Raw genomic sequence first — 57671 nt, forward strand, 5'->3', positions numbered from 1 at the left:
ATCCGGCGGCGGTGCCCGAGCAGGGGGTTCCGACGCAGACCGCGCCGGTGGTGGGTGGCGAGCAGGGTTCTCAGTACGCGCCGCCGCCGAGTTCCCAGTTCCCGCCGCCGAATTCTCAGTACGCGCCGGGTGGCGCGCCGGGTCCGCAGCCGCAGTACGGACCGGGCGGGATGCCGGGGCCGGGCGGATTCCCGGGCCAAGGCGGGTTCCCGGGTCAGGGGCCGGCGCCGATGTCAGGGCCGGGCGGAATGCCGGGACCAGGTGGAATGCCGGGGCCGGGCCCGATGCCGCCGTTCGGCTACGGTTCCCCGCCCTCGCCGCCCTCGGTGACCAGTGCGGTGGCGATAGTCGCGCTTTGCCTGTTCTGGGTGCCGCTGGTCGGCTTGGTGCTGGCGATCGTCGGGATGGTGAAGACCGCGCGCGGGAAGGCCCGCGGGCGGGGGTTGGCCATCACGGCGCTGGTGTTGTCCATCCTGGTGACCGTGGTGGCGATTATCGGCGGGGCGGCGATCGCGTCGAAGCCGTCGGCGTTGGACGCCGGGTGCCGGAACGGGAAGTCGGCGGTGCTGGATCAGTCGAAGAAGATCGACGCCGACTCCAAGCGCGGCGACACGAACGCGGTACAGGGTGATGTCACCACACTCGTCAACGATCTGGCCAAGGCCGCCGGCGAGTCCAAGCGCAGTGATGTGCGCTCGACGGTGACGGCCGTGCACGACGACTACGCCGCGCTCGCGGCCGGGAACGGCGACCAGGCCAAGCTCGACTCCGACCTGCACGAGATGGACCATCTCTGCACGATCGGGAAGTAGTCGGTCAGTCGGTCAGTCGGCCAGTCGGTTCGTTAGTCCGTCAGTCCTTCAGCAGCGGCACCAGGGCGCGGAAGGCGCGGCCGCGGTGGCTGATCGCGTCCTTCTCCTGCGGGCTGAGTTCGGCGGTGGTGCGGGTCTCGCCTTCGGGGACGAAGATCGGGTCGTAGCCGAACCCGCCGTCGCCGCGGGGGGCGCGGATCAGGTGGCCGGTGACGACGCCTTCGACCACGTGCTCGGCACCGTCCGGCTGGACCAGGGCGGCGGCACAGGTGAAGTTGGCGCCCAGGGCCTCGTCGGGGACGTCGGCGACCTGGTCCAGGACCAGGTGCAGATTGGACACGTCGCGGCCGGGGCCGGCCGGCAGGTCCCCGAAGCGGCCGGACCAGCGCGCGGACAGGATGCCCGGCATACCGTTCAGCGCGTCCACGCACAGTCCCGAATCGTCGGCGACGGCCGGCAGGCCGGTGGCCGCGGCCACCGCGCGCGCCTTGATCAGCGCGTTCTCGGCGAAGGTCAGACCGGTCTCGGGGATCTCGGGCAGGGCCGAGTACAGCTCCGGGCCGGCCAGTTCGACGTCGGTCAGGCCGGCGGCGAGCAGGATCCGCTCGAGTTCGGTGATCTTCTTGGCGTTGCGGGTGGCGAGGACGATCTGGCGCATGGGCGCCAGTCTAGATCTGTGCCGGAGGCCGAGGGCGCGCCGGGCAGCACACTCACGGCTGCTGCGAGCAGACGGCACCCATCGTCTGGAAGTCGCTCTTGAGCGGTCCCTGGCTCGGCTTCTGCCCCTGCTTCGCCTGGTTCTGCATGGCCGTCATGTCGTTGACCATCCGGTTCATCGCCACCGCCGCCTGCGGCTTCCTGGTCTGCGACGAGCCGGCGCGGACCTGCTGGATGGCGCCGGGAAGGGCGGCGACGCCCTGCAACAGACCCGCCTGCTGCGCGAACAGGTAGCTGCTGAACCCGGCCAGCGCCGTCTTGCAGCCGGGGTCGGTCCAGGTGTCGTTGAGGTTCTTGATCGACGAGGCCAGGGCCGCGGAGGACTCGGTGCTCGGCGAGGAGCCGCCGGCCGGGGTGGACGGCGCCGCGGTGTCGGTGCCGCCGCCGGTCGGGGCACCGGTGTCGGCGCTGCTGGGTGCCCCGCCGGAGGTGCTCGGCGCCGGGGCCGAGGAGCCCGCGGTGCCGGGCGCGGTGGTCCCGCCGGACGCGCTCGCGCCGATCGTGCCCTGCGAAGAGCAGGCCGTCAGTGCCAGTGCGGTCAGTGCCAGCAGTCCTGGTATCACGCTCGCGCGCAGCCGCCCGGTCATGACCCACCCCCTGTGGAAGACATTCGGAGCCCCGTCGTATGCGGGGCTCCGAACAATATAAGAGGTGCGGACCGGCGGTATGAGAAGCGCGGACCGGCGGTCAGCTCATTAGGGACTTGACCTGGTGTGTGGCCAGCTCGCGGCAGCCGGCGGTGGCCAGGTCCAGCAGCGCGTCCAGCTCGGCGCGGTCGAAGGGGGCGCCCTCGGCGGTGCCCTGCACCTCGACGAACTTGCCGTCGGCCGTGCAGACCACGTTCATGTCGGTCTCGGCCCGGACGTCTTCCTCGTAGCACAGGTCGAGCATCGGCACGCCGTCGATGATGCCGACGCTGACCGCCGAGACCGAACCGGCCAGCGGCTCCTTGGTGGCCTTGATCATCTTCTTCTCGCGCATCCACGCGACCGCGTCCTGGAGCGCCACGTACGCGCCGGTGATGGCCGCGGTCCGGGTGCCGCCGTCGGCCTGCAGCACGTCGCAGTCCACGATGATGGTGTTCTCGCCCAGCGCCTTGGTGTCCACCACGGCCCGCAGCGCGCGGCCGATCAGCCGGGAGATCTCCTGGGTGCGGCCGCCGACCTTGCCCTTGACCGACTCGCGGTCGCCGCGGGTGTTGGTGGCCCGGGGCAGCATCGCGTACTCGGCGGTGACCCACCCCTTGCCGCTGCCGCGCAGCCAGCGCGGGACGCCTTCGGTGACGCTGGCGGTGCACAGCACCTTGGTCTGGCCGAACTCGACGAGGACGCTGCCCTCGGGGTGGATGGACCACTTGCGGGTCAGGGTGACCGGGCGGAGCTGGTCGGCTTTGCGGCCGTCGACGCGTGCTGCTGACATGTGTCGACCCTAGCCCACCACCGGGGTGGGCGAGGGCGGCGGTGCGGGGCGCGCGAGGCCCACGCCGGGCCCCGCCGCGGGCTCGCCGCCCCGCGACGAGCAGCCGATGGCGCCGCGGCGGGGCCGCTCGGCCTCAGTCCAGCGGCACGTGCGCCAGCAGCCGCAGCGTCGGCAGGTCGGTGGCCTTGCGCAGCCGGGAGGCCAGGTCCCGGTGGAAGAACTCCTCGACCAGGTGCGGCACGGTCAGCACGATGACCTCGTCGGCCACGTACTTGGCCGCGATCTCCTTCAGCCCGTCCACCGGCGGCCCGGCCAGCAGTTCGCCGACGGCCTGCTTGCCGGCCTGCTGGAAGGCCTCGACGGTGCCGGTCAGCACCGCGCGGGCGGCCACCACGGCCTCGTTCAGCGGCTCGTCGTGCGAGTCCTCCTCGGCCCCCTTGAAGTTCCCCAGCGCGAGGTCGTCCAGGGTGGCCAGGACTTTGCCGTTCTCCTTGCCGACCGGCACCACGATCACGTAGTTCTCCGCGGCCATGCCCTCCTCGGCGTTGTCGGCGTGCAGGCCGACGACGTACTCCAGGTCGTGCTGGTTGATCGTCTTCTCGACGACGAGCATGGTGGTCGGCACAGTCAGGTCCTCTCCGGTGCGGTGCGGGGGCGGCGGCGGGCGCCGCTCCCCCATGCCCATCATGGTCTCAGATCTGGAACACCGCGCCGGGCGTGGCCAGGTTCACCGGACCGTCGTAGGCGGCCTTGGCGGCGGTAAGGTTCAGCTCGGCGTCGGTCCACGGCGGGATGTGGGTCAGCACCAGGCGGCCGACCGCGGCGGCACTCGCGCTCTCCCCGGCCTGGCGGCCGTTGAGGTGCAGGCCCAGCAGGCCGTCGTCGCGGCCCTCCTGGAACGAGGCCTCGGCCAGCAGCAGGTCGGCGCCCTTGGCCAGGTGGTCCAGGGCGGCGCAGGGGCCGGTGTCGCCGGAGTAGACCAGGGTGCGCCCGGCCGCCTCCAGCCGGATCGCGTAGGCCTCGACCGGGTGGTCGACGCGGGTCACTCGGACGGTGAACGGCCCGGTCTGGAAGGTGTTCGCGCTCGCGCCCTCGCCGGCGCCCTCCAGCACGTCGCGGAAGGCGAACACCGACTCGCACTCGGCGTCGTCGGTGTCGTAGGCCTTGGCGATCCGCTCACGGGTGCCGGCCGGGCCCCACACCGGCAGCAGCGGCAGCGGCTCGCCGCCGGGCCGGTACTTGCGCGCGACGTAGTACCCGCACATGTCGACACAGTGGTCGGCGTGCAGGTGCGACAGGATCACGGCCTGCAGGTCGTAGATGTCGCCGTACCGTTGCAGCTCGCCCAGCGCGCCGTTGCCGAAGTCGAGCAGGACCCGGTGTCCGTCGTGCTCGACCAGGTAGCTCGAACACGGGTTGCCGGGGCCGCCGAAGGACCCGGAGGAACCGATCACGGTGAGCTTCATGGGGACTCCGCAACTGTGGCGTATTGGGGTTCGGTGGCGCCGCGGGGTTCTGCGACGTCTCGCGGATCGGTGGCGTCCGGCGCCGCACCGGGCACCAGGCCCTGGTGGACGTGGCCGATCTCGGGCCCGAGGAAGCGCTGCCCGATCTGCAGGAACTGCTCCGGGTCGCCGGTGGTGGTGAAGCTGTGCACGGGCTCGGGGAGGTCGCCGGCGCGCATGAGCGCGTTCTCGGCCAGGACCCGGTATACGTCCTTGGCGGTCTCCTCGGCGCTGTTGATGAGGACCACGTCCTCCCCCATCACATAGGAGATGACTCCGGTGAGCAGGGGGTAGTGGGTGCAGCCCAGGATCAGCGTGTCGACGCCGGCCCGCGCGACCGGGTCGAGGTACTCGTGCGCGACCCGCAGCAGCTCCTCCCCCGCGGTCTCCCCGGCCTCGACGAACTCCACGAAGCGCGGGCAGTCCTGGGTGGTGAGCTGGATCTGCGGCGCGGCCGCGAAGGCGTCGACGTAGGCCATCGAGCGCCGGGTGGACCGGGTGCTGATCACGCCGACGTGCTGGTTGCGGGTGGCGGCCACGGCCAGCCGGACCGCGGGCCGAATCACCTCCACCACCGGGATCTCGTACCGCTCGCGGGCGTCCCGCAGGACCGCGCCGGAGGCCGAGTTACAGGCAATGACCAGCATTTTGACGCCGGACTCGACCAGCTTGTCCATGCATTCCAGGGCATAGGCGCGCACCTCGGCGATCGGCCGGGGCCCGTAGGGTTGGCGCGCGGTGTCGCCGAAGTAGCTGACGGCCTCGTGCGGCAGCTGGTCCAACAGGGCGCGGACGACGGTCAGCCCGCCGAAACCGGAGTCGAAGATGCCGATGGGCGCGTCCCGGGGGGCCGGGGCGGCGTGCGGAGGCGGTGGTGCGGCCATGAGGTGACAGCGTACGGCTCCATCCGCAGAACGTCGGCGATTGGGCCGGTGGATGTGGCCACTGTCTCAGCGGTGCTTTTGGTCACGGCCGGGCTGACGTGCGGTTTTCAGTCGGGCCGGCCGGAGCGGTCGGACCGGGCGAGCAACGCGTCGCAGACGTCGACGAGCCGCCGGCGCAGCGGTGCACCCCGGCGCGCGAACTCGGCCTGCATCGCGGCGTACTCGGCCCGGCCGGCCGGCGTCTCGACCCGGATCGGGGCGTAGCCGAGCTCGGCGAGGTCGTAGGGACTGGCGCGCATGTCCATCTCGCGGATCTCGGCGGCCAGCGCGAAGCAGTCGGCGATCAGCTCCGAGGGCACGAACGGATCCAGCTTGTAGGCCCACTTGTAGAGGTCCATGCCGACGTGCAGGCACCCGGGCTGCTCGTTGGCGACCTGCTCCTCGCGGGTCGGGCGCAGGGTGTTCAGCGGCACGGCGTCGGGGGTGAAGAAGCGGTAGGCGTCGTAGTGCGAGCAGCGGATGCTCTGGGTCTGGACGACCTGATCGGTACCCGCCGACCCGAGCCGTAGCCGGCGCGCGGAGTGCCGCACCTGCTCGGGCTCCTGGCGGTAGACCATGGCCCACTCGTGCAGCCCGAAGCAGGCCAGGCGCGGCTCCCGACCGGCGGTGGCCAGCAACAGCGCGCGGACGAACTCGGCGGTGCGGCGCCGGGCGTCGGTGAACTCGGCGGGATCGAGGGCGACGCCGTCGGCGGTCTGGACATAGCCGCGCCAGGCCAACCGCTCACGGGCCGCGTCCCCGGCCAGCACCACACCGGGGCCGGGATGCCAGCGCAGGAGGCGCGCGGGGCGGTGCGAGTAGTAGGTGAACAAGAAGTCCATGACCGGATGCGCCTCATTGCCGGCGCGGCGGCGGAGATGGGGCTCGGTCCAGGCGGCGACGCGGGTTCGGTGTGCGGCTTCGCGGGCTCGCCAGACGGGCTCGGGAAGGATCTCGCTCACGCTTCGACGGTACCTGGTGGGCACTACACGGCCGAATCGGGTTTGGGCGCCGGTCCCTCAGCGAGCGAGGCTGCCGGGGCCGGGCTGTCTATCGCAGCTCGGCCCCAGCAGTGTGCGGTTAAGAGCGACCGAGGATTCGTGGCCGGGCGGGCTGAGCGACATTGGGAAACCAGCGTCGGAGCTCCGAGCCTGGCCGCACCGGTGCCTTGCCGCGCGCTGCGCTTGCAAGCCGCATGCCCACGACGCTCGTGCCAATTTGCGCGCAGGCGCGGGCCGGGTCGAGGGCGGTCGTCCGGCACGCCCAGGCTCGTTCCCGCCGAGTTTTCCGTGCGCTGCGGCGGCTGCGCCGCCTCGCCAGACCGGCCACCAATCCTCGGTCGCTCTAAGAAGCCGAGGTCGAGGCGGTCGAAGTGCCGGTCGTGCTCGAGGAAGTCGACGAAGTCGAGCTACCGGAAGAACTGGGGCTCTTCGAACCGGTCGGGGTCGGTGTCGACGGCACACCGGTCGAGGAACCGGTCGGGCTCGGCGCGCTCGGCGTGCTCGACGTGCTGGGCGTCGCCGGGGAGCTCGGCGTCCCGGGCGAGCTCGGCGTGGCCGGAGCGCTCGGCGTCACGGAGCCCGAACTCCCGTCCGACGAGCTCGGCGCGCCACTCGGCTCGGCGCTGCTCTGCGCCGCCTCCGCCTGCTTCACCATCGCCATGTAGTCGGCGCTCTGGTCGCCCGGGACCGGGGGCACCGCGACCGGGGTGCCCCAGTCGCTGTAGTCGATCTCGCCGGTGAGGGAGCCGGCCGGGGTGACCTCGGTGAAGGTCATCGCGACCGGGAGGCCGTCGGCGCGCAGCCAGACGTCGTAGCCCAGCTTGGTGACCTGGCCCTGGGCCAGGGCGTCGGCCACCACGTCGGAGTCCTGCTGGGACAGGCCGCGCCCGACCAGGTTCGGGTCGGTGGCGTCGGCGCCGGTCAGGGCGCCGGCGTAGTGCACGGTCTGGACGCCGCCGTGCTGCTCGGCGCCCACCTTGTGCAGGTCCTTGGCGGCGGCCAGGAGGATCAGGCCCTTGCTCGGGGAGGTGTTCTCCAGCACGTCGCTGCCGACGGCGGCGGTGTTCGGGTCCTGGGCCATGGCCTGCAGGTCCATCTTCAGCCACGCCTTGCCGTCCATCTGGGCGGCCAGCTGCGGGTTCTGGCCCATCTCCATGTACATCACGTTGTCCGCGTAGCGGATCGGGATGGGCGGTGTGGACTGCGCACTCGGGTCGGCCGCGCCGCCGCCGGAACCCATCACCAGCATGCCCTGCAGCGTCGGGTGCTCGTCGAAGGTCGCCACCACGTCGGAGGTCTCCGAGCCGGTCGGCGCGGTCAGCACCGTGTGCACCTTGGCGCTGGGGTGCGCGGTGACGGCGCGGGTCGCGGCCTGGATCGCGTCCTGGGCACTGAGCGAGGACAGCTGTGCGAAGGACTGCGGCGTGCCGTCCGACGCCTTCAGGGAGCAACCGGTGAGCGAGGACGCGGCCACGGCCGCCAGCACGGCGCCGGACCATATCTGCTTGCGGGGCATGAGGTTTCCCACCCTTGATCGTGAAAGCGAAGAGCGGGGGGAAGCTTAGCTTTACCGCAGATCAGGCCCGGCGCCGGGGGGCACGGGAGGATCGTTGATCAGGCGTGTTGATCACCGCCGGGCACGACGTAGGTGTCCTCGGCCGGTGGCGGGACGACCGTGACGGGGACGCCCCACTGGCTCAGCGTGCTGTCGGAAACGGTGTCGCCGCCACTCCCCGATTGGGTGTCGATGTACTCGATCTCCAGGCCGTCCGCACCGATCCAGATATCGATACCGGCCTTGGTGATGTCCAGCGTCTGCATCCGCTGCCGGTAATAGTCCAGGTAATCCTGGGTCAGACCGGAGCCCGCGGGCGGCACCTTCGGCAGGGTGTCCGCGGTGACGGTTCCCGCGATATGCAATGCCCGGCGGCCGTCCTTGGTCTCGACGCCGACCCGGTGCAGATCCGGGATCGCCAGGTTCACCAACGCACCCTGCTGCGGGTCGGCGTGCTGGTAGAGGGTGGCGAACTGCCCGAGAGCCGCCAAGGTCGGGTCGCTGGAATTCGCCGACGGCGGATGGGTGAGATCCAGCTTCACCCACGTTTTGCCGTGCCGGTCAGCAGCGGGAATCGTGGGATCGTCCATGTAGACGGAGTTCTCGTCGCCTCGGGTCTCACTCTGGATGTGCTTGCCCGCATCTGTGGTGGCTGTCGTCAGGTCCTGCTGGAACCTGTCGGTCCGCTGGGGGCCGTCCTGCGTGAACAAGCCGTTCGGTTGCGTCACCACGCTGTGGATCCGCACGGACTGCCGGGCGATTCCGGCCTGGACGGCGTCCTTCAGCGCCTGGGCCGCGCTCACCGTGTTCAGGTCGAGGTTCATGCTCGTGGTGACGCCGATCACCCCCGAGGAGGAACAAGCGGCGGCGGCCATGACCATCGTCACCGCCGCCGCCGTGGCGCCGTACCGCGTCCAGCCGGTCGAACCCGTGCGTATCATGCCGAACCCCCCTGTGAGTCAGAACGCGGCGATACTAACCGCGGTCGGACCCGTCACGGGGAGGACCGGTCCTCGTTCACGCCCAGAGCTGGCCCTCGATCCGGTCCTCGGCCTCGTCCAGGGTGCCCTCGTAGGCGCCGGTGGACAGGTACTTCCAGCCTCCGTCGGCGACGATGAACGCGATGTCCGCGCTCTGGCCCGCCTCGAAGGCCTTGCGCGCGATGCCGAGCGCCGCGTGCAGCGCACAGCCGGTGGAGATGCCCGCGAAGACCCCCTCGGCGGCCAGCAGTTCGCGGGTGCGGCGCAGCGCGTCGTGCGCGCCGACCGAGTAGCGGGTGGTCAGGACCGACTCGTCGTAGAGCTCCGGGACGAAGCCCTCGTCGAGGTTGCGCAGACCGTAGATCAGCTCGTCGTAGCGCGGTTCGGCGGCGACGATCTGCACGTCCGGCTTGTGCTCGCGCAGGTAGCGGCCGGCGCCCATCAGGGTGCCGGTGGTGCCCAGGCCCGCCACGAAGTGCGTGATGGTCGGCAGGTCGGCCAGCAGTTCCGGGCCGGTGCCGTGGTAGTGGGCCAGGGCGTTGGCCGGGTTGCCGTACTGGTAGGGCATCACCCAGTCCGGGTGCTCGGCGGCCAGGCCCTTGGCCACCCGCACCGCCTCGTTGGAGCCGCCGGCGGCCGGCGAGGAGATGATCTCGGCGCCGTACATCCGCAGGATCTGCCGGCGCTCCTCGGAGGTGTTCTCCGGCATCACACAGATCAGCTTGTAGCCCTTGAGCTTGGCCACCATCGCCAGGCCGATCCCGGTGTTGCCGGACGTCGGCTCCAAGATGGTGTCGCCGGGCTTGAGCCGGCCCTCCTTCTCGGCGGCCTCGACCAGGCCCAGCGCGACCCGGTCCTTGACCGAGCCGGTGGGGTTGCGGTCCTCGAGCTTGGCCCACAGCCGCACCTCGGGGGACGGCGACAGGGTGGGCAGCCCGACCAGCGGGGTGTGGCCCACGGAATCCAGGAGCGAGTCGTAGCGCATCGGCGGCGCCTCCGTGTCTTCCCCGGTCCCGGGCTCAGCCGCCGGCGACGGCGGGCAGGACGGTGACGGCGTCGCCGTCGGCCAGCGGGGTGGACAGGCCGCCGAGGAAGCGGACGTCCTCGTCGTTCTTGTAGACGTTGACGAACCGGCGCAGCTCGCCGGCGTCCAGCAGCCGGTCACCGAGCCCGGGGTGCCGGGCGTCCAGGTCGGTGATCAGGGCGGCGAGTGTGGTGCCCTCGGCCTCGACGCGCTTGGCGCCGTCGGTGTAGGTGCGCAGGATGGTCGGGATCGACACGTTGACGGACATGTCCGGTCATCTCCTCGTGAGAAAAGCCAGGAAGGGCGGAACGGGCGAACAGGGCGTATGGGAGGCCCCGCGGGCAGTGCCGCTCACACGGCGCCGCGGCTGCGGGGGACGGATCGCGGGTTCAGACGCCCCGGCGACACAGCGCGCTGGCCAGCCGGCCGAAGTCGACATGGCGGCGCGCGACGAGCAGCACCGTCGGATCCATGCCGGGTGAACGCATGTCCCCATGATATTCATCCCGGCAACCGGCCGGGCCTGGTTCCCGAGCGGTGAGACCCGGGGCACCGGAGAAAAGCGCGGGCCCGTCAGCACCCCTGAAGGTACCGACGGGCCCACCGGCGCTCAAAGCCGCGGTCCGGCGCTCACGCCCCCGGCTCGCGGTCGGCGCGGTAGCGCTCGATCGCGGCGTTGGTCGAGGAGTCGTGGTGCAGCGGCGCGTCCGAGGACAGCTCGGGGACGATCTTCTTCGCCAGGACCTTGCCCAGCTCGACGCCCCACTGGTCGAAGGAGTCGATGTCCCAGATCGCGCCCTGGACGAACACCTTGTGCTCGTACAGCGCGACCAGCTGGCCCAGGATCGAGGGGGTCAGGCGCTGGGCGGTGAGCGTGGTGGTCGGGTGGTTGCCGCGGAACGTGCGGTGCGGCACCTGCGCGGCCGCGACGCCCTCGGCCTGGACCTGCTCACGGGTCTTGCCGAAGGCCAGGGCCTCGGTCTGGGCGTAGAAGTTGGCCATCAGCGCGTCGTGCTGTCCATGAGGGTCGGTGCCCTCGATCGGCCGGTCGAAGCCGATGAAGTCGGCCGGGATCAGCGCGGTGCCCTGGTGGATCAGCTGGTAGTAGGCGTGCTGGCCGTTGGTGCCGGGGGTGCCCCAGACGATCGGGCCGGTCTGCCATTCCACCGGCTCGCCGTCGCGCCGCGTCGACTTGCCGTCGGACTCCATGTCCAACTGCTGGAGGTAGGCGGTGAACTTGGACAGGTAGTGCGAGTACGGCAGCACCGCCAGGGTCTGCGCGTCCCAGAAGTTCCGGTACCAGATCCCGATCAGGCCGAGCAGCAGCGGCAGGTTCTTCTCGGCCGGCGCGGTACGGAAGTGCTCGTCGATCGTGTGGAAGCCCTGGAGCATCTCCTCGAACCGCTCCGGGCCGATCGCGATCATCAGCGACAGGCCGATCGCCGAGTCGTAGGAGTAGCGGCCGCCGACCCAGTCCCAGAATCCGAACATGTTGTCGGTGTCGATGCCGAACGCGGCGACGCCCTCGGCGTTGGTGGACACCGCGACGAAGTGCTTGGCGACCGCGGACTCATCGCCGCCCAGCCCGGCCAGCAGCCACTTCTTCGCCGAGGTGGCGTTGGTGACGGTCTCGACCGTGGTGAAGGTCTTGGAGGAGACGACGAACAGGGTCTGGGCCGGGTCCAGGTCGTGGGTGGCCTCGTACAGGTCGGCGCCGTCCACGTTGGAGACGAAGCGGAACTGCATCTCCCGCAGGCTGTAGGGCTTCAGCGCCTCGTACGCCATCGCCGGGCCCAGGTCCGAACCGCCGATGCCGATGTTGACGACGGTCTTGATGCGCTTGCCGGTGGCACCGGTCCACTCCCCGCTGCGCACCCGCGAGGAGAAGGCGGCCATCCGGTGGAGCACTTCGTGCACGGCCGGCACCACGTCCTCGCCGTCCACCTCGATGCGCTCGGTCCGCGGCGCCCGCAGCGCGACGTGCAGCACCGCCCGGTCCTCGGTGATGTTGATCTTCTCGCCGGCGAACATCCGGTCCCGCAGCTCGAAGACCCCGCGCTCGCGCGCCAGGTCCAGCAGCAGCCGCAGGGTCTCGTCGGTGACCAGCTGCTTGGAGTAGTCCGCCGACAGGTCGCCGGCCTGCGCGAAGTAGCGCTCGGCCCGGCCCGGGTCGGTCTGGAACAGCTCGCGCAGGTTCACCCGGTCGAACTCCGCGTGGTGCGTCTCAAGCGCTTTCCACTGCGGCAGATCGGTGAGCTTCTCAGTCATCGGCGTCCTCCTGGCGATCGTGCGACTTCGGCGTCAAAACCCTATCGCCGCAGTCGAGTAGAGGCCTCGGCGGTGAGGTGAACGGGTAGGGTCCGGCGGTTATGACCATCAAGAACAGCCGGGACGCGCGCCTGGCGGAGGCTGTGGCACTGCGCGAGGCCGGGGAGCACGAACAGGCGCGGCGGCTGTTGGTCGCGCTGGCGGAGGAGTTCCCGGCGGACGCGACGGTCGCGTATCAGACCGCGTGGGTGCACGACGTGCTCGGGCAGGAGATGGAAGCGGTGCCGTTCTACGAGCGGGCGCTGGCCGGCGATGGGCTGTCCGAGCAGGAGCGGCGCGGCGCACGGCTCGGCTACGCGAGCACGCTGCGCGGGCTGGGCCGCTATCCGGAGGCGGTCGAGGCGTTCGGCAGCGGCCTCGCGGAGTTCCCCGACGACAACGCCCTGCGGACCTTCTCGGCGATGGCGCTCTACAACGTCGGCGAGCACCACGAGGCGATGCGGACGCTGCTGGAGGTGCTGGCGTCGACGAGTTCGGACCCCGCGGTCCAGCGGTACCGGCCCGCGATCGAGCACTACGCTCGGGACTTGGACGCCGTCGAATAGGGCCGAATAGCAAGATCGCGCAGGTCGGCGCACACCCTGTGCCGAAACTGTGCACGTCGGGTCACGACCCCGGCCACTACCCGCCCCATGCCTATGCTGAACCGGTGACCAGCATTCTCGTCGTCGAGGACGAACCGACCCTCGCCGAGGCGATCGCCGCCCGGCTGCGCGCCGAAGGGTTCGCCACGCACCTGGCCGGCGACGGCCCCGCCGCGGTGCGCACCGCGCACGAACACGTGCCCGACCTGATCGTCCTGGACGTGATGCTGCCCGGGTTCGACGGCCTGGAGGTGTGCCGGCGGATCCAGGCCGAGCGGGCCGTGCCGGTGCTGATGGTCACCGCCCGCGACGACGAGAGCGACCTGATCGAGGGCCTGCGCACCGGCGCCGACGACTACCTGACCAAGCCGTTCTCGATGCGCGAGCTGATCGCCCGGGTGCACGCGCTGCTGCGGCGGGTGGAGCGGGCCGCGGAGATTCGGAACACCGAGCTTCGGACCACAGAGCTCCGAAGCACAGACTTCCGGTCCGGCGAGTCCCGGACCGCCGAACCCGGGTCGAACGGCGGCATCGGCGGCATCGGCGGCAACGTGATCCCGATCGGCACCGGCTTCGCCCCCGGCGCCGCCGCCGCGCGCGCCCCGCGGCCGCTGCGCTTCCAGGCCATCGGCACCAGCGCCGGCGCCCGGATACTGGAGATCGACCCGGCACAGCGCCGGGTGCGGATCGGCGCCGGCCGGAACCGGGACGAGGCGCACCTGACGCCCACCGAGTTCGACCTGCTGGCCTGCCTGGCCGGACAGCCGCGCACCGTGCTCACCCGCGAGAAGCTGCTGGCCGAGGTGTGGGACTGGCTGGACGCCTCCGGGACCCGCACCGTCGACAGCCACGTCAAGGCGGTCCGGCGCAAGATCGGCGCGGACTGGATCCGGACCGTGCACGGCGTCGGCTACGCGCTGGAGGCCGAGCCCGCGGCCGGCGACGGCCTGGAACCGGCGAACCGATGAACTCCCGTCTGTCCCTGCGCGTCAACACCGTCGGCGCCCGGTCCCGCAAGGTCGGCGGCACCGTGATCGGCCGGGCCCGCGAGGTGCGCCCGCTGGACCGCTTCCACAGCATCAAGGTCAAGCTCGGCGTGCTGGTCGTGGCCTCGGTGTCGGTGGCCGGGATCTTCACCGCGATCGGGGTCTCGGCCGGCATCCAGGCCCGGTACGTGGTCAGCGTCGCGGTGATCCTGTCGCTGGGCGTCACGCAGATCCTGGCGCACGGCATGACCAGCCCGCTGCGCTCGATGGCCGACGCCGTCGAGCGCATCGCGCGCGGCGACTACAGCCGCCGGGTCACCACCGCGACCGGCCGCGACGAGGTCGGGCAGCTGGCCTCCGCGTTCAACCTGATGGCCGCCGACCTGGAGGCGGTGGACCGGCAGCGCAAGGAGCTGATCGCGAACGTCTCGCACGAGCTGCGGACCCCGATCTCGGCGTTGCGCGCGGTGCTGGAGAACGTCGTCGACGGCGTCACCGAGCCCGATCCGCCGACCATGCGGCTGGCGCTGGAGCAGGCCGAGCGGCTGGGCCGGCTGGTCAACACCCTGCTGGACCTGTCCCGGATCGACGCCGGGGCGGTCGAGCTGGACCGCGAGGACGTGGCGCTGGAGGAGTTCCTGGGCACCGTGGCCCGCGAGGCCACGGTCTCGATGCTGGCCAAGGACGCCGGCCACCGGCGGCCGCACACCGTGGTCGACGTGGTGCCGCCGGAGCTCACCGTGCGCGCCGACCGCGAGCGCCTGCACCAGGTCGCGGCCAACCTGCTGGACAACGCCGTGCGGCACTCCCCGGCCGGCGGCCGGGTGACGCTGCGTGCGCGCCGGCTGGCGGCCGGCGGCGTCCGGGTCGAGGTGTGCGACCAGGGCCCGGGGATCCCGCCCGGTGAGCGGGTCCGGGTCTTCGACCGCTTCGACCGCGGCTCCCGGCAGGCCGCCGACGGCGGCACCGGGCTCGGGCTGGCCATCGCGCGCTGGGTGGTGGATCTGCACGGCGGCCGGATCTCGGTGGCCGAGCCGGGCGAACAGCTGGAGTGCGGGGAGCCCGGGGCGGCCGGGGTTGCCACGGCCGGGGCGATCGGTGCCGCGGTTGGCAAGCCGGCGCGCACTCCGGTTGGCAACCTCGTTGGCAACCCGGCCGGCAACGGGGTCGGCCATCCGGTGGCCGCCGGTGCGTCACCGGGGTGTGTGATCCGCGTCGATCTGCCGTAACCGGCCGGTTGAGCACAACGCACTAATGGGCGGCCGGAGTGTGAATCTGGTCACTCTTGACCACGGCCTGGCAACCCGGGCCTAGTCAGATGGAGGGATTTTCCCCGTCGGACGGTGTGATCAGCGCCTCGAACCCGGGGCGCGACTGCACTAAAGCCCCACACCGGCGTAGCCTGGATGACCGCTATACGTCTACGGCCGAGGCACGGTTGTGGACGCTGTGCACTCCTATACGCACCCACGCGGAAGAGGGCGGAAACCGCCGTGTCGCCACAGCCGTCGCAGCAGGCAACCACCGATCAGACTGCCGGTACTCCGGGCTCCACGCCGGGGCACACCCTGGCCGAGTTCGGACCGAACGAGTGGCTGGTGGACGAGATCTACCAGCAGTTCCTGCGCGATCCGGAGAGTGTGGACCGCGCGTGGTGGGACTTCTTCAACGACTACCAGCCCACGGACAGCTCTGCCGCCGCGCAGGCTCTTGCCCCCGTTGCGAAGGTTGATAACCCCGAAGTGACTGTGACCTCCGACACATCGGCTCCCGTCCAACCCGCCGCCCCGGCCGCGCCGACCGCCCCCGCGACGGTCCCGGCCCCGGCCCAGGCCGCCGCCCAGCCGGCCGCCCCGGCCCCGAGCAGCACCGCGGCCAACACCACGGCGGTCCTGAAGGGCCCGGCGGCCCGCGTGGTCAGCAACATGGAGGCCTCCCTGGAGGTCCCGACCGCGACCAGCGTGCGCGCCGTCCCGGCCAAGCTGCTGATCGACAACCGGATCGTCATCAACAACCACCTGAAGCGGGCCCGCGGCGGCAAGGTCTCCTTCACCCACATCATCGGGTACGCCCTGGCGCAGGCGCTCAAGGCGATGCCGGAGATGAACCGGTCCTTCACCACCGAGAACGGCAAGCCCGCGGTCCTCACCCCGGCGCACGTCAACGTCGGCCTGGCCATCGACCAGGTGAAGCCGGACGGCACCCGGCAGCTGCTGGTCCCCTCCATCAAGGGCGCCGAGCTGATGGACTTCCGCGAGTTCTGGCAGGCCTACGAGGACGTGGTCCGCCGGGCCCGGAACAACAAGCTGACCCCGGACGACTTCGCCGGCACCACGATCTCGCTGACCAACCCCGGCACCATCGGCACCGTGCACTCGGTGCCGCGGCTGATGAAGGGCCAGGGCACGATCCTGGGCGTCGGGGCGATGGAGTACCCGGCCGAGTACTCCGGTACCAGCCAGGAGACGCTGTCCCGGCTGGCGGTCAGCAAGGTCATGACCCTGACCTCGACCTACGACCACCGGATCATCCAGGGCGCGCAGTCCGGCGACTTCCTGCGGATCATCCACCAGCTGCTGCTGGGCGAGGACGGCTTCTACGACAAGCTCTTCGAGTCGCTGCGCATCCCCTACGAGCCGGTCCGCTGGGTCCAGGACATCAGCGCCAGCCACGAAGACGACATCAACAAGACCGCGCGCGTGCAGGAGCTCATCGAGTCCTACCGCACCCGCGGCCACCTGATGGCCGACACCGACCCGCTGGAGTACAAGCAGCGCCGGCACCCGGACCTGGACGTGGTCAGCCACGGCCTGACCCTGTGGGACCTGGAGCGCGAGTTCGCCACCGGCGGCTTCGGCGGCAAGAAGATCATGAAGCTGCGGGACGTGCTGGGCGTGCTGCGCGACTCCTACTGCCGGACCATCGGCATCGAGTACATGCACATCCAGTCCCCGGACGAGCGCAAGTGGATCCAGAACCGGGTGGAGCACGGCTACGCCAAGCCGGACCGCACCGAGCAGCTGCGGATCCTGGAGCGGCTCAACGCCGCCGAGGCCTTCGAGACCTTCCTGCAGGTCAAGTTCATGGGCCAGAAGCGGTTCTCGCTGGAGGGCGGGGAGTCCGCGATCCCGCTGCTCGGCGAGATCCTGGCCCGCGCCGCCCGCTCCGGGCTGGACGAGGTCGCCGTCGGCATGGCGCACCGCGGCCGGCTCAACGTGCTGGCGAACATCGTCGGCAAGGAGTACGCCGAGATCTTCCGCGAGTTCGAGGGCAACCTGGACCCCAAGTCCATGCACGGCTCCGGCGACGTGAAGTACCACCTGGGCGCCTCGGGCTCGTTCACCGCGCTGGACGGCTCGGCGATCGCCGTGACGCTGGCGGCGAACCCCTCGCACCTGGAGACCGTGGACCCGGTCCTGGAGGGCATCGTCCGGGCCAAGCAGGACATCATCGACAAGGCCTCGGCCGGCTTCACCGTGCTGCCGCTGCTGATCCACGGCGACGCCGCGTTCGCCGGCCAGGGCGTGGTGGCCGAGACCCTGAACCTGTCGCAACTGCGCGGCTACCGCACCGGCGGCACCGTGCACCTGGTGATCAACAACCAGGTCGGGTTCACCACCTCGCCGACCTCCTCGCGCTCCTCGATCTACGCCACCGACGTGGCCCGGATGATCGAGGCGCCGATCTTCCACGTGAACGGCGACGACCCCGAGGCCTGCGTCCGGGTGGCGCAGCTGGCCTTCGACTACCGCCAGGCGTTCAACAAGGACGTCGTCATCGACATGATCTGCTACCGCCGCCGCGGCCACAACGAGGGCGACGACCCGTCGATGACCCAGCCGCTGATGTACAACCTCATCGAGGCCAAGCGCAGCGTCCGCAAGCTCTACACCGAGGGCCTGATCGGCCGCGGCGACATCACCCTGGAAGAGGCCGAGGAGGCCCTGCGCAACTACCAGGGCCAGCTGGAGCGGGTGTTCGCCGAGACCAAGGAGGTCTCCAAGGCCCCGGTGTCGGCGACCTTCGCGGTCGACGTGCAGCCCTACCCGGCGCAGGTGGACACCGCGATCACCGACCAGGCGGTCAAGGTCATCGCCGACTCGCAGGTCAGCCTGCCGGACGGCTTCACCCCGCACCCGAAGGTGCTGCAGCCGCTCCAGAAGCGGGCGCAGATGATCACCGACGACAAGATCGACTGGGGCATGGGCGAGACCCTGGCCTTCGGCTCGCTGCTGATGGAGGGCGTGCCGGTCCGGATGGCCGGCCAGGACTCCCGGCGCGGCACCTTCGTGCAGCGCCAGCACGTGCTGGTGGACCGGGAGAACGCCACCGAGTACACCCCGCTGTCCAACCTGAGCACCGACCAGGCCAAGTACACGGTCTACGACTCGCTGCTGTCCGAGTACGCGGCCCTGGGCTTCGAGTACGGCTACTCGGTGGCCCGGCCGAACGCCCTGGTGCTGTGGGAGGCGCAGTTCGGCGACTTCGTCAACGGCGCGCAGTCGGTCATCGACGAGTACATCTCCAGCGGCGAGCAGAAGTGGGGCCAGCGCTCCGGCGTGGTGCTGCTGCTGCCGCACGGCTACGAGGGCCAGGGCCCGGACCACTCCTCGGCCCGTCCCGAGCGCTTCTTGCAGATGTGCGCGCAGAACAACATGACCGTGGCGATGCCCTCGAACCCGGCGTCCTACTTCCACCTGCTGCGCTGGCAGGCGCACAACCCGGCGCACAAGCCGCTGGTGGTGTTCACGCCCAAGTCGATGCTGCGCCTGAAGGACGCGGTCTCGCCGGTCGCGGACTTCACCTCCGGCCGCTTCGAGCCGGTGCTGCCGGACGTCACGGTCGACCCGGCCGGCGTGCGCCGGGTGCTGCTGGTCTCCGGCAAGCTCTACTGGGAGCTGGCGGCCAAGCGGGCCAAGGCGGGCATCACCGACACCGCGGTCATCCGGGTGGAGCGGCTGCACCCGCTGCCGGCCGCCGAGATCGCCGCGGCGCTGGCCTCCTACAGCCCGGACGTGGACCTGCGCTGGGTCCAGGAGGAGCCGGCCAACCAGGGCGTGTGGCCGTTCGTGGCGATGAACCTGCCGGCCACCCTGGGCCGCGGCCTGACCGTGGTCTCCCGGGCCGCGGCCTCGTCCCCGGCGGTGGGCTCGGGCAAGCGGCACGGCGTGGAGCAGGCGCAGCTGGTCGAGGACGCCTTCACCGGCTGACACACGGCGCGACACGGGTGGGATCCGCGCTGCGGCGCGGGTCCCACCCTTTTGTCTAGAAACTCAGAGCTCTTCCACAGGGAACGGATTCACGATGTACTTCACGGACCGGGGTATCGAGGAGTTGGAGAAGCGCCGCGGAGACGAGGACGTGTCGCTGGCCTGGCTGGCCGAGCAGCTGCGCACCTTCACCGACCTGAACCCGGAGTTCGAGGCCGCGATCGACCGGCTGGCCACCTGGCTGGCCCGGCTGGACGACGAAGAGGACTGAGCCGGTCGGCCAGGGGCGCGGCGCCGGCCGATCGGGCGGCGCGCACGAAACGGCTCTGTAACAGGTCGCGGCCGACAGGCGGCGGGTACTTGCCCTCCCGAGCAACGCGATATATCGTCTTCTTCAGAGACGCGATACATCGTGAGAGGACCCAGGTGATGACCAGACACGAGCTGAAAGGGCCGGACCGGCTCGCCTTCGAGGGGATCCACCGGCTGAAGGTCGTCACCACCTCGGGCAAGGTGGACGTGGTCGGAGCCGGCGAGGACGGCGCCGCGGTGGTGGACGTGACCCGCGTCAAGGGCGAGGAGCCGCTGGTCGTCACCGCCGAGGACGGCGAGCTGAGGGTGACCCACGGCGACTACCGGCCGAACCTGCTGGGCTGGCTGATGCACACCCGCAAGATCGAGGCCGACATCTCGATCCAGGTGCCGCCGGACTGCCTGGTGGACGTCACCGTGATCTCCGGGCCGCTGGTGCTGTCGAACCTGCACGAGCGCACCCGCGCCCACGGCGTCTCCGGCGAGATCACGCTCGCCCAGGTGCACGGGCCCACCGACGTCAAGACGGTCTCCGGGGCGATCACCGCCGAGAGCGTCACCGACGACCTGAGCGCGCTGACCGTCTCCGGGCCGATCACCGTGATCGCCCTCGGCTCCCAGAACACGATCAAGGCCGGCACCACCTCCGGGGCCATCACCGTGGACCTGGAGGACGGCACCGACGCCCCCCGGCTGGACCTGAACGTGGTCTCCGGCCAGGTCATAGTACGGGCCCCGGAAGACGCCAACCTGGACGTGGACATGTCCACGATGAGCGGACGCACCGTCACCACCTTCGACGGACTCGACTCCCAGGCGCTGTTCCAGAACAAGCAGATCCCCTTCACCAAGCCGCGTCAGCTCTCCGGCCGCCTGGGCACCGGACGGGGCCGGCTGCGCGCCAGGGCGGTGTCAGGTGATATGACGCTGCTGAGAAGGGCCGTCGACCACGAGGTGAAGAACTCCGTCGTGGACGACGAGGATGGAAAGGACCGTTAGATGGCACCCGTCTTCGGACACGGACGGCTACGGCTGTACCTGTTGAACCTGCTCGCCGAGAGCCCCAAGCACGGGTACGAGATCATCCAGCAGCTCAAGGAACGGTTCCAGGGCCTTTACGCGCCCAGCGCCGGCACGGTCTACCCGCGCCTGTCGCGACTGGAGAGCGAAGGCCTGATCCGCCACGAAACCGACGAACGCGGCCGCAAGGTCTACCACATCACCGACGCCGGCCGCACCGAACTCGCCGCCCGCGCCGACGACATGGCCGCGCTGGAGAGCGAGATCCGCGAGTCGGTCAGCAGCCTGGCCGAGGAGATCCGCGACGAGGTCAAGGAATCCGCCCGGCACATCCAGGAGGAACTCCGCGCGGCGGCCGCCGAGGCCCGCACGGAATCCAAGGACCGCGCCGCGACCACCGGCGCCCGCCCCAAGCAGGCACCGCACGACCACGACCACGCCCCATCGGCACACCCGCCGGCGGACCGCTCGCAGTGGGGCAAGGACGAATGGCGCGACTGGAAGCGCGCACAGAACGACTGGAAGGAACAGTGGAAGGACCAGTGGGCCGCGCAGTGGCGCGAGCACTGGCAGGACGAGGCCACACGCTGGCAGCGCTTCGCCCAGGACAGCATGGACGACTGGACCGGCCGCCGCCCCCGCGACCGCGCCGACCAGGAACAACTGGACGAGCTGCGCTCCACCTTCCTCCGCTTCCGCGACGAGGTCCGCACCATGGCGCGGGAGCACCGACCGGACATCCCGGTGACACCGGACCAACTGAATGCCGCCCGCGAGGTACTGGAGCGAGCGGCCCGGGAGCTGCGAGACATCTTCCGGAGCTGACGACGAGGGCCGGTTCGGGCTCCAGGGCGAGCCGGGCTTCGGCGTGAGGGGGTGACGGCGCGTGCCGCGGGACGGGGGTCCCGGGCACGCGCCGTCGGCATGTGGGGGTGCACCTGCTGAACCTCGTAGATCTGAGCGAGGGGTCCTCGCCCCCATGCGGCATCATGGCCTGTGGGAGGGAGCCATGGTGATCGCAGGCTTGATCGACGCATTGCACTTCGCGGAGCGCGATGACGCGTCAGCGGTGCTGTACGGACTCGGAGACGCGCAGGTCGCCGCCGGGATCGCGGCGGCCTGGCTGCCGCTCCCCGTCGCGGTGACCGATTTCGTGCTCGACACCGCAGGCTCCACAGACACAGACACAGACACAGACACAGACACAGACACAGACTCCACAGGCTCCACGAGCTCCGCGTCCGTACTGGCCCTGACTCACCGCGCCCTAGCCGACGAAACCGTGACCGACCCGGACGCCGTGCTGCGCGCCTTGATCCGCCTGGCGAACCCGGCGGTCGACGAACTGCTGCTGCGGACCGTGGCCAAGCGGCCCCGGGCCTGGATCCTGGCCGCGCTGGTCCGGGACCGCCGCGACGCGCACGGCCGGCCGGTGATCACCAACGACGTCGAGCGCTTCCTGCGCAACCAGGTGGCACGCGCCGAGCGGCGGCACGCGAACCGCCACACGCCGATGCCCGCCCGCATCGAGATCGACCTGGTCGTGGCGGCGACGGTGGCGGACCAGCCCTGGCTGGCGATGACCGCGATGCCGCTCGCGGTGCGGCTGGAGCAGACGACCGCCGTGGCCCACGGGCTACGGACGCTGCGCGACCACGGGTTGCTCGCCGACGTGTGGGAGGACGGACTCCGCGAGACCATCCTCACCCATGCGAAGAAGAGCTCGTACTACCAACCGCAGTGGGACGCCGTGCTCGCCTTCGGGGACACCGGCGAGGACCCGCGGATGACAAAGGCACCGGCCTCCCGCCTTCGCTTCGAGGGGCTGCCGGACCCGGGCGCCGCCGACGCCTGGACCGCGCCGAACACCGGATCCCAGCACTACGCCCTGGCCTGGGACCGGGTGCTGGAGTACGCGGCGCTGGTCGGCACCGGCGAGCAGGACCGGCAGGCCGGACAGGCGACGGCGCGCGGGCTGGACGAGGCGGCGGCCCGCGAGGACGTGCCGGAGGACGTGCGGGCCGAGTTCGAGGTCCGGTACCCGCGGGCGGTGTTCTGGGCGGCGCGGCCGGACGTCGCGACGCTGCGGCGGGCCCACGCGGCGAAGGCGTCGCTGAACCCGGCGACCCGCCACTTCGCGACCCGCGAACTGCTCCGCCGCGGCCTGCTGCACGGCTCGCTGAGCGCGCCGGAGGCGGTCGCGCACGCGGAGCCGGCGGCCGAGGTGCTGGCCCTGGCGCTGCCCATGCCGCCGGGACTGACGACGTACTACACGGCGAAGGGGAAGAACGGCTTCGCGCCGCACTTCGTCCGCATCCCGCCGGAGGCCGAGGAGCGGTACCAGGCCGACCTGCGGGCGGCCGTCGTCGCGGCGCTGGGTCCGGACCCGGCGCGCTGGCTCAAGGTGCTGACCCGGGTCGCGGCGTGCGAGGGCAGCCTCGGCGACCTGCTGGCGGCGATCGACACCGACCAGCCGCCGCCCCTGCCCACACGCCGCGGGTCGCGGTGGCCGCGCGGGGTGGACCCGGCGGCGGTGCTGCTGGAGCTCGCGCCGCCGGAGGTGGTCGCGGCTGTGGTGGAAGCGGCCGGGCTGCTTCCCGACGCGGCCGAGTTCTTCGCCCCCGAGACCCGCGCGCTCGCGGGCGTCCTCACCCGGGTCCTGGACCGCGGCCCCGAGCCGCGCTGGCTGCTGAACCTCGCGCTCGACCCGCACGGGACGCCGGCCATGCGGCTGGCGGCGGCCCGCAATCCAGCGGCGACGGTGGGCACGCTGTGGCGGCTGGCGGACCGGGAGCCGGCCGAGCCCGGAGTGCTGGCGGCGGTGTATCTGCACCCGCTGGCCTCGCTGGAGCTGCGGATCGCGGCGCTGGTGCGGTCCGAGGCGGCCGGCGGGCTGTATCCGGGGCTGGTGCGGCGGCTGGTGACCCGCTACGCGGAGCCGGCCCTTCTCCAGCCGACGCTGGAATCACGGGACCCCGAGCTGCTGCACAACGTACTGCGGCGCAGCAACCGCTCGCTCCAGACCGACCGGCGCATCGTCGCCTACTCCAGGCTGGCCGAGGCCGCCGGGCCGGAGCCGGTGTGGGCGCTGGAGCTGGAGCGGGCCGGGAGTCTGGACAAGATGCACGAGGCGGTCCGCGCCTCGATGACCGAGCACAGCGACGAGCCGCTGCACGCGGCGGCCACGGGTATCGCGCGGCCGGATCCGGAGCGCGTCGCGGCATCCTGGGACGCCGACTTCCAGTCGAGCCGCCCCGACACCGCCGAACGCGTGCGCGTGCACCTCGACGGGCGGCCCGAGCTCTGGATGCGGCTGGCCGAGGACGGGGTCACGCTGCATGGACTGCTCGCGGAGCTGGAGGGGGTCGAACCGCGCGCGCCGCAGACAGCACAGGCAGCACGGGCAGGCCAGGCAGCGCAGACACCGGAACCGCCGACTCCCCCAGCCCGCGAAACCAAGCCCCGGCTCAGCCAGACCCCGCGACCGCTGCCGCCGCTCCCCGGCAGCGAAGCGTCCAGCGCTACGCCGAGCCAACCGGCGGGACCGCCCAATCCGGCGCCGCCACCAACCCACATCACCGGCCCCGCGAAGCCGCCCACCGCATGAACGCCCCGGCCCGCGTCCTCAACCTCCTGCACGCGGCACGTCCCGAAGACGTCGCCCCGGTCCTGTCTCTCCTGTCCAAGGCCGAGCTGGCCGCGGGCCTGGCCTCCGACTACTGCGATCCCGACCTGCGCGCAGTCCCGCCCAACCGCAAAGCGCTCCGCCGCGCCCTGCTCGATCCGCGCCCCGCCACCGAGCACCTGCTCACCGAACGCGGCGCCGCGGAGGACGCCGTGCGCCTCGCCGCTCGCGCGCCCTACCAGCGGGTGCTGCCCGAAGGTGTCACGCCGTACGGCCGCCCGCAGGCCGACCTCAACCGGCAGCTCCGCGCCCGGCTCGCCGCGGTCCTCGGGGACGAGCCACTGCGGTGGTACGGGGTCCTGGCCAGGATCTACGGCTGGGAGGGGTCCTTCGCCGAACTGCTCGACCTGGCCGCGAGCTGGGACCCGGCACCGGCGCGGCCGACGCTCCGGATCCATCACGGTCTGCGGCGCGAGCTGTTCCTGCCCGGCGTGCTGCTCGCGATGGCACCGGCGGCGGTGATCGCGGGTGTCCTCGCCTACGACGAGCAGGGATGCAGGTCCCTGATCGGAACGTTGTTCACCTCCGCGCCTTACCACCCCGGCTACTTCGAATACGCCTACGGTCCCGTCGGGTCCGACTTCGCACGCGAGAGCCTGTGCGCCGGCTTCGCCAAGCCGCTGAGCGTGGCGTATGGGCTGCTGGAGCGCGGGGTGAGCACCGAGTACCTGGCCCGGATCACCGCCACACACGGCGACCTCGCACTGGGGCTGCGGATCTACCACAGCCTCGCCGTCTCGGAAAGGCCGTGGGGGGTGAGCAACCTCGGCCGGACCAAGCCCGAGGAGATCCACGCGTTGCTGGCGTCGGCCGAGACTGCCGAAGACCTCCTGCGCCGGCTCACTGAGCTCCGCCCCGTCTTCCAGCGGGAACGCGGCCTGTCGGAGCAGCGCCTGCCCGCCTACCTCCGACTCGCGCGGCTGGCCGGGCCGGAGCCGGTGTGGAGTACCGAGCTGGACTACGCCGGCAGCTTGGAGATCATGCACGAGGCGGTCCGCATGTCCATGGCCACGGGCGACCTCGCACCGCTGGTCGCCGCCGCCGACACCGTCAAAGACCCGGGGCCGCCCAGCCCGCAGCCGAATCAGGGCTCGCTGACCGACTGGCCCCTGGAAGACGCCGTACGCAGCCATCTGGACGGCCGCAAGCGTCGCTGGCGCACCGTGCTCCGGCTGGCCGAGGACGACAGCGCGTCGCTTCTGGACATCGTGCAAAGGGCAACCGGCCAATCGGTTCGACCAGCGGGCCCGGACATAGAAGACTTGAAGCAGGACCCGAAGACCCCGCTCCCCTACCGCCCCCGCCCCGCGAAGGAGGACTCCGCGTGAAGACCCACGAGTCCGGCCGCCGCTCGCGTCGCCTGCCGGTCAGCGCCACCGACCGCAAGGCGCTGGCGCAGTGGCAGCCGGCCGACCCGGCGACGATCGACGCGGCGGTGCGGCTGAAGGAGGCGGCGCTCGTCGACTTCGGGATGGAGTCCTCGGCCATCGCCGGGTGGATCTACTCCAAGTGCGCGCACCAGATCCCCACCACGGCCATCGACACCGCCGCGGTGATGGCTGCCGGGGACGGCAGCTGTGTGCTGCTGTTCAACCCGGACTTCTTCGTCGAGCTGGGGCTGGACGGGGTGAAGTTCGTGCTCTTCCACGAGGCCCGGCACCTGATCCAGCGGCACCTGTTCACCGAGCCGGAGCTGCGCGAGGACCCGGTCTTCGACATCGCCATCGAGTGCACGATCAACCACGTCGCGCTGACCCGGCTGCACCGGGACGACCTGCCGGTGGTCAACGGCGAGTCGACCGGGGTGGATCCGCGCAAGATCTTCAAGAACTACCACGCGGACCTCACCGCGCAGGGCCTGAGCCCGTTCTCCTACGAGGAGTTCATCCGCACCGACATGGGCTGCTACACAGAACTGCACCGGATGAAGCACCCGCCGAGCCCGCCGCCGCTGTGCATCCACGAGCTCCTGGAGGAACTCCAGGAAGAGCTCGCCGACGCCGAGACCATCGAGCGGATCGGCAACGAGGTGCTGGCCAACGTGCTGCTGGCGGGCAAGCGCGGGATGCGCGCGGCGCGCTCGGAGCTGCTGGACCTCATCGAGCGCACCGACGGCGCCACCGACCGGTTGGCCAAGCTCTGGGACCAGCTGGGCGCCGGGATGATCCGGGGCCAGACCCACAGGACCCGGCAGGTGGACTGGTGGCAGCGCTGGCTGGTGGACGTGCTGGCGTCCAAGCTGGCCGAGGGCGAGCGGCTGATCTACCCGAAGAAGCGCGGGGCGGTGCTGGCGGCGCTGGGCGAGGACCCGACGCTGTCCCGGCGCGGGCCGGAGCGGCACCGGGTGGTGGCGATCGCCGTGGACGCCTCCGGCTCGATGCCGGCCACCGTGGTGGACTGGGTCGCCTCCCTGGTCGGGCAGCTGGACGGGGTCGAGGCGCACTGGCTGTCCTTCGACGCCGCGGTGGTGCCGTTCGCGCCGGGCGACCCGCTGGTCGGCGGCGGCGGGACCAGCTTCCAGGCGGTCGCCGACTACCTGGAGGGGCGCGCGCCGTCGGTGAAGACCGGGGAGCCGTTCGACGAGACGCTGGACGCCGTCATCATGGTGACCGACGGCATCGCCGCGCACATCACGCCGGCCGAGCCGGACAAATGGATCTGGCTGATCACCGAACGCGGCGACGACTGGCCCGAGAACCACACGCCGCAGATGGCCTGTCACAAAGTACGAACGGGGGACCGTTGAGCACGCACAGCACCGGGCAGACCGCCCTGACTCCAGACGGAGAGCAGGGCCGGGCCGGATTCGACGACGACCGCAGGCTGCCGCGCCAAGGCGGGATCGGCGGCGCGGCCGGCGCCGGCCGGGCCGCCGACCGGCCGGCGGCCCTGGAGGCGTTCATCGACGCGATGATCGACCTGGGCCAGACCGGGCAGATCTTCGGCGAGCACGGCATCGGCAAGACCGCCACCTTCGCCGCGCACATCAAGCACGCCTACGACGACACCGAGCTGGTCTACGTCCCGGCCGCCAACCTGGCCCCGGACGACCTGCTGGTGAACGCCCCGGTGCGCGATCCGCGCACCGGGGAGCTGGTGCTGCGGCAGCTGGTGATGCGCCAGCTCAAGCCGGGCCGCAAGTTCGTGCTGCTGATCGACGACTCGCTCCAGGCGGGCCCGGCGATCCAGTCCCAGCTGATGCAGATCGCCTGCAACTGGAGCCTGGGCGAGCACGACCTGCGGGCGCTGGGCTGCATCGGGGTGTTCCTGGCCGACAACGAGTCGCTGGCCGAGACCGCGGCCCGGCGCAGCGACTTCGCGATCCTGGACCGGATGGTGACGATCAAGGTCACCGCGAACGACACGGCCTGGCGGGACGCGCTGCGCCGCAGGTTCGGCCAGTTCGACCTGACCGGGGTGTTCCGGGTCTGGGCCGCGCAGCCTCCGGAGATCCGCCGGCTGCTCTCGCCGCGCACGCTGGAGCACATCCTGGCCAACGCCGCCGAGGGCTTCCCGCTGATCTGGGGCCTGCCGCTGCTCAACGGCAGCCGACTGCGGCTGGCGCTGCCGGCCGGCGAGGGCAGCCGGGCCCAGGAGGCGGACCGCACCGCGGAGATCCTGGACGCGATCGCCGACGCGCTGGGCGTCCCGAACCGGGCCGCGATCGCCGACCCGGTGCGCCGGCTGGTGCGCGCGGCGCTGAAGAACCGCTGGTGCGTGCTGGTCCAGGGCCCGCCCGGCTGCGGCAAGACCGAGGTGGTCCGGACCCTGATCCAGGAGGTGCTGCGCCGCGACCCGCTGTACTTCTCGCTGCCGGTGACCAACGTCGAGGACCTCTGCGCCCCGGTCCCCTCCCCCGACGGCACCCTGGACAACCTGCTGGCCGCCGGGTTCACCGGCGAGGAGCCGAAGGCCGTGATGTGGGACGAGTACAACCGGCCCAAGGACAAGGCGGCGTTCGCCCGGCTGATGGAGATCACCCAGGAGTGGTCGGTGGCCGGCCGCCCGATCCGCGGCCTGCGGGCCCAGGTCGCGTTGCAGAACCCGCCCTACCACGTCGGCCGCAAGCTGCTGGTCTCGCGCAACAACATCGCCCAGGCCTCCCGCTTCACCGCGTCCCTGGACATCACCCCGGAGGACATCCCGGCCAACGAGTGGCTGATCGCCAAGTACGGCGCGGTCGCCGAGATCGTCCTGGAGTGGTGGAAGAACGACATCGACGACGAGGGCCGCGCCTGGATCACCAAGCGCACCCTGGAGCGCCTGATCCGGCTGCACGGCCGCGGCCTGCCGCTCCAGCAGGGCCTGGTCTACCTCGGCGACGGCGAGTACGCGCCGGTCCCGCTCGGCGCCCTGACCGCGCGGCTGGCCGGCTCGCAGCGCACCGGGCTGAAGGAACTGGCCGCGGACGTCGACACCTGGGAACGCCGCCTGGCGCTGGCCGTCGCCGGCAATCCCGAGGGCGACGACGCCTCCGACGTGGTCCACCAGGTCTTCGCCAACGCCGAGCTGTCACAGCTCAAGCAGCAGCGCGAGGTGGTGATCCGGCTGGCCGCGCACCTCCCCAAGAAGCTCCGCGCCACCTACCTCGTCGGCGCCTCGGAGGAGGCGCAGGCGTTCTGGGTCGGTGTCCTGGCGGCTTGCAAGGCACGGGAGGGTTCCGTCAGGATTCCGTGAGCGGCCCCGTAGCGCAGAGGCAGGCGCACCGCTCAGATCCACTCAAGCGACGCGGGGAACGCCGGTTCGAATCCGGCCGGGGCCACTTGGGGAGGGACGGCATGAGCCTGGAGGAGCTGAGCCACGCCTTGGCGGCGCTGAAGGCGCTGCCGCTCGACGACCCGGCTCGGCTGCGCGCGGAGCGGGTCGCGGAGTCCTTTGTGCGGTATGGACAGCGCCAGCGGAAGAAGGAACTGCGGGCGCGGCGGGAGGTCGCCGACCGGGCGGTGCTCGGGGCCGCGGCTACCGGAGCCGCCGGGCGCCGGGAGGATGTGGCGCTGGCGGTCAGCCAGGCGATGTCGGCGGATGCGGGCGACCAGCCGGCGGGCGACGACTCGCAGGTGTCTGCGGCGATTTCGGGCTCGGCAGGCGACGACAGTCGCGGATCCGCCTCGGTCGGCACCCTGCACCGCCCACGCCGCTGCTACGTCTGCAAGCAGCACTTCACCGAGGTCTCAGCCTTCTACCACCAGCTGTGCCCGGCCTGCGCCGCCGAGAACCTGTCCTGGCGGTCGGCGCGCACCCCGCTCGACGGCCGGCGGGCCCTGGTCACCGGCGGCCGGGTGAAGATCGGGTTCCAGGTCGCCCTGATGCTGCTGCGCGACGGGGCCGCCGTGCGAGTGGTCACGCGCTTCCCGCACGACGCCATACGCCGCTTCCGAGCGGTCCAGGACAGCGCTAAGTGGCTCGACCGGCTCACCGTCACCGGCCTCGATCTGCGCGACCCGCGCCAGGTCGTCGAGCTCTGCGACGGGCTGCTGGCCGCGGGCGAGCCGCTGGAGATCCTGATCAACAACGCCGCCCAGACGGTGCGCCGTCCGGAGGCCTCCTACGCGCCGCTGATCGCCGCGGACCGGCGTGCCGCCGCCGAGCTGACCGGCGGGCTGACCGGCGGGCTTCGTGAGCTGGCCCCGATCCCCGGCTACCGGGGCGCGGGCAGCCAGCTGGCTTCGCAGGGCGCCGAGCTGGTCGCGGTCGACGAGAACGGGCTGCTGCCCGATCCCTCGCCGCGCAACTCCTGGTCGGCGGAACTGGGCCAGCTGGACCCGGTCGAGCTGCTGGAGGTGCACCTGGTGAACGCCGTGGCGCCGGCGTTGCTGGCCGACCGGCTATTGCCGCTGATGGTCGGATCGCCGTTCCCGCGGCGCTACATCGTGAGCGTGACGGCCGTCGAGGGGCGGTTCGAGGTGCGCAACAAGACCGCGGGGCATCCGCACACCAACATGGCCAAGGCGGCGCTGAACATGCTGACCCGGACCAGTGCCGGGGCGCTGGCCCGGCGCGGGGTATACCTGAGCAGCGTGGACACCGGGTGGATCACCGACGAGAAGCCCGCGCCGCGCAAGGCCCGGCACGCCGAGGCCGGGTTCCGCACGCCGCTGGACATCGTCGACGGCGCCGCGCGGATCTACCACCCGATCGTCAGCGGCGAGAACGGGGAGCCGTTGTTCGGCGCCTTCCTGAAGGACTACCGGGCGGTGGCGTGGTGAGCGACGGCAACGGCTTCGACGGCTCCGACTCCGCCAGCGGCTTTCCGGCCCGTCCCGCCGCCGAACTGGCGCCGGTCCTGGCCTGGCTGCGCCGGGGCGAGGCGGTGCACGCCCGCACCGACTTCCCGGCCGGCACCGCCCTGCCCGACGGCCGCCTGGACCTGTGCAAGCAGGACCTCGGCCCGCTCGGCGCCGAAGCGGTGGCCGACGCGCTGCCCGAAGGCGGCGGCCCGGTCCGGCATCTCCTGCTGGGCACCGACGGCCTCGGCGACGGCGGCGCGGCGGCGGTCGCGCCGAAGGCCGTCGCAGCCCACGTCGAAACCCTCTACCTGGGCTGCAACGACATCGGCGGCGGCGGGGTCTGCGAGATCGCCGGCCAGCTGATCGCCGCCCCCGGCGTGGTGAAGGCGCTGTGGCTGAAGCGCAACCCGGTCGGGCCGGACGGCGTGCGCGCGGTCGCGGAGACCGTCCGCGCGGGCACCGTCCTGCGCACCATCGACCTGACGCAGACCGGCCTGGCCACCCCGGACGTCGCGGTACTGGTGGACGCGATGATCGCCGCCGCCGGTGGCCAGCACGCCATCGAGCGGCTTTACCTCAGCGGCAACCGGTTGGGAGCCGACGGCGCACAGGACGTGGCGCGGTTGATCGTGGCCGGGGCGGTAGCAGAGCTCTACCTCTCAGCCGCACAGCTCGGCGACTCCGGCGCGCGGGTACTGGCGACAGCCCTCCAGAACGCCCCGGGAGGAGCCCTCCGCCGCCTGTCAGTGGCCAGCAACGGCATCGGCCCCGCGGCCCTGGCCGAACTGATCGCGGCCGCCGCGACCGCCGGCGTCGAGCTCTTCGACGCGGCCCGGGTGAAAGCCGCCGCCGTCCTAGGCGCCGAGGACAACCGCCTCGACGAGTCCGGCGCGGCGACCGTCGCCGACGCGCTCGCCGCCCCGCACCGCCTCGCGTACCTCAACCTGCACCACACCGGGCTCGGCAGCCGCGGCGCCCTCCGTCTCCTGGACGGTGCCCAGCGCGCCGCCACACCGACCCGCTTCAAACTCGGCGGCGGCATCGCCAAGCGGGTCAAGAAGGAGCTCACGGCGCTGGCCGCGGAGATCCCGGCATCAGTGTTCGACGTCGCGCCGGACGTCCGGGCGATCCGCAGCGTTTATCGGACCGCCCCGCCGGCCTGATCGCCGCCACCGCCCGGCTGCGGCCCGCCGCGGCGCACCGCGCGGCTCCACGACCCGAACCGATGCCGATGCCGATGCCGTGACAAGCCGCACAGCACCGGACCACCCCGACCCCCGCGGTCTAAGCTCGGCCCCATGTTCGCAGTGAGCGCGGTGCGCATCGACCCCAAGGACCCCCTGTCCGGCCTCGAACTCGGGGAGCGCGACGATCCCGCGCCCCGCCCGGGCTGGACCACCGTCACGGTCAAGGCCGCGTCCCTGAACCACCACGACCTGTGGACCCTGCGGGGCGTGGGCATCACCGAGGACAAGCTGCCGATGATCCTGGGCTGCGACGGGGCCGGCGTGGACGAGGACGGCAACGAGGTCGTCATCCACTCGGTGGTCGACCCGCGCGACGGCAAGCCGTCGATCCTCACCGAGGCCTACAACGGCACCTTCGCGCAGAAGGTGCTGGTCCCGAAGGCCAACCTGGTGCCCAAGCCGGCCGCGCTGTCCTGGGAGCAGGCCGCGTGCCTGCCGACGGCCTGGCTCACCGCCTACCGCATGCTCTTCCGCAACTCCGGCCTGAAGCCCGGGGACACGGTGCTGATCCAGGGCGCCGGCGGCGGCGTGGCGACCGCGGCGATCGTCCTGGCCCGGGCCGCCGGGTTCCGGGTGTGGGCGACGTCGCGCAGCGAGGAGAAGCTGGCACGGGCGGTGGAGCTCGGGGCGCACGCCGCGTTCGAGTCCGGGGCCCGGCTGCCGGAGCGGGTGGACGCGGTGCTGGAGACGGTCGGCGCCGCGACCTGGTCGCACTCGGTGAAGTCGCTGCGGCCGGAGGGCACCATCGTCATCTCCGGGGCGACCTCCGGGGCGATGCCGCCGGCCGAGCTGACCCGCATCTTCTTCCTCCAGCTGCGGGTCATCGGCTCCACGATGGGCTCGCTGGACGAGCTCAAGGCGCTGGCCCGGATGTGCGAGGTGACCGACGTGCGGCCGGTCATCGACTCGGTCCTGCCGCTGGCCGAGGCCCGGACCGGGTTCGAGCGCATGGAACAGGGCGAGGCGTTCGGGAAAATCGTCTTCACGGTCTGAGAAGACACAGGCTGGGAAGACACAGGCTGAGGCACAGAACAAGCGGCGCCGCGCTCGGAACAGTCCGAGCGCGGCGCCGCGGCGATTCACGGGATCAGTCCTCGACCTCGACTATCCCCAACCGGCGCGTAGCCCGCGTCAGGGCGACGTAGAGGTCGTTCTCGCCGTGCTGGGCGGTGACGATGGCCGCCGGGTCGACCACCAGCACCGTGTCGAACTCCAGCCCCTTGGCCTGGCGGACCGGCAGCACCACGGTGCGCCGCTCCAGGTCCGGGTCGGAGCCGTAGCCGGCCTCGGGCAGCCGCGCCGACACCGCCGCGGCCACCTCGGCCAGCCGCTCGGGCGGCACCAGCACCGCCAGCCGCCCGGTGTCCCCGGCCCCGCCGCCGTCGGTGCCGACCCCGCCGGCGTCATCGGCGCCGTCGCCGGCCCCGGCGGCCAGCGCCGAGTCCTCGCGCAGCGCCAGCTCGGCGACCTTCTCAGCGAGCGAAGACACCGGCACGGACACCCGCCACGGCTCCTCGCCGCTGGACCGCACCGAGCGCGGCGGCTTCAAGCCCGGATCGATACGCTCCAGCACCTCGGCGGCCACGGCCATGATCTCCGAGGGCGTCCGGTAGTTCACCGTCAGCTCCGCCAGCCGCCACCGGTCGCCGACGTGCGGCGCCAGCATCGTGCCCCAGGACGTGGCGCCGGCCGGGTCGCCGGTCTGCGCCACGTCCCCGACCAGGGTCATCGACCGGGCCGGGCAGCGCCGCATCAGCAGCCGCCAGGCCATCGGCGACAGCTCCTGCGCCTCGTCCACGATCACGTGCCCGAACGTCCACGTCCGGTCGCCCATCGCCCGCTCGGCGACGCTGCGCTCGTCGCGCTCCTCGAACCGCTCGGCCAGCATCTCGGCCGAGACCAGGTCCACGGCGGTGACGATCTCCTCGCGCGGGTCCTCCAGGTCGATCGACCGGGAACCCTCGGCCACCTCCAGCGCGCCCTGCGCGTAGGCGATCCGGGCCCGCCGCTCGGCCTCGGCCCGCGCCGCCGCCTCGGCGGTGTCGGAGTCGCCCAGCAGCTCCGCGGCCTCGTCCAGCAGCGGGATGTCCGCCGCCGACCAACCGCCCGGGGAGCGCAGCAGCAGGTCGATCTCAGCGTCCGTCAACAGCGGCTCGCCCTCCTCGCCGGAGGCCTCCTGGACCGCCTCGCGCAGCAGTTCCGGCGTCGCGAACAGCTCGGCCAGCATCCGCTGCGGCGTCAGCTGCGGCCACAGCCAGTCCAGCGCCTCCTGCACGCTCGGCTCGTCGGCCAGCGCGGCCGCGACCTGCTCGCGGTCGGCCCGGCCCAGGAACACCCCGTCTGCCATCTCCGACGGATCCTCGCCGAGCTCGGCGGCGATCAGGTTCACCATCGCCAGCGTCTCCTGGCGGTGCGGGTCGTCGTTCAGCCGGTCCACGACCTGGCCGGCCAGCGAGTCGATGAGGTGCTCGGCGAACGCCTTGCGGCCCAGGTTGGGCCGCCGGTTGGCCTTGCGGCCGAGCTCACGGGCGGCCACGCAGGTCTCGCGGTCCAGCCGGTACTTCACGCCCTCGTACACGACCTCGAGCACGTCCTCGGGCACCCGCTGCCGGGCCCGCACCGCGCCGCCGACCAGATCGGCCATCGCCGCGCGGCCCTTGATCTCCGCGACCTCAGGCGCGTCGGCCCGCGAGGCCCGCACCCCCGGGAACATCTCCCCGACCGTGGCCAGCACCGCACTGGTCTCCCCCAGCGCCGGGAGCACGTGCGAGACGTAGCGCAGGAAGGTCGGGTTCGGCCCGACGATCAGCACGCCGCGCTTGGCCAGCCGCTCGCGGTGGGTGTAGAGCAGGTAGGCCGCGCGGTGCAGGGCCACGGCGGTCTTGCCGGTGCCCGGGCCGCCCTGCACGACCAGCACCCCGCGCAGCTCCGACCGGATCGCATGATCCTGCTCGGCCTGGATGGTCTCCACCACGTCGCGCATCCGGCCGGTGCGGCCGGCGGTCAGCGCGGCCAGCAGCGCGCCCTCGCCGACCAGCCCGGAGGTGTCGCCCTCGGCCGCCATGTCCAGGTCGAGCACATCGTCGTCGACCCCGACGACGGTCCGGAACCGGGAGCGGATACTGCGCCGCCGCCGCACGCCCTGGGGCGCGGCGGAGGTGGCGACGTAGAACGGCCGCGCCGCCGGGGCCCGCCAGTCCAGGAGCAAGGGCTCGAAGTCGCCGCCGTCGTCCAGGATGCCGATCCGGCCGACGTAGCGGCGCTCGCCGCCGGCCAGGTCCAGCCGGCCGAAGCACAGCCCCTCCTCGGCCGCGTCCAGCTGGGCCACCCGGCCGGCGCCGGCGGTGGCCAGGTTGTCGCGCTCGGTCCGCGCCTGCTGGGTGCCGGTGCCGGAGCGCAACACGCCGGCGAGCTGGCCCTCGGCCCGGGCCCGCAAGGTGTCCAACCGGGCGTACAAGAGGTCCAGATACCGCTGTTCGTGGGAGATTTCTTCCGTTCCCCTTGACAAAACGCCTCCCAATGCTCCAGAATCAAGCACATACCAGATTTCTGGTGAGCTATGTGTGCCCGAAAACTCTACGATAGCAGATGCCATCGCAGGGCCTTCGGGCCCGTTGCGTTTTTGGGGGCCGTCTCAGGGCGTTCGGTGCCGCCTCAGGGTTTCCGAGTCAGTTCACCGCCACCAGATCCTCCGCTCCGGCGAGCGCCTCGGCCTCGGCTTCGCTGTGCACATTACGGGTCCGCAGCGCGATGACCGCCGCGCAGACCACGGCGACCGCGCACGCGGTCAGCGCCCACGACAGCCCGGAGGCCATCGCCGCCGCGGGCCGCACACCGCTTTTCAGCTCGTGGTTCAGCCGCGCCGTGGAGATCGCGGCGAAGATCGCGAGCCCCAGCGCGCCGCCGACCTGCTGCGAGGCGTTCAGCAGCGCCGCGGCCAGGCCCGCCTGGCGCTGCGGCACGCCGGCGTTGGCGGCCGTGGCGATGGCGACGAACAACAGCCCGAGCCCGAACGCCATGACCACCATGCCCGGCAGCAGACCGCTGTCATACGAGCCGTGCACCTTCAGCCCGGCCAACAGGTAGATGCCGACCGCGGCCACGGCCGCCCCGACCACCGCCACCGGCCGGGTGCCGACCCGGGCCACCACCTTCGGCGCCAGACCGGCCCCGATCCCGACCGCGACCGTGATCGGCAGGTAGGCCAGGCCGGCCCGGATCGGCGAGTAGCCCTCGACGTTCTGCATGTACAGGGTCAGGAAGAAGAAGAACGACAGGAAGCCCGCGACACCGACCAGCTGCGTGACGTTCGCCGCGACCAGTCCGCGGATCCGGAACACCGAGAGCGGCAGCAGCGGATCGCGGGTGTTGCGCTCGTTGACGATGAACGTCACGAGCAGCACCCCGGCCCCGGCCAACTCCAGCACCGTCCGGCCGGACCCCCAGCCCTGATCCGGCGCCTTCACCAGACCGAACACCAGCAGCAGCATCCCGGCGGTGGCCAGGAACGCACCGACCAGATCCAGGCCCTTCACCGCGACCCGCTTGCCGTCGGCCTCGAACATCCGGAACACGGCGACCAGGATCAGCACACAGAACGGCGGGTTCACGAACATCACCCAGCGCCAGCCCGGACCGTCGGTGAGCAGACCGCCGGCCAGCACGCCGACCGCCGAGGCGAGCCCGGCGACCGCACCCCACGCGCCGAAGGCCTTGGTGCGGTCCGAGCCCTCCTTGAACGTGGTGGTGAGCAGCGACAACGCGGCGGGCATCATCAAAGCGGCGCCGACGCCCTGGACCAACCGCGCGCCGACCAACAGCCCCGCGGTGTCGGCGAACCCGCCGGCCAGCGAAGCAAGGCCGAACACCACGGTCCCGGTGATCAGCACCCGGCGCCGCCCGAACAGGTCGGCGGCCCGGCCGCCGAGGAGCATGAAGCCGCCGTAGGTGAGCAGATAGCCGCTGGGCACCCATTGCAGACCCTGGGTGCTGAAATGCAGATCCTTGCGGATGGACGGCAACGCGACGTTCACGATCGAGGCGTCGACCAAGTCCAGGAAGGCGACGCCGCACAACAACAGCAGGATGACCTTGCCTCTGCCGGTTGATAGGAAGGATGCAGACACGGGAGACCCCCTCCGGTACCCTATTACTTTGAGTTCCGTACGTTATGAAGAAGGTATCATATGAGTTCCGTATCATCCACCGACGCGGCCGCCTCCCGCGAGCGTCGGCGCACGATGAACCAGATCACGGACAGCTTCCGCGAGATGGCCGTGGTGATGACGGTGCTCAACCTGCGGGCCGGGGAGCAGGTGGGACTGCGGGACGTGGAGCTGAAGGCGCTGGACGTCCTGATGCGCGACGGCGCGATGAGCGCCAAGGCGCTGGGCCAGCGGCTGGGCATGCACCCGGCGACCATGACCGGGATCCTGGACAAGCTGGAGAAGTCGGGCTGGGTGACGCGCGAGCGCAGCCCCGAGGACCGGCGCGTGGTGCTGATCCAGCCGGTGCGCGAGCGGGTCGGGGAGATCGCGCGGCTGTTCACCGGGATGAACGTGATGGCGAGCGGGCTACTGGACCGCTATGACACCAAGGACCTGGAGACCATCGCGGAGTTCATGGGGACGATGGTGAACATGGCCAAGCAGGCTTCGGAGGAATGGGGGGCCTGAGGGCTTCGGCGCCGACACCGATCAGCCGGAACCCGACTGTAAGCACGGCCCTGTTCTCGGACCCGCCGTCAGCCCGGCCGACTAGCCCATGGACGGGTACCGGTAGTCCGTCGGCGGCACGAACGTCTCCTTGATCGAGCGCGTCGAGGTCCAGCGCAGCAAGTTCTGTGGGGACCCGGCCTTGTCGTTGGTCCCGGAGGCCTTGGATCCGCCGAACGGCTGCTGCCCGACCACGGCGCCGGTGGGCTTGTCGTTGACGTAGAAGTTGCCCGCGGCGAAGCGCAGCACGCTCATCGCCTCGGCGACGACGGCGCGGTCCCGGGCGATGATCGCGCCGGTGAGCGCGTAGCCGGTGGCCCCTTCGACGCCGTGCAGCACCCGGTCGTAGTCGGCGTCGTCGTACACGTACACCGACAGCAGCGGGCCGAAGTACTCGGTGGAGAAGATCTCGTGCTCGGGGTTCGAGCACACCATCACCGTCGGCCGCACGAAGTAGCCGACCGAGTCGTCCGCGGTGCCGCCGGCGACGATGCGGATGCTGTCGTCGCTGTGCGCGATGTCCAGGACCCGGCGGTGCTTGGCGAAGGCCCGGGCGTCGATGACCGCGCCGAGGAAGTTCGACAGATCTGTGGGATCGCCCATGCTCAGGCCGTCGACCTCGGCCGCGAACTCCTCGCGCAGCCCCGCGGCTCCCTTCCCCGCTCCATCCCACAGCGAGCGCGGGATGTAGGCGCGGGAGGCCGCCGAGCACTTCTGGCCCTGATACTCGAACGCGCCGCGGGTCAGGGCGGTCTTCAGCGTCGCCGGGTCGGCGCTGGGGTGGGCCAGCACGAAGTCCTTGCCGCCGGTCTCGCCGACGATGCGCGGATAGGCGCGGTAGGCCGCGATGTTCTCCCCGACCGTGCGCCACAGGTGCTGGAAGGTCGGGGTCGAGCCGGTGAAGTGGATGCCGGCCAGGTGCGGATCGGCCAGCACCACCTCGGAGACCGCCAGGCCGTCGCCGGGGAGCATGTTGATCACTCCGGGCGGCAGCCCCGCGGCCTCCAGCAGGCGCATGGTGAAGTGCGCGGCCAGCTGCTGGGTCGGCGACGGCTTCCAGATCACCGTGTTGCCCATCAGCGCCGGGGCGGTCGGCAGGTTGCCGGCGATCGCGGTGAAGTTGAAGGGCGTGATCGCGTAGACGAAGCCGTCCAGCGGCCGGTGGTCGGTGCGGTTCCAGACGCCCGGCGCGTTCTCCGGCGGCTGCTCGGCCAGGATCTGCCGCGCGAACCCGACATTGAACCGCCAGAAGTCGATCAGCTCGCAGGCGCTGTCGACCTCGGCCTGCACCGCGGTCTTGGACTGGCCGAGCATGGTCGCCGCGTTCAGGGTGGCCCGCCACGGACCGGAGAGCAGCTCGGCGGCCCGGAGCAGGATCGCGGCCCGGTCGTCGAAGGAGAACGCGCGCCAGGCCGGGGCCGCCGCGCGGGCCGCCGCGACAGCCGCGCGGGCGTCGTCCTGGGTGGCGTTGCGCAGGGTGCCCAGGACAGCTTGGTGGTTGTGCGGCTGGACCACGTCGATGGGCTCGCCACCGCCAGGCCGCTGCACGCCGCCGATGGTCGCGGTGAGGTCATACCGCCGCCCGGCCAGCCGGGCCAACTCCGCGGTCAGCGCGGCCCGCTCCGCGCTCCCGGGTGCGTAGCCGAGCACCGCTTCGTTGTGCGGGACGGGGACGTTCGTGACGCCGGTGACGTGCTGCTTGTCGTTCGCGTGCGCGGCCATGTCCGCATCCCATCGCGGCCCGCAACGGGGCGCCACACCATTGCGCCGATCGACGTACGCCCGGCTCAGCCCGCTTCGGCCCCGGCCGCACCCGCCATGACCTCGTCGATCATCGCCACCGCGGCAGCCAGACTGTCCACGATCGGCACCCCGGCCGTCCGCAGCGACGGCACGGCCGCGAACCCACCGGAGTACAGGATCGCGTGCGCACCGACACTGGCGGCGGCAGCCGCGTCATCCGGCGAGTCCCCGATGAGCACCACCCGCGCCGGATCAACGCCCAACCGGCCAAGGTGATCCCGCAAGTGCAGCCCCTTGCGCGCCGGCCGCGGCGGCTTGGTCCCCTGCACCAGCTCGAAGTACCGGTCGATCCCATGGTGCCGCACCACCGGCACCAACTTGTCGTCGTGGTACATCGACAACAGCGACTGCGAGTGCCCGCGCCCCGACCACTCCCGGAACAGATCCGGCAGCCCGTCGGACAACCGCGCCTCCCGCTCGTAGGCCACGTAGTACTTGTGGAAGGTGGCGTCCAGCGCCTCCCACTCCTCATCGCCCGGCTCGTGCCCGAGGATGTCCGCATAGAAGGCGCGGATCGGCATCTTGATCTGCGTGCGGTACTGATCAGCCGTTATCGGCGCCAGCCCGTGGTCGGTGAACGAGTCGTTCGTGGAGCGCAGGATGATCTCGAAGTCGTTCAGGACGGTGCCGTTCCAGTCCCAGACGAGGTGCAATGGCTGTTGATTCTTCGGCACGGTCACCCGGACAGGCTATCGACGGACGCCAACGGATTTCGAGATCAGCGAGTTAACCTTCGGTTACCCCAACAGGTCCGGAAGTTCCTGCGTCGCATACCAAAGCAGCTCGTGGTCGTCGATGCCGTCGACCGTGAACGACGCGTCCTCGTCCCCGGCGTCGGCGGCGCCGAGCAGGACCACGGCCAGTGCCACCTCGTCGAGGACCGCAGGGTCGTCGACGTGCAGGGAGGCCACCCAGGAGAGGGGGATCTCGGCGGTGACGCGGACCAGGCCGGGTTCGGGGCCGTCGAGGATCGGGGCGGCGTGGGCGTCCGGGACCTCGGCGGCGATCACGACGCGGCGGCGGGGGGCCTCCGGGGTGTCGGACAGGAGGCGCAGGGAGGCTCGGGCGGCGTCGGTCAGGGCGGCGTACTCCAGTTCTTCGCTGTCCCCTTCGGTGTACCACTCGCGCAGGGCCGGGGTGACCGCGTACGCCGTCGGCGGCTCGGGGGTGAGGCGGCCTGTCTTGTGCAGCTCGGCGAGCACTGGCAGGGTCGCGGGGAGGTAGACGCGCATTGCGCCATTATCCCCTCCGGGGGTGCGCTGGGGCGCGCCACGCCGGGAGCGCTATAGCGGAGTTCTGTAGAGGCTCTACGCGGGGGCGCGCTGTGCGGCGATCTGCTCGCGGGTGGTACGCATCGCGGTCTCCAGGACCTGCGGGCGGCGGTCTCCGTCCATCACGTTGGGGCCGATGGCGTCGTAGTCGTCGGCGGTGGGGCAGAACACGATGACCTTGGTGCCGTCGGCGCGGACCTGCTGCGCCTCCAGCAGCATCCGCCGTGTCACGGCTCTCCTATAGCGGCGCTCGACCCGTTCCATGACCCTGTGCGGCGGCCCGTTGAATCCGCGGATCGCCATCGGGGCCAGGACGTAGAGCTCGTCCAGTGGCGGCTCGCCGATCTCCTGGAAGTTCTGCTTGTCGGCCACGTCCACGTTGGTCGCGGACCACATGCCGCCGTCCACGTAGCGGCGGCCGTCGATGATGATCGGGGCGAACCAGCCGGGGATCGCGCAGGAGGCGGTCACGGCTTCGGCCAGCGTGGTGCGCGGCGCCCGGGGGCTGCCGAAGGTCACCCGCTCGCCGGTGGTGAAGTCCAGCGCGACGATCCGCAGCGCCTTGTGCGGCGACCAGCCCTCGGCGTCCCCGGGCAGGCCTTCGACGAGTTCACCGACGCCGCCGAGCGAGCCCCGGCCCGGCGGCATGGCCGCGGCCATCACCGCGGTCGGGGGCACGGAGCGGGGGTGGCGCGCGGTGCGGGCCAGCAGCGGGCCGGAGCCCAGGCGCAGCTTGGGGCGCTCCGGGTGGGCGCCGCCGGCCGCGGTGGCGTAGTCGAACTCCACGCCGCTGAGCGGGCCCTGCGCGATCCGGCCGGTGAGCTGGTGCTCGTACAGGACCTCCGGGGTGGCGCCGGCCCCGAGCATCGCGGCCACGACCGAGCCGGCGGAGGTCCCGACGATCATCTCGGCCTCGCGCGGGTCCCAGTCCACCGCCTCGCTGAGCACCGCCAGCGCGCCCACCATCCAGGCCGCGCCGAGCATGCCGCCGCCGCCCAGGACCAGACCACGCCGCACTGCCGTGGAGGCCATCTCGTCGCTCCCGTCGGGGGTGATCCGTTTCCTCGACTGTAACGGGCGTTCGTGCGCAGCACCCCTCATCCGCACCGACGAAAGTCGGATACACAGGGGTCCCACCCGCCACCCACCGCCGCCCGTTAACGAGACGCTACGCGCCGCAGTGTTGAATGTGGGAATAACGTGACAGGCGGGGGCTGTTCGTATGTCGCGGGAGGTACGTGCCCATGGCTGACCGAGGCGGAAACGAGATGCCGGTCCCTGAGGATCGGCTCACGGTATGGCCGTTAGCCGCGCTGGTACTGGCCGCGGCGGCGACACTGTTCGGGTACGCGGGCGCGGACAGCCCACCGTCGTGGCTCACCAGGACGGTCATCGTCATCACCGGCACCGCCCCCTCCGGCGGCCACGCGGTGCACATCGGGCTGGCTCTCCTCCTCCTCGCGCGCGGCCTGTATGTGCGGCGTCGCATGGCGCTGTATCTGACCTCTGCCGCGGTGGTGTGGTCGACGGCGATGTCGGTGATCACCTGGGACCAGCCGTGGCGGCTGCTGCCGATGGCGGCGTTCGCCTGGGCGCTGTGGGGTGCGCGGGTGCGGTTCACCGCCCTGCCCGACGCCGCGCGCGTGCACACAGCCCTGCACATGGTGCTCGGGTTCGGCGTCCTCGCGGTCGTCGTGGGCGGCGGCGGGATCTTCCTGCAGCGGGACCGGCTCAGCTCCTCCCTCACCCCGGCCGGGCTGGGGCGGGAGCTTCTCGACAGCCTCACGGCGAACCCCGGGCCGATGACGATGGAGGGCCGCTCGTGGTTCCTCCACGGGCTTTCACTCCTCGGCGGGATCACACTGCTCCTGGTGCTGATGTCGCTGTTGGCGCCGGCCCGGGCCCCGCTTCCGGGGACCGACATCGAGCGGGACCGGGTGCGGCGGCTCGTACAGCATCCGGACTCGGACACGCTGGCCCCGTTCGCGCTCCGTCACGACAAGTCCTATGTCTTCTCCCCCGACGGCCGCGCCGCGATCGGCTACCGGGTGTTCCTGGGCACCGCGGTGGTCGGCGGCGACCCGATCGGCGCGGCCGACGCACAGGAGGCGGCGATCGTCGAGTTCCTGGCCCTGTGCCGGCGCCGCGGATGGCGGCCGACGGTGCTCGGCGCCCGGGAGGCGCTGCTCCCGCTGTGGAAGGCGCACGGGATGCGGCGCGCGATCAGCATCGGGGACGAGGTCATGCTGCCCGTGGCCGGCTTCTCGCTGGAAGGGCGGTCGATCCGCAACGTGCGGCAGGCGGTGCGGCGGACCCACAAGGCCGGGATCACCACCCGGGTGCTGCGCGAGACGGCGCTCGACGAGGAGTCGGCCGACCAGCTGCTCGGCATCCACCAGCGCTGGCTCAAGGGGCACGCCGAGCACGGCTTCGCGATGAACCTGGACGCCATCACCTCCGCCCGGCACCCCGACGCGCTGCTGATCGTCGCGTACACCCCCGACGGCCGCGCGGTCGGCTTCCAGCGCTACCACCCGGTCGGCGCCGACCGGCCCTCCGGCCACCCCACGGCGCTGTCGCTGGACGTGATGCCGCGCGATCCGCAGAGCCCGAACGGGGTGAACGAGCGGCTGATCGTGGACCTGGTGGCCTGGGCCCGCGAGCGGGGCATCGACGAGATCTCGCTGAACTTCGCGGCGTTCCGCCCGATCATGGACGCCGGCAGCCGCCGCTCCCCGCTGCAAAGCGCGGCGTACCGCGCGATCCACCTGCTGGACCCGTGGATCATGCTGGAGTCGCTGTACCGGTTCAACGCCAAGTTCCGCCCCGGCTGGCAGCCCCGCTCGGTGATGTTCCGCTCCTGGGGCGAGGTCGGCTGGCTCGCGGCCTCGGCGCTGGCGATGGAGTTCTCGCTGCCGCTGGACCGGCAGCGGGTGGCCCCGGCCGGCGCGCGGGTGCGCGGCAGGCGGCACGCGCAGGAGCAGCTGCCGGAGGACATCGGGATCGGGGATGAGGATGCTGTCGGAGGTCCCCTGCGGCGGCATGTCGGGTAACCGACTGCTCGGGGGGGTAACCGACAGCTCGGGAGTGTCAGCCGGATCTGGGGTACCAGCCGGATCTGAAACGTCAGCCGGGCTGGAGCGCGGTGCAGCGCCAGCGCGCGTCCTCGGCGCGGTCGAAGCGCAGGGCGACGGCGCGGGTGCGGGCGCCGTCGCGCAGAAGGGCTAAGGCCTCGACACCGTCACCGCTTTCGGAGAGCCGGACCGACTTCAGGGACGCGGTGCGGGCATAGCGCGGGGTGCGGAGTTTGCCGCGGACTTCGGGAGCGGTCCAGGACGCGGCGTGGGTGGCGGTGCGGCGGCCGACCATGACCTCGACCAGGACGCCTACCAGGGCTCTGACTTCGTTGTAAGCCTTCTGCGGTGGCGTGCGGCGCGGGGCCGGCGCCGGTTGGGCTTCGACGGGCAGCACCGCGGGCCGACGCTCGGAGAGCTCCACGCGGGACAAGGCGCGGGCGAGCGCACCGGTCGGCGGATCGGGCAGCGGGGTCGGACAGGCCATGACCACGCCTGCCCGCACTACCGAGAGCAGCAACCCGGGACGGGGCTCGCGGCCGCTGCCGGACAGGGGGCGCCACACTTTGCCGTACTCCGACGACCAAGCATCGACCGCCCACGGCACGCTGCGGCCATCGTCATCCCCCGGTTCCTCGGGCAGGTCGTCGCCGAGTCCGACCGGCCAGTCGTTGGAGGGGGCGAACAGCCCCGCGTCGATCTCCACCTCGGCGACCGCGTCCACCCACACCGCGATGCCCGGGAAGTCTGGCCTGTTATCGTGCCGCCACCGCGCGGCGACCTCGGCCGTCCCGACCGCCCGAACCGGCACCACGATCTACCGCCTCCCCCGTCACCCGAGAACTGAGGCTCCAGCAGATCACAGGGGTATGCGAAACGGCTGACTTCCCGGGGAAAGTCAGCCGTTCGGCCCAGCTAGTGACCCGGTGTCGCCACCGCGTCAGCGCTTCTTCCGCTTACCGGAGGAGCGGCGGCGCGGGGTCTCGTCCTCCGCCGGCGGCTGGTCGACCTGGGCGTCGGGGTCGCCGTAGTCCACCGCGAAGGGGACCTCGCGCTGCAAGACGCCGCCCTCGCCGTCGACCGTGGGGGCCGTGTAGCTCAGGTGGGCCGGGCGCTGGGGCGCGTCCAGGCCCTTGGCGAGCAGCTGCGGGGCGCCCGCGACGGCGTCCTGGACCCCGTTCTGGCCGGCGCCCAGGGCGTTCGCGGTGGCGGCGGCCTGGGCCTGCGCCTCCGGGTCCTGGTTCACGGCCTCGACCTCGACCTTGAGGTTGAACAGGTAGCCGACGGACTCCTCCTTGATGGCGTCCATCATGGCGTTGAACATCGCGTAGCCCTCGCGCTGGTACTCCACCAGCGGGTCGCGCTGGGCCATGGCGCGCAGGCCGATGCCCTCCTGCAGGTAGTCCATCTCGTACAGGTGCTCGCGCCACTTGCGGTCCAGGACCGAGAGCACCACGCGGCGCTCCAGCTCGCGGGTGATCTGCTCGCCGAGCTGTTCCTCGCGCCTGTCGTAGCCGCCGCGGATGTCGGCGTTCAGCTCATCGATCAGGATGTCGCGGGTGATCTTGTCCGCGCCGCCGGCGGCATCCTCGATTTCCTGGACGGTCACGGAGATCGGGTACAGCGTCTCCAGCGCCGTCCACAGCTTCTCCAGGTCCCACTCTTCGGCGTAGCCCTCGGCGGTGGCGGCGTCCACGTAGCCGGCGATGGTGTCGTCCATCATCAGCCGGACCTGGTCCTCCAGGTCCGCGCCGTCCAGCACCTGGCGGCGCTCTTCGTAGACCACCAGACGCTGGCGGTTCAGGACCTCGTCGTACTTCAGGACGTTCTTGCGGATCTCGAAGTTCTGCTGCTCGATCTGGGTCTGCGCGCTGGCGATCGCCCGGGTCACCATCTTGTGCTCGATCGGCACGTCCTGCGGGACGTTCGCCATCGACAGCACCCGCTCGACCATGCCGGCCTTGAACATGCGCATCAGGTCGTCGCCCAGCGAGAGGTAGAACCGGGTCTCGCCGGGGTCGCCCTGGCGGCCGGCGCGACCGCGCAGCTGGTTGTCGATGCGGCGGGACTCGTGGCGCTCGGTGCCCAGCACGTACAGTCCGCCGAGCTCCTGGACCTCGTCGTGCTCGGCCTTCACCTTGCGCTTGGCGTCCTCCAGCGCGGCCGGCAGCGAGGCCTTCCACTCCTCCGGATTCTCCTCCGGGCTCAGGTTGCGCTGCCGCAGTGTGGCGTCGGCCAGGTCGTCCGGGTTGCCGCCGAGCTGGATGTCGGTGCCACGGCCGGCCATGTTGGTGGCCACGGTGACCGCGCCCTTGCGGCCGGCCTGGGCGACGATCGCCGCCTCGCGCTCGTGGTACTTGGCGTTCAGCACTTCGTGCGGGACGCCGCGCTTGCGCAGCATGCCGGACAGGCGCTCGGACTTCTCCACCGAGGTGGTGCCGACCAGAATCGGCTGGCCGAGGGCGCTGCGCTCGGCGATGTCGTCGACGACGGCCTCGAACTTCGCCTCCTCGGAGACGTAGATCAGGTCCTGCTGGTCCATGCGGACCAGCGGCTTGTTCGTCGGGATCGGCACCACACCCAGCTTGTAGATCTGCTGGAACTCCGCGGCCTCGGTCATCGCGGTACCGGTCATGCCGGCCAGCTTGTCGTAGAGCCGGAAGTAGTTCTGCAGGGTGATCGTGGCGAGCGTCTGGTTCTCGTCCTTGATCTCGACCTGCTCCTTGGCCTCGATGGCCTGGTGCATGCCCTCGTTGTAGCGGCGGCCGGCCAGGATACGGCCGGTGTGCTCGTCGACGATCATGACTTCGCCGTTCATCACGACGTAGTCCTTGTCCTTCTTGAACAGCTCCTTGGCCTTGATGGCGTTGTTCAGGTAGCCGACCAGGGGGGTGTTCACGGACTCGTAGAGGTTGTCGATGCCGAGCAGGTCCTCGACCCGCTCCACGCCGCGCTCCAGGATGCCGACGGTGCGCTTCTTCTCGTCGACCTCGTAGTCGGCGTCCGGCGCCAGCCGGTCCACGATCTTGGCGAAGTCGGTGTACCACTTGGTGGCCTGGTCCGCCGGACCGGAGATGATCAGCGGCGTACGGGCCTCGTCGATGAGGATCGAGTCGACCTCGTCGACGCAGGCGAAGAAGTGGCCGCGCTGCACCATCTCGTCACGCGACCACGCCATGTTGTCGCGCAGGTAGTCGAAGCCGAACTCGTTGTTGGTGCCGTAGGTGATGTCGCAGTTGTACTGCTCGCGGCGCTCGGCCGGCGTCATGTTCGCCAGGATCACGCCGACTTCCAGGCCCAGGAACCGGTGCACCCGGCCCATCCACGACGAGTCGCGCTCGGCCAGGTAGTCGTTGGTGGTGACGATGTGCACGCCCTTGCCGGCCAGCGCGTTCAGGTACGCCGGCAGGGTGCCGACCAGCGTCTTGCCCTCGCCGGTGCGCATCTCCGCGATGTTGCCCAGGTGCAGGGCGGCTCCGCCCATCAGCTGCACGTGGTAATGGGTCTGACCCAGAGTGCGCGTGGCCGCCTCGCGGACCACCGCGAAGGCCTCCGGCATCAGGTCGTCCAGGGTCTCGCCCTCTTCCAGGCGGGCCCGGAAATCGTCGGTCTGAGCGCGCAGTTCGTCGTCGCTCATCTGGACGTAATCGTCCTTGATCTCCTCGACGAGGTCGGCGATGGCCTCCAGGCGGCGCAGGATCTTCCCCTCGCCGGCCCGCAAGACCCTGTCCATCAGACGCGCCACGGCAGACAACTCCTCGATTACGGGCTCAGGCAGGCAGGGGTGGGCCCCGCCTTTTCCAACATGTTATGCGACGGCCGGTGCTCCAAGGGAAGAGCACGGCGTACCGATCATCGGCATATTGCCTGGAGATCACGGATCCGGCTCGCCTACGGTGGGGCGATGGACACACCGGAAACGCGCGAGCGCCTTGAGCCGGTTCCCGTACCGGATCACATTCTCGCTGCTCCACCGCTGCCCCAGGGGCCTTTGCAGACCGCCCGGCTGTTGCTGCGGCCCTGGCGGGAGGCGGAGATACCGGAGGTGTTCAGGATCTGCCAGGATCCGGAAGTCCAACGCTGGACCACCGTGCCCACCCCCTATCAGGTGAAGGACGCGGAGTGGTTCGTGCGCGATCACACACCGCGCGGCTTCCACACCGGGGACGAGGCGACGTTCGGTGTCTTCGTCCGGGGCACCGGCGAGACCGCCGGGGCGATCGGGCTCGGCGCGATCACCCGGTCCACCGCGGCCTCCGGGGTACGCACCGCGGAACTCGGCTACTGGGCCAATCCCGAGACGCGCGGTCGCGGATACATCACGGAGGGTGTGCGCGAGGTGGTGCGCTGGGGGTTCGAGGTGGCCCGGCTCCGGCGGATCACGTGGCAGGCCTTCGACGGGAACGTGCCGTCGCGCCGGGTGATCGAGAAGGTCGGGTTCACGATCATCGGGCGGCAGCGCGGATCGCATGAGCACCGCGGGGTGGTCCGGGACATGTGGCTGGCCGACATCCTGCCCGGGGAACTGCGGTAGGCCTCTCCCGTTCTGGGCAGTTGAACAACCGCCTCCGCGGATCGTCGCCGGTCACGCGGACTTGTCGGTCACACGGACTTGTCGGAGCCGACCGCTAGCGTGGCGAGGGTGACGTCCGCTATCGCACCCGCACCGCGCGCCGAACTGTCCGCCGCCGAGGCCCGCCGCCTGGCCCTGCACGCGCAGGGGCTGATCGGCGCGCCGGATCGGCGCAACGGGGTCGAGGGTGTGTTGCGAGATCTCGGGGAAGTGCAGCTGGACACCATCAGTGTGCTGGCCCGCTCACACGAGCTGGTGCCGTACGCGCGCCTCGGCGCGGTCGGACGCGAGGCCGTGGAGAAGGCGTACTGGAACCACGAGCCGCACGGGGCCTCGACTTTCGAGTACTGGGCCCACGCCGCCTGCATCCTGCCGGTCGAGCAGTGGCCGACGTTCGCCTACCGCCGCGCGCACTTCCGCGACCGGGCCAGCGGCGGCTGGGGGATGCCGACCACGCGCGAGGCCGAGGCGCTGGTGCTGGGCAAGCTGCGGGACGAGGGACCGTGCATGACCTCGGACTTCGGGGGTGCGCGCAAGAGCGCGGAGTGGTGGGACTGGTCCGATACCAAGGTCGCGGTGGAGAAGCTGCTGGCGACCGGGGACGTGGTGTGCGTCGAGCGGCGCGGCTGGCGGCGGGTGTACGACCTGCCGGAGCGGGCGCTGCCCAAGAACGTGCTGGACGCGGCCGAGCCGACCCGCGGGGAGTCGCACATCAGCCTGCTGGCCCTGGCCGGACGGCGGCTCGGCGTCGGCACCATAGGAGATCTCGCCGACTACTACCGGCTGAAGATCCCCGATGCCAAGCCCCTGATGGCCCAGACCGGCCTGATCCCGGTGACCGTGCGCGGCTGGAGCCAGCCGGCCTGGGCCGACCCCGCGGCGCTGGAACTCCTGGCCGCCGGCGGCCCCCGCGGCCGGCACCGGACCACCTTGCTGTCGCCCTTCGACTCGTTGATCTGGGAACGCGACCGCATGGAACGGATCTTCGGCATGGTGCACCGCATCGAGGCCTACACCCCGGCCGCGAAGCGGGTACACGGATACTTCGCGATGCCGCTGCTGGCCGGCGGCAAGCTGCTCGGGCGCGTGGACCCCAAGCGTGAGGGGAAGACGCTGGTCGCCCGGAAGGTATCGCTGGAAACGGCGGCCGCGGTGCAGCCGATGGCTGAGGCGCTGCGCGAGGCGGCCGCCTGGGTGGGATGCGAGAGTGTCGCGGTGGAGCAGGTGACGCCGGTGGGGTTGGCTGAGCCGCTGCGGGCCGCACTCGGCTAAGCGAGGCAGACAAGACCAGTCGGCTCACAACCGCTGCCGCCCGCGGACTGGCGCGAACGCGATCGCGATCGAGACCGGCCAGCGCTCGCCGTCCGTGCGGGCCGCGCTCGGCTGAGCCTTGATCAGAGCCGATCACAGAGCCAATCAACGCTGATACTCACACCAGCTCCAGCACACCCGAAACCCGGCGCGCTACCGCCACAAAGCCTGTGGCGGCGCACCGAACCACCCGACCAGCACCTCGGCGTCATCGGTCCGCAGCCCGGCGCGCCAGTCGACCAGTTCCAGTCCGCGCGCCCGCAGCAGGGTGCCGAAGGCGGCGGCGACCTGCGTGCTGCCGATGCCGGTGCGGTGCACGCCGGCCACCGTGACCCGGCTCGCGGTGTCGACCAGGCCGTAGACGTGGACGCCGTCCGCGACCGACAGGGCGTAGCCGCCCTGCACCACGCCGCGGCCCTCGATGCCGACCGGGCGGACGAAGTGCGTGGTGGTGCCCAGGCCCGCCGCCAGGTCCTCGACCGTGAAGGTGACGCCGGCCAGCGGTTCGGCGGGGGTGGTGCGCAGGTGGAGTTCGGTGAAGCCGGGGCCGGAGCGGAATTCGGTCTGGATGCGGCGGATCGCCTTCAGGTTCTCGGTGACCGCGGCCGCGCCGGAGGGGGCGACCAATTCCACATCACGCCACAGGTCGTCTTTGATCAGCAGGACCGAGCGGCCGTCGAGCGGGCCGGCGATGTCCGGCAGGCGGTCGCTGATGCTGGACATGCTGAAGTGGATGTCGCGGGCCGGCAGCATCTCCACCCGCGGCTCCTGCTCGACCCGGCGCAGGGTGAGTTCCAGCTCGCCGATCAGCTCGTACTCCTCGCGGAAGGCCGGTTCGGCGCGGACCACGCGCCAGACGTGGTCCGCGGCCTCCAGCAGCTGCGTGCCGTCGAACGTCGGGGGCAGGTCTTGGGAGGGCACCACCGTGCGCGCTATCACCCCGCCGTCCGCGGCGTCCCGCAGCGTCACGGATATGTCCATAGTCCCGAACCTACGCGGAGAACGTCCTGCGATGTCAAGCTGCGTACCTTAGGTGATCTCAAGTAGTTTCTCGCGCACCGCGTAGACCACGGCCTCCATGCGCGAGTGCAGGTTCAGCTTCTCCAGGATGTTGCGGACGTGGTTCTTCACCGTGTTCTCGGTGATGAACAGCTCCTTGGCGATCTCCCGGTTGTTGCGCCCGGTGGCCACCAGTTTGAGGACTTCCATCTCCCGGTCGGTGAGCTTCGGCGCAGTGGGGGCGGCCGGGGCCGGCTCGGGCCCGGCGTCCGCGCCGCGGGCCAGGGCCGCGAAGCCGGTCAGCAGTTTCGCCGCCATCGACGGCGTGACCTGCGACTCGCCTCGCTGGACGGCACGCAGCGCGTCCGGGATGGTGTGCGGCAACACGCTCTTGAGCAGGTAGCCGGACGCCCCGGACTTCACCGCCTCGTAGAGGTCGCTCTCCTCGTCGCTGGAGGTCAGCATGATGACCTTCACGTCCGGGACCGAGCGCTTGATGGCCGCACACGCCGCCAGACCGTCGGTGTCGGGCATCCGGACGTCCAGGATCACCACGTCCGGGGTCAGCTCCTCGGCCTTGTGCACGGCCTCGGCGCCGTCCGACGCCTCGCCGACCACCTCGATGTCGTCCTCGGTGTCCAGGACGACGGCCAGGCCTCGGCGCAGGAGCGTGTGGTCGTCGGCTATGAGGACTCTTATGGCTTCCGACACAGGACCATGATGACACCTCGAGTGGACAACGAACATTACCCATCTGGGTGATCGTTGAACCTGTTGAACACTCGCGGAGCCGGGGGGACCGGCTCCGCGAAGGAGTCCTCTGAGATCAGAGCCCTGTCGACGTCGTGCCGGCCGGGGAAACCCCGACAGAAATCAGTGCCGGGCGCCGGCCATCCGGTCCGAGGGCGACGAGCCGTTGATCATCGGCTCGGCCATCTCCTCGCCGGGTTCCAGGCGGATCACGCCGTAGTCGTACGCGCGCCGCCGGTACACCACCGCAGGCAGGCCGGAGTCCTTGTCCACGTAGAGGTAGAAGTCGTGGCCGACCAGTTCCATCTCGTACAGCGCCTGGTCCAGCGTCATCGGGGCCGCGGTGTGGGTCTTCTCGCGCACCACCATCGGGCCGTCGGTCGAAGGGCCGGACCCGCCGTACGGCGCCAGATCCACCTCGGGGTCGTCGCCGGCGGCGCCGTCGGCGCTCAGCAGCGGCTCGGTGCCCGGCGGCAGGTCCGCCATCGGCGGGAGGTGCTTGATGGACTCGGCGATCGCCTTGCGGTTGCGGTGGATCTTGCGCCGGTCCTTGACCTTGCGCAGCTGCGTCTGGAGCTTGGCCGCGGCCAGATCGAGCGCCGAATACGGGTCGGCGGCGCAGGCCTCGGCCCGGATCACCGGGGCCCGGGGGCAGTCCAGCGTCAGCTCGATCCGGTCCTTCTGCTCGGCCTGCCGGGGATTCTTCTCCTCACCCAGCACGACGGTGAGGCTGATGGCCTTGCCATCCATCTCCTCGACCTTGGCCAACTTCTCCATCACGTGCCGACGGAATCGGTCGGTCACCTCGTGGTGGCGGCTCTTGACGACGATGTCCACGCGCGTTCTCCCATCTCGCGTTCAGATCTCGGCCGGGCTCACGGCTCCGGCATTCGCCCGTCAGGTGAAATCTGGACCAGCGGCGCCTCCGCGAAGTGATCGGGGTCTGCTCTTGTATTGATCGATTCCTGTGTGGATCGATGCTTGTGGATGGGTTGCCCTGTGCCTGGGGACCGCTAGTCGGTCCGTCCTTGTAGATCTCCAACGTACGCCGGGTCCACTTGGTGCCCGATATCCCGAGTGGAGGAAGTCACGCCCGGGGCCGGAACCGACTGAAGTCGTCGGGGATACGGCCGGGACGTGAGATGTGCCGGGAGGAAATGGCCGTCCGAGGATGGCGGATGATGGCGGGCCGCCTGCTACCGGTGGCCGAGTATTTGCGTGATGGTGCGCATCGTGCCTGCTCACTCTCGCGGGCCAGTGCCTATGGCTGAAAACTAGCCCCGGTTCGCGCCCGACGGAAGGGGCCGGAGGCGGCGTTGGACCGTTCGAGTGATCGGAACGGTGTTCGACCGGGGTTTGTGTGCGGTTTCGTGGTGATTCCTCGGCAGTTCACGCAGTGAGACGGTTCGCGGACGGTTCACGCGCGCACCCGCGCCGCGGCGATCGTCGCCGCCCCGAGCACCGGGACCCCGGCCACCCGCAACGCCCGCGCCGCCTCGGCCAGACTGGCGCCGCTGGTGCTGATGTCGTCGACCAGGACCACGCTGGAAGCGGCGACGGCGGAAATACGACGAGCCCGCAAGGCGCCCGACAGGTTTTGCCGGCGCTGTTCGCGGGAGAGCCCGGCCTGGTCCTCGACGGCGCGGGCGTGACACAGCGCGGGCACCGCGTGAACCGGGACGCCGACCTCGCGCAGCGTCCGGGCCGCGGTCCTGGCCAGCCGGGCCGTGGTGTCCTCGCCCCGCTCGCGCACCACCTTGCGCCGAGACGGCATCGGGACCAGGGCGACCTGCCGGCCGGCCGGGCCGCCGCCGGTCACGGGGAAGGCGTGCGCGTCGTCGAGAGTCTGCGCGACGGCCCGCGCGAGCGCCCGGCCCAGCGCCCGCCGCAGGTCGGTGCGGCCGCGTTCCTTGTAGCCGATGAGCATCGTGCGCACCGGGTCCTCGTACCGGGACACCGCGTGTGTGCGCGGCGTGCCGGGGACCGCCGCCAGCGTGCGCCATGGTCCGCCGTCGGCCAACAGGCCGTCGCAGCCCGGGCACAACGGCTCCCCGGAGGGCTGCGGGCGCCCGCAGCCGCCGCAATCGCGCTCGGCGGCCAGGTCCAGCAGGGCGGCCCAGAGCGGGCGGACGAGCGGCATCGGACCCCCCGGGTCGGGCGTGATCGGAACGTGGCGGAATTATCCGCTATGCCCGATCCTCGGCGCCACCGGAAGGCCAGTCCGACCTCCGCGGGGTCCCGACCTCCGCGGGGTCAGCTCGGCAGCTGCGTCGCCACCACCGGACTCCACCCGAGTTCCTGGAAACTGTCCGAACCGCCGCTCAACTTGAAGTACGAATACCAGGAGTCCGGGGTCGTGGGCCCGGGCGCGTCACTGAACGTCCACATCGCCGAGCTGCGCCTGGAGCTGTTGCCGGTCGCCGCGCCGACTCGCTGGGTGGCGGGCTGGGCGTCCTCGGGATCGAGGATCGTCGAGTCCTGCGAACCGTCCAGGTACACCTTGTAGAGCTTCTGCGTGCTCGAGTTGGTCTGCACACCCAGCAGCACCACGGTACGGCCGTCGACCCAGGAGGCGTCGTAGACGGTCTGCAGGGCGTCCGAATCCGAGGTGGGGTCTCCGGTCTGCGACGAGCCCTGAAGAAGCTGGAACTCGGTGGCGTTGTCCAGGGTCGGCAGGTCGGCGGAGCGGTCGATGGTCACCATCGCCGCCGGCTGCGGACTGCTCACGGCCGCCGGGTTGGGCGCGTTCTGCCCGCTCACCACGACCGCGCGCAAGCCGTCCGGCGAGGGCTTGAAGCGGGTCACGTGCTGACCGGGGACGGGCACCGACTCCGGCGACTCCCCGGGGCCCTGAACCCGGTAGAGGCTGTCGTCGTCGACCACCCACAGCGATCCGTCGAGCGGGTCCCACTCCAAGTCGGTGATCTTCGCCGGGTCGGCGGCGCTGTACCAGACCCGCTGGTCGGTGGTCTTGTCGTCGAGCACCACGACGTCGCCGTTCGTCTGGACCACCGCCACGTCGGTCGTGGACTTCGGGTCCTTGATGTCCGAGGAGTCGGGGGCCACCTTCACCGCGATCGGTGAGTTCTTCTGCGGGTTCACGCCGGTCATGGCGACCACCGACTGCGGCTTCCCGCCGTTGGTCGGGCAGGCGGCCGTCGCGTTGGAGGCACCGGCGAGCGTCCGGTAGACGATCGAGGCGACCGCGCCGTTCTGGCCCTCCGGGCACAGCCAGTACACCGTCGGCGGGGGTACATACGCCGGGAGAACGGACTGCGGCTTGCAGGTACCGCCGCAGCCGGCGTAGGTGACGCGCACCTGTGTCAGCGGGGACGCGGAGAGCAGCTGCTGGGTCTCCGAGGCGTTCTGGAAGGTCAGGTAGAGGGCCCGCTGCACGTTGGTGATGTCCGGCATGCCGCCGCGCGGGGCCGTGAGGTTCACCGTGGCCACGCCGTCGGGGTCGAGGGTGACCGGGCTCGCCAGGTCGAACTGCGAGTTCTGGGAGGCGTACCGGCCGTGCAGGACCGCGCGCGCCAGCGCGTCGTAGGTGTAGTCGACCTTGCCGGAGTCCTGGGTCAGGTACACCTGGTCCATCTGCTGGGCCGTCTGGTCGTTCGTGGGCAGGTAGACCGGCAGCGCCGACTGGTAGGTCTGATAGGCCCGCTTGAACGCGTCGGCGTTGATCATCCGGGAGTCCGGCATCGATTCGATCCGCCAGCCGGTGTTGGCGCCGAAGTACTTCACGGTGAAGGTCTGGGTGACCGAGCCCGTCTGGTACTTGAAGAAACCGTACGGGTCGATCTGGGCGAACTGGGTGCCGGTCACGCTGACCGTCTGTTCGGCACCGACGGGCGGGGTCGCGGTGGCGGCCGCCGTCGGATGCCCGCCGTGGTCGGCGCCGGGTGCCGGATCGGAGACCGCGCCCTGATAGTTGACGATCTTCGTCGTGGTGACCCAGCCCCGGGTGGAGCCCGGCGACACCATCAGGTTGCGGGCCTCGGGGGTCAAGAACTCCTGGGCGACGCTGAAGGTGGGGTCCTGCTGGTCGCCGGTCAGCGCCTGGAGGAAGCTGTTCACCAGCTGTTCCGGCGTCATGCCGGGCGTGGGTTCGCGGGCCAGGATGACGACGTTGTTGCGGCTCTGGTTCAGCTCCGCCGAGTGGACCTCGCCCTTGGACGGCGGCCCGGCGCAGGCCGCGGTCCCGGCCGCGGCGGCCAGGGCCAGCAGGCCGGCGGCCCAGCGGGCCACCCGGTTCGGCGCGGACATCAGCGCTCCCTGAGTCTGTCGGCACCGCGGCCGGTGAGCCCGGTGAGGTCCGGACCGTCATGGCGCGGGGCCGCCGCGGCGGCCCCCTCGGCGGCCAGCCGCGCGGCCTCGGCCTGGCGTTTGTGGTGCCGGGAGTCGTCCGGCTCCAGCGGTATCGGCGAGCGCACCAGCTCCAGCCCGGCGGTGCGGGGCAGCGTCAGCCGGAACTGCGAGCCGCCGCCGGGCTCGCCCCAGGCCTGGAGCCAGCCGTGGTGCAGGTGCGCGTCCTCCAGCGAGATGGCCAGGCCCAGGCCGGTGCCGCCGGTGGTGCGGGCCCGGGCCGGGTCGGCGCGCCAGAACCGGCCGAACACCAGCGAGGACTCCCCGGGCTTGAGGCCGACGCCGTAGTCGCGCACCGCGACCGCGACCGCGTCGCCGGCCGCCGCGACCTTGATCAGCACCGGCCGGCCCTCGCTGTGCTCGATGGAGTTGACCACCAGGTTGCGCAGGATCCGCTCGATGCGGCGCGGGTCGATCTCGGCCACGCACGGCGTGTCCGGGGCCACTATCCGCACCTCGGCGCCCTTGCGCTCGGCCAGCACCGCGCTGCTGTCGACCACCCGGCGGGCCAGCAGCCGCAGGTCCACCGGCTCGGCGTCCAGCACCGCGGCCCCGGCGTCGAACCGGCTGATCTCCAGCAGGTCGCCGAGCAGTTCCTCGAACCGGTCCAGCTGGGTCTGGAGCAGTTCGGCCGAGCGCGCCGTGGGGCCGCTGAAGTCCGCACGGGCGTCGTGCAGGACGTCGGCGGCCATCCGGACCGTGGTCAGCGGGGTGCGCAGCTCGTGCGAGACGTCGGAGACGAACCGGCGCTGGACCCGCGAGAGCTCTTCCAGCTTGCGGATCTGCCGCTGAAGGTTGCCGGCCATGGTGTTGAACGCGGTCGCCAGCCGGGCCAGGTCGTCCTCGCCGCGCACCCGCATCCGCTCGTCGAACCGGCCGTCGGCCAGCCGTTCGGCGATCCCGGCGGCCTGCCGGACCGGGGTGACCACCAGGCGCGTGACGAACCAGGCCACCCCGGCCAGGGCCAGCACCAGCACCGCGCCGGCGATCGCGATCATCTCGTTGTCGAAGCTCAGCGCCTGGCTCTCGGTGGTGAACGGGAACGCGTAATAGAGCTGGACCTCGCCGATGCCGCCGCCGCCGTTCACCGACGGCAGCTGGAACTGCGCGCCGTAGAGCAGGCCCGGGGTCCGGTGGTCGATCACCTCGGCGCCGGAGGGGGCGTCGGACAGGGCGGTCGCGTCATTGCCGGCCGTCTGCACCCCGTATTCCAGCTCGGTGGTCTGGTACTTGACCACGAACGTCGGGGAGCCGTAGTCCTCCAACTGGCCGGCCCGCAGACCCTGGGAGATGCTCTGGTGCTGGATGCCGCCGCAGGTGTAACCGGCGACCGGCACCAACGGGACGTCGGACATCAGCATCACCTGGTAGGTGTCGCTGTTGGCCCCGCTGCACAGGTTCCGGACCATGTCGTACAGGCTGCCGACCCAGGCCGCCCCGTCGCCGTCGTGCTGGGGGGTGCCGCTGGGGGCACCCTGGCGGAAGGTCTCGGCGTCCGCGGCGATGGAGGCGCTGGCCTCGCTGAACCCGCTGCTGGCCATGGCCAGCGACGAGCTCTCCTTGGCCTGCACCAGACCGTCGCGGATCTTGTTGTTCAGCACCCAGCCCAGGGCGAAGGCGATGACGAAGGACAGCAGCAGGGTCAGCGACACCACGCGCAATTGCAGCGAGCCGCGCCAGGTCCCGGGCAGTTCCAGGACGGCGCGGCCGAACCGCCGGGCACCGCCCGTGAACTTCGAGACCCGCATGTATTTCCTCGTTTAAGCCGGACCGGCCTTGTAACCCACTCCGCGCACGGTGACCACGATCTCCGGGTTCTCCGGGTCGACCTCGATCTTGCTGCGCAGCCGCTGCACGTGCACGTTCACCAGCCGGGTGTCCGCGGCGTGCCGGTAGCCCCAGACCTGCTCCAGCAGCACCTCGCGGGTGAACACCTGCCAGGGCTTGCGGGCCAGCGCGACCAGCAGGTCGAACTCCAGCGGGGTGAGCGGGATCTGCCGGCCGTCGCGCTTGACCGAGTGCCCGGCCACGTCGATCGACAGATCGCCGATGGCCAGGGTCTCCGGCTTGGGCTCGTCGGCCCGGCGCAGCCGGGCCCGGACCCGCGCCACCAGCTCCTTGACCTTGAACGGCTTGATCACGTAGTCGTCGGCACCGGACTCCAGCCCGACCACCACGTCCACGGTGTCGCTCTTGGCGGTGAGCATGATGATCGGCACCCCGGACTCGCCGCGGATCAGCCGGCACACGTCGATGCCGTCCCGACCGGGCAACAT

The 57671-nt window shown here is 71.3% G+C and carries 47 protein-coding genes and 1 tRNA gene (1 of these 48 running past the window's edge); 20 read left to right on the top strand and 28 right to left on the bottom strand.

Annotated features, from left to right (window positions below; genetic code table 11):
• Window positions 1-812: DUF4190 domain-containing protein (locus tag IZR01_RS11275; protein ID WP_194923786.1), on the top strand; the 812-nt coding region annotated here is incomplete at its 5' end.
• Window positions 813-852: 40 nt separating this feature from the next.
• Here IZR01_RS11275 and rdgB read toward each other — a convergent pair.
• The 13 genes from rdgB to pgi all read right to left on the bottom strand — a co-directional run bounded on the left by rdgB (window position 853) and on the right by pgi (window position 12204).
• Entirely contained in the window at window positions 853-1470 is a 618-nt protein-coding gene (rdgB, locus tag IZR01_RS11280) for an RdgB/HAM1 family non-canonical purine NTP pyrophosphatase (RefSeq protein WP_194897598.1), read from the bottom strand.
• Between the two features lie 52 nt (window positions 1471-1522).
• Window positions 1523-2116: a hypothetical protein gene (locus IZR01_RS11285; protein WP_194897599.1), complete on the bottom strand. Its 594-nt coding sequence runs from the start codon at window positions 2114-2116 to the stop codon at window positions 1523-1525.
• Between the two features lie 100 nt (window positions 2117-2216).
• The gene (rph, locus tag IZR01_RS11290; protein WP_194897600.1) at window positions 2217-2948 is read right to left on the bottom strand and encodes a ribonuclease PH; all 732 of its coding nucleotides are present in this window, start codon (window positions 2946-2948) and stop codon (window positions 2217-2219) included.
• A 133-nt stretch (window positions 2949-3081) separates the two neighbouring features.
• Window positions 3082-3627, bottom strand: a complete 546-nt coding sequence (locus tag IZR01_RS11295) for an indole-3-glycerol phosphate synthase (protein WP_194897601.1) — start codon at window positions 3625-3627, stop codon at window positions 3082-3084.
• Between the two features lie 13 nt (window positions 3628-3640).
• Window positions 3641-4414 carry an MBL fold metallo-hydrolase gene (locus IZR01_RS11300; protein WP_194897602.1) on the bottom strand — a complete coding sequence of 258 codons (774 nt, stop codon included), beginning with the start codon at window positions 4412-4414 and terminating at the stop codon, window positions 3641-3643.
• The gene (gene murI, locus IZR01_RS11305) at window positions 4411-5337 is read right to left on the bottom strand and encodes a glutamate racemase (protein WP_228555549.1); all 927 of its coding nucleotides are present in this window, start codon (window positions 5335-5337) and stop codon (window positions 4411-4413) included. The genes IZR01_RS11300 and murI overlap by 4 nt, the downstream gene beginning before the upstream one ends.
• A gap of 107 nt (window positions 5338-5444) precedes the next feature.
• On the bottom strand, window positions 5445-6338 hold the full coding sequence (locus tag IZR01_RS11310; protein WP_194897603.1) for a 3-methyladenine DNA glycosylase: 894 nt from the start codon (window positions 6336-6338) through the stop codon (window positions 5445-5447).
• Between the two features lie 382 nt (window positions 6339-6720).
• Window positions 6721-7893, bottom strand: coding sequence for an SCO4651 family lipoprotein (locus IZR01_RS11315; RefSeq protein ID WP_194897604.1), 1173 nt, complete (start codon window positions 7891-7893; stop codon window positions 6721-6723).
• 98 nt (window positions 7894-7991) lie between these two features.
• Window positions 7992-8873 carry an SCO4651 family lipoprotein gene (locus IZR01_RS11320; protein ID WP_194897605.1) on the bottom strand — a complete coding sequence of 294 codons (882 nt, stop codon included), beginning with the start codon at window positions 8871-8873 and terminating at the stop codon, window positions 7992-7994.
• 76 nt (window positions 8874-8949) lie between these two features.
• Window positions 8950-9897, bottom strand: coding sequence for a PLP-dependent cysteine synthase family protein (locus IZR01_RS11325; protein WP_194897606.1), 948 nt, complete (start codon window positions 9895-9897; stop codon window positions 8950-8952).
• 34 nt (window positions 9898-9931) lie between these two features.
• Window positions 9932-10204, bottom strand: coding sequence for a MoaD/ThiS family protein (locus tag IZR01_RS11330; RefSeq protein ID WP_194897607.1), 273 nt, complete (start codon window positions 10202-10204; stop codon window positions 9932-9934).
• 121 nt (window positions 10205-10325) lie between these two features.
• On the bottom strand, window positions 10326-10424 hold the full coding sequence (locus IZR01_RS53155) for a putative leader peptide (RefSeq protein WP_323746582.1): 99 nt from the start codon (window positions 10422-10424) through the stop codon (window positions 10326-10328).
• Between the two features lie 142 nt (window positions 10425-10566).
• The gene (gene pgi / locus IZR01_RS11335; RefSeq protein ID WP_194897608.1) at window positions 10567-12204 is read right to left on the bottom strand and encodes a glucose-6-phosphate isomerase; all 1638 of its coding nucleotides are present in this window, start codon (window positions 12202-12204) and stop codon (window positions 10567-10569) included.
• 101 nt (window positions 12205-12305) lie between these two features.
• Between pgi and IZR01_RS11340 the strand changes: the two genes are divergently transcribed.
• The 15 genes from IZR01_RS11340 (at window position 12306) to IZR01_RS11410 (ending at window position 32528) form a co-directional block, all read left to right on the top strand.
• Window positions 12306-12809, top strand: coding sequence for a tetratricopeptide repeat protein (locus IZR01_RS11340; RefSeq protein WP_194897609.1), 504 nt, complete (start codon window positions 12306-12308; stop codon window positions 12807-12809).
• 104 nt (window positions 12810-12913) lie between these two features.
• Window positions 12914-13816 carry a response regulator transcription factor gene (locus tag IZR01_RS11345; RefSeq protein WP_194897610.1) on the top strand — a complete coding sequence of 301 codons (903 nt, stop codon included), beginning with the start codon at window positions 12914-12916 and terminating at the stop codon, window positions 13814-13816.
• Window positions 13813-15063, top strand: a complete 1251-nt coding sequence (locus tag IZR01_RS11350; protein ID WP_194897611.1) for a HAMP domain-containing sensor histidine kinase — start codon at window positions 13813-13815, stop codon at window positions 15061-15063. The genes IZR01_RS11345 and IZR01_RS11350 overlap by 4 nt, the downstream gene beginning before the upstream one ends.
• Before the next feature lie 264 nt (window positions 15064-15327).
• Window positions 15328-19044: a multifunctional oxoglutarate decarboxylase/oxoglutarate dehydrogenase thiamine pyrophosphate-binding subunit/dihydrolipoyllysine-residue succinyltransferase subunit gene (locus IZR01_RS11355; protein WP_194923787.1), complete on the top strand. Its 3717-nt coding sequence runs from the start codon at window positions 15328-15330 to the stop codon at window positions 19042-19044.
• A gap of 94 nt (window positions 19045-19138) precedes the next feature.
• Window positions 19139-19315, top strand: a complete 177-nt coding sequence (locus IZR01_RS11360) for a DUF6104 family protein (protein ID WP_194897350.1) — start codon at window positions 19139-19141, stop codon at window positions 19313-19315.
• 158 nt (window positions 19316-19473) lie between these two features.
• Window positions 19474-20355, top strand: coding sequence for a DUF4097 family beta strand repeat-containing protein (locus IZR01_RS11365; protein ID WP_194897351.1), 882 nt, complete (start codon window positions 19474-19476; stop codon window positions 20353-20355).
• Complete coding sequence (locus IZR01_RS11370; RefSeq protein WP_194897352.1) at window positions 20356-21201, top strand: PadR family transcriptional regulator; 846 nt, start codon at window positions 20356-20358, stop codon at window positions 21199-21201. It begins immediately after the preceding gene.
• A 184-nt stretch (window positions 21202-21385) separates the two neighbouring features.
• Window positions 21386-23983 (top strand): hypothetical protein, encoded by a 2598-nt coding sequence (locus tag IZR01_RS11375; protein WP_194923788.1) that lies wholly within the window; start codon window positions 21386-21388, stop codon window positions 23981-23983.
• Window positions 23980-25389, top strand: coding sequence for a hypothetical protein (locus tag IZR01_RS11380; RefSeq protein WP_194897354.1), 1410 nt, complete (start codon window positions 23980-23982; stop codon window positions 25387-25389). The genes IZR01_RS11375 and IZR01_RS11380 overlap by 4 nt, the downstream gene beginning before the upstream one ends.
• On the top strand, window positions 25386-26807 hold the full coding sequence (locus tag IZR01_RS11385) for a vWA domain-containing protein (RefSeq protein WP_194897355.1): 1422 nt from the start codon (window positions 25386-25388) through the stop codon (window positions 26805-26807). The genes IZR01_RS11380 and IZR01_RS11385 overlap by 4 nt, the downstream gene beginning before the upstream one ends.
• A gap of 164 nt (window positions 26808-26971) precedes the next feature.
• Entirely contained in the window at window positions 26972-28738 is a 1767-nt protein-coding gene (locus tag IZR01_RS11390) for an AAA family ATPase (RefSeq protein WP_369125418.1), read from the top strand.
• Between the two features lie 2 nt (window positions 28739-28740).
• Window positions 28741-28823 (top strand) — tRNA-OTHER (locus IZR01_RS11395).
• A gap of 16 nt (window positions 28824-28839) precedes the next feature.
• Window positions 28840-30267: an SDR family NAD(P)-dependent oxidoreductase gene (locus IZR01_RS11400; RefSeq protein ID WP_194897357.1), complete on the top strand. Its 1428-nt coding sequence runs from the start codon at window positions 28840-28842 to the stop codon at window positions 30265-30267.
• Window positions 30264-31451 carry a leucine-rich repeat domain-containing protein gene (locus IZR01_RS11405; RefSeq protein WP_323746556.1) on the top strand — a complete coding sequence of 396 codons (1188 nt, stop codon included), beginning with the start codon at window positions 30264-30266 and terminating at the stop codon, window positions 31449-31451. Before IZR01_RS11400 ends, IZR01_RS11405 begins: the two co-directional genes overlap by 4 nt.
• A 135-nt stretch (window positions 31452-31586) precedes the next feature.
• A complete protein-coding gene (locus IZR01_RS11410; protein ID WP_194897358.1) occupies window positions 31587-32528 on the top strand; it encodes a zinc-binding dehydrogenase in 942 nt (313 codons plus the stop codon).
• 94 nt (window positions 32529-32622) lie between these two features.
• On the opposite strand, the gene IZR01_RS11415 is transcribed toward IZR01_RS11410, so the two are convergent.
• Window positions 32623-35043: a HelD family protein gene (locus tag IZR01_RS11415; protein WP_194923789.1), complete on the bottom strand. Its 2421-nt coding sequence runs from the start codon at window positions 35041-35043 to the stop codon at window positions 32623-32625.
• A gap of 160 nt (window positions 35044-35203) precedes the next feature.
• Window positions 35204-36661, bottom strand: coding sequence for an MFS transporter (locus IZR01_RS11420; RefSeq protein WP_194894885.1), 1458 nt, complete (start codon window positions 36659-36661; stop codon window positions 35204-35206).
• A gap of 60 nt (window positions 36662-36721) precedes the next feature.
• Here IZR01_RS11420 and IZR01_RS11425 point away from each other — a divergent pair, with 60 nt between their 5' ends.
• Window positions 36722-37210: a MarR family winged helix-turn-helix transcriptional regulator gene (locus IZR01_RS11425; RefSeq protein WP_194894884.1), complete on the top strand. Its 489-nt coding sequence runs from the start codon at window positions 36722-36724 to the stop codon at window positions 37208-37210.
• A gap of 81 nt (window positions 37211-37291) precedes the next feature.
• On the opposite strand, the gene pruA is transcribed toward IZR01_RS11425, so the two are convergent.
• The 4 genes from pruA to IZR01_RS11445 all read right to left on the bottom strand — a co-directional run bounded on the left by pruA (window position 37292) and on the right by IZR01_RS11445 (window position 41355).
• Window positions 37292-38971, bottom strand: a complete 1680-nt coding sequence (pruA, locus tag IZR01_RS11430) for an L-glutamate gamma-semialdehyde dehydrogenase (RefSeq protein WP_194923790.1) — start codon at window positions 38969-38971, stop codon at window positions 37292-37294.
• A 65-nt stretch (window positions 38972-39036) separates the two neighbouring features.
• A complete protein-coding gene (locus IZR01_RS11435; RefSeq protein ID WP_194894882.1) occupies window positions 39037-39732 on the bottom strand; it encodes an HAD family hydrolase in 696 nt (231 codons plus the stop codon).
• Window positions 39733-39789: 57 nt separating this feature from the next.
• Window positions 39790-40284 carry a DUF6912 family protein gene (locus IZR01_RS11440; RefSeq protein ID WP_194894880.1) on the bottom strand — a complete coding sequence of 165 codons (495 nt, stop codon included), beginning with the start codon at window positions 40282-40284 and terminating at the stop codon, window positions 39790-39792.
• 75 nt (window positions 40285-40359) lie between these two features.
• Complete coding sequence (locus IZR01_RS11445) at window positions 40360-41355, bottom strand: patatin-like phospholipase family protein (protein WP_194894879.1); 996 nt, start codon at window positions 41353-41355, stop codon at window positions 40360-40362.
• A 212-nt stretch (window positions 41356-41567) separates the two neighbouring features.
• Between IZR01_RS11445 and IZR01_RS11450 the strand changes: the two genes are divergently transcribed.
• Entirely contained in the window at window positions 41568-43376 is a 1809-nt protein-coding gene (locus IZR01_RS11450) for a bifunctional lysylphosphatidylglycerol flippase/synthetase MprF (protein ID WP_194923791.1), read from the top strand.
• A 73-nt stretch (window positions 43377-43449) separates the two neighbouring features.
• Here IZR01_RS11450 and IZR01_RS53160 read toward each other — a convergent pair whose 3' ends face one another.
• Both IZR01_RS53160 and secA read right to left on the bottom strand, forming a co-directional pair.
• Window positions 43450-44211: an Rv3235 family protein gene (locus IZR01_RS53160; protein WP_194894877.1), complete on the bottom strand. Its 762-nt coding sequence runs from the start codon at window positions 44209-44211 to the stop codon at window positions 43450-43452.
• Window positions 44212-44337: 126 nt separating this feature from the next.
• Window positions 44338-47130 carry a preprotein translocase subunit SecA gene (gene secA / locus IZR01_RS11460; protein ID WP_194894888.1) on the bottom strand — a complete coding sequence of 931 codons (2793 nt, stop codon included), beginning with the start codon at window positions 47128-47130 and terminating at the stop codon, window positions 44338-44340.
• A gap of 171 nt (window positions 47131-47301) precedes the next feature.
• On the opposite strand from secA, the gene IZR01_RS11465 reads away from it, so the two are divergent.
• Both IZR01_RS11465 and IZR01_RS11470 read left to right on the top strand, forming a co-directional pair.
• A complete protein-coding gene (locus IZR01_RS11465) occupies window positions 47302-47931 on the top strand; it encodes a GNAT family N-acetyltransferase (RefSeq protein ID WP_194894876.1) in 630 nt (209 codons plus the stop codon).
• A gap of 99 nt (window positions 47932-48030) precedes the next feature.
• Window positions 48031-49242, top strand: coding sequence for a winged helix-turn-helix domain-containing protein (locus IZR01_RS11470; protein WP_438939694.1), 1212 nt, complete (start codon window positions 48031-48033; stop codon window positions 49240-49242).
• A 192-nt stretch (window positions 49243-49434) separates the two neighbouring features.
• On the opposite strand, the gene IZR01_RS11475 is transcribed toward IZR01_RS11470, so the two are convergent.
• The 7 genes from IZR01_RS11475 to mtrA form a co-directional block, all read right to left on the bottom strand.
• Window positions 49435-50262 carry a hypothetical protein gene (locus tag IZR01_RS11475; RefSeq protein ID WP_194894874.1) on the bottom strand — a complete coding sequence of 276 codons (828 nt, stop codon included), beginning with the start codon at window positions 50260-50262 and terminating at the stop codon, window positions 49435-49437.
• A gap of 48 nt (window positions 50263-50310) precedes the next feature.
• Entirely contained in the window at window positions 50311-51027 is a 717-nt protein-coding gene (locus IZR01_RS11480) for a response regulator (RefSeq protein ID WP_194894873.1), read from the bottom strand.
• A 126-nt stretch (window positions 51028-51153) separates the two neighbouring features.
• Window positions 51154-51867: a ribosome hibernation-promoting factor, HPF/YfiA family gene (hpf, locus tag IZR01_RS53165; RefSeq protein WP_194923793.1), complete on the bottom strand. Its 714-nt coding sequence runs from the start codon at window positions 51865-51867 to the stop codon at window positions 51154-51156.
• Between the two features lie 580 nt (window positions 51868-52447).
• Window positions 52448-53170: a ComF family protein gene (locus IZR01_RS11490; RefSeq protein ID WP_194923794.1), complete on the bottom strand. Its 723-nt coding sequence runs from the start codon at window positions 53168-53170 to the stop codon at window positions 52448-52450.
• A gap of 113 nt (window positions 53171-53283) precedes the next feature.
• On the bottom strand, window positions 53284-55296 hold the full coding sequence (locus IZR01_RS11495; RefSeq protein ID WP_194894870.1) for an LpqB family beta-propeller domain-containing protein: 2013 nt from the start codon (window positions 55294-55296) through the stop codon (window positions 53284-53286).
• A complete protein-coding gene (gene mtrB, locus IZR01_RS11500) occupies window positions 55296-57143 on the bottom strand; it encodes an MtrAB system histidine kinase MtrB (protein WP_194894869.1) in 1848 nt (615 codons plus the stop codon). Before mtrB ends, IZR01_RS11495 begins: the two co-directional genes overlap by 1 nt.
• 12 nt (window positions 57144-57155) lie before the next feature.
• On the bottom strand, window positions 57156-57671 hold the 3' portion of the coding sequence (gene mtrA, locus IZR01_RS11505) for an MtrAB system response regulator MtrA (protein ID WP_194894868.1). The gene runs 162 nt beyond the window's last position; 516 of the gene's 678 nt are visible here — the last part of the coding sequence; its start codon lies off the right edge, out of view — the gene reads right to left on this strand; it ends in the stop codon at window positions 57156-57158.

The organism is Catenulispora pinisilvae (genome assembly GCF_015356865.1).
Lineage (GTDB): Bacteria > Actinomycetota > Actinomycetes > Streptomycetales > Catenulisporaceae > Catenulispora > Catenulispora pinisilvae.

Coding starts and splice junctions, on each gene's coding strand:
- IZR01_RS11400 (WP_194897357.1), top strand. CDS start 28,840: ATGAGCCTGGAGGAGCTGAGCCACGCCTTGGCGGCGCTGAAGGCGCTG.
- IZR01_RS11390 (WP_369125418.1), top strand. CDS start 26,972: ATGATCGACCTGGGCCAGACCGGGCAGATCTTCGGCGAGCACGGCATC.
- pgi (WP_194897608.1), bottom strand. CDS start 12,204: ATGACTGAGAAGCTCACCGATCTGCCGCAGTGGAAAGCGCTTGAGACG.
- IZR01_RS11410 (WP_194897358.1), top strand. CDS start 31,587: ATGTTCGCAGTGAGCGCGGTGCGCATCGACCCCAAGGACCCCCTGTCC.
- IZR01_RS11465 (WP_194894876.1), top strand. CDS start 47,302: ATGGACACACCGGAAACGCGCGAGCGCCTTGAGCCGGTTCCCGTACCG.
- IZR01_RS11440 (WP_194894880.1), bottom strand. CDS start 40,284: ATGCGCGTCTACCTCCCCGCGACCCTGCCAGTGCTCGCCGAGCTGCAC.
- pruA (WP_194923790.1), bottom strand. CDS start 38,971: ATGGCCGCGCACGCGAACGACAAGCAGCACGTCACCGGCGTCACGAAC.
- IZR01_RS11300 (WP_194897602.1), bottom strand. CDS start 4,414: ATGAAGCTCACCGTGATCGGTTCCTCCGGGTCCTTCGGCGGCCCCGGC.
- IZR01_RS11330 (WP_194897607.1), bottom strand. CDS start 10,204: ATGTCCGTCAACGTGTCGATCCCGACCATCCTGCGCACCTACACCGAC.
- IZR01_RS11350 (WP_194897611.1), top strand. CDS start 13,813: ATGAACTCCCGTCTGTCCCTGCGCGTCAACACCGTCGGCGCCCGGTCC.
- IZR01_RS11450 (WP_194923791.1), top strand. CDS start 41,568: ATGGCTGACCGAGGCGGAAACGAGATGCCGGTCCCTGAGGATCGGCTC.
- IZR01_RS11340 (WP_194897609.1), top strand. CDS start 12,306: ATGACCATCAAGAACAGCCGGGACGCGCGCCTGGCGGAGGCTGTGGCA.
- IZR01_RS11360 (WP_194897350.1), top strand. CDS start 19,139: ATGTACTTCACGGACCGGGGTATCGAGGAGTTGGAGAAGCGCCGCGGA.
- IZR01_RS11425 (WP_194894884.1), top strand. CDS start 36,722: ATGAGTTCCGTATCATCCACCGACGCGGCCGCCTCCCGCGAGCGTCGG.
- secA (WP_194894888.1), bottom strand. CDS start 47,130: ATGGACAGGGTCTTGCGGGCCGGCGAGGGGAAGATCCTGCGCCGCCTG.
- IZR01_RS11445 (WP_194894879.1), bottom strand. CDS start 41,355: ATGGCCTCCACGGCAGTGCGGCGTGGTCTGGTCCTGGGCGGCGGCGGC.
- IZR01_RS11315 (WP_194897604.1), bottom strand. CDS start 7,893: ATGCCCCGCAAGCAGATATGGTCCGGCGCCGTGCTGGCGGCCGTGGCC.
- IZR01_RS11320 (WP_194897605.1), bottom strand. CDS start 8,873: ATGATACGCACGGGTTCGACCGGCTGGACGCGGTACGGCGCCACGGCG.
- IZR01_RS11490 (WP_194923794.1), bottom strand. CDS start 53,170: ATGCCGCTCGTCCGCCCGCTCTGGGCCGCCCTGCTGGACCTGGCCGCC.
- IZR01_RS11365 (WP_194897351.1), top strand. CDS start 19,474: ATGACCAGACACGAGCTGAAAGGGCCGGACCGGCTCGCCTTCGAGGGG.
- IZR01_RS11495 (WP_194894870.1), bottom strand. CDS start 55,296: ATGTCCGCGCCGAACCGGGTGGCCCGCTGGGCCGCCGGCCTGCTGGCC.
- murI (WP_228555549.1), bottom strand. CDS start 5,337: ATGGCCGCACCACCGCCTCCGCACGCCGCCCCGGCCCCCCGGGACGCG.
- IZR01_RS11375 (WP_194923788.1), top strand. CDS start 21,386: ATGGTGATCGCAGGCTTGATCGACGCATTGCACTTCGCGGAGCGCGAT.
- IZR01_RS11475 (WP_194894874.1), bottom strand. CDS start 50,262: ATGGACATATCCGTGACGCTGCGGGACGCCGCGGACGGCGGGGTGATA.
- IZR01_RS11285 (WP_194897599.1), bottom strand. CDS start 2,116: ATGACCGGGCGGCTGCGCGCGAGCGTGATACCAGGACTGCTGGCACTG.
- rph (WP_194897600.1), bottom strand. CDS start 2,948: ATGTCAGCAGCACGCGTCGACGGCCGCAAAGCCGACCAGCTCCGCCCG.
- IZR01_RS11380 (WP_194897354.1), top strand. CDS start 23,980: ATGAACGCCCCGGCCCGCGTCCTCAACCTCCTGCACGCGGCACGTCCC.
- IZR01_RS11480 (WP_194894873.1), bottom strand. CDS start 51,027: ATGTTCGTTGTCCACTCGAGGTGTCATCATGGTCCTGTGTCGGAAGCC.
- IZR01_RS53155 (WP_323746582.1), bottom strand. CDS start 10,424: ATGCGTTCACCCGGCATGGATCCGACGGTGCTGCTCGTCGCGCGCCGC.
- IZR01_RS11295 (WP_194897601.1), bottom strand. CDS start 3,627: ATGGGGGAGCGGCGCCCGCCGCCGCCCCCGCACCGCACCGGAGAGGAC.
- IZR01_RS11370 (WP_194897352.1), top strand. CDS start 20,356: ATGGCACCCGTCTTCGGACACGGACGGCTACGGCTGTACCTGTTGAAC.
- mtrB (WP_194894869.1), bottom strand. CDS start 57,143: ATGCGGGTCTCGAAGTTCACGGGCGGTGCCCGGCGGTTCGGCCGCGCC.
- rdgB (WP_194897598.1), bottom strand. CDS start 1,470: ATGCGCCAGATCGTCCTCGCCACCCGCAACGCCAAGAAGATCACCGAA.
- IZR01_RS11325 (WP_194897606.1), bottom strand. CDS start 9,897: ATGCGCTACGACTCGCTCCTGGATTCCGTGGGCCACACCCCGCTGGTC.